The sequence below is a fragment of the Streptomyces sp. NPDC088116 genome (assembly GCF_044741745.1).
Lineage (GTDB): Bacteria > Actinomycetota > Actinomycetes > Streptomycetales > Streptomycetaceae > Streptomyces.
Window position 1 is genome coordinate 658,803 of sequence record NZ_JBIUTF010000001.1, and the last position, 57,671, is coordinate 716,473.

General features: G+C 71.5%; 44 protein-coding genes and 2 pseudogenes (1 of these 46 only partly in view). 17 read left to right on the forward strand and 29 right to left on the reverse strand.

Annotation, left to right across the window (positions count from 1 at the left end):
- On the reverse strand, positions 1-2,054 hold the 5' portion of the coding sequence (locus ACIOJD_RS02905) for an ATP-dependent DNA helicase UvrD2 (protein WP_401907886.1). Its footprint begins 214 nt before the window's first position; the window shows 2,054 of its 2,268 coding nt (coding positions 1-2,054); the start codon lies at positions 2,052-2,054; its stop codon lies off the left edge, out of view.
- 177 nt (positions 2,055-2,231) lie between these two features.
- Here ACIOJD_RS02905 and ACIOJD_RS02910 point away from each other — a divergent pair, with 177 nt between their 5' ends.
- Entirely contained in the window at positions 2,232-2,480 is a 249-nt protein-coding gene (locus ACIOJD_RS02910; RefSeq protein ID WP_401877463.1) for a mycoredoxin, read from the forward strand.
- A gap of 149 nt (positions 2,481-2,629) precedes the next feature.
- Here ACIOJD_RS02910 and nudC read toward each other — a convergent pair whose 3' ends face one another.
- The 5 genes from nudC to ACIOJD_RS02935 all read right to left on the reverse strand — a co-directional run bounded on the left by nudC (position 2,630) and on the right by ACIOJD_RS02935 (position 13,318).
- On the reverse strand, positions 2,630-3,574 hold the full coding sequence (nudC, locus tag ACIOJD_RS02915) for an NAD(+) diphosphatase (RefSeq protein WP_401877461.1): 945 nt from the start codon (positions 3,572-3,574) through the stop codon (positions 2,630-2,632).
- Positions 3,575-3,635: 61 nt separating this feature from the next.
- A complete protein-coding gene (locus tag ACIOJD_RS02920) occupies positions 3,636-5,054 on the reverse strand; it encodes a dipeptidase (RefSeq protein ID WP_401907887.1) in 1,419 nt (472 codons plus the stop codon).
- A gap of 10 nt (positions 5,055-5,064) precedes the next feature.
- The gene (locus tag ACIOJD_RS02925) at positions 5,065-8,910 is read right to left on the reverse strand and encodes a UvrD-helicase domain-containing protein (protein WP_401907888.1); all 3,846 of its coding nucleotides are present in this window, start codon (positions 8,908-8,910) and stop codon (positions 5,065-5,067) included.
- Positions 8,911-9,062: 152 nt separating this feature from the next.
- Complete coding sequence (locus tag ACIOJD_RS02930) at positions 9,063-12,434, reverse strand: ATP-dependent helicase (RefSeq protein WP_401907889.1); 3,372 nt, start codon at positions 12,432-12,434, stop codon at positions 9,063-9,065.
- A gap of 431 nt (positions 12,435-12,865) precedes the next feature.
- Positions 12,866-13,318 carry an MGMT family protein gene (locus ACIOJD_RS02935; protein ID WP_401907890.1) on the reverse strand — a complete coding sequence of 151 codons (453 nt, stop codon included), beginning with the start codon at positions 13,316-13,318 and terminating at the stop codon, positions 12,866-12,868.
- A 221-nt stretch (positions 13,319-13,539) separates the two neighbouring features.
- On the opposite strand from ACIOJD_RS02935, the gene ACIOJD_RS02940 reads away from it, so the two are divergent.
- Both ACIOJD_RS02940 and ACIOJD_RS02945 read left to right on the forward strand, forming a co-directional pair.
- Complete coding sequence (locus tag ACIOJD_RS02940; protein WP_401907891.1) at positions 13,540-16,338, forward strand: lysylphosphatidylglycerol synthase domain-containing protein; 2,799 nt, start codon at positions 13,540-13,542, stop codon at positions 16,336-16,338.
- 101 nt (positions 16,339-16,439) lie between these two features.
- Complete coding sequence (locus ACIOJD_RS02945; RefSeq protein ID WP_401907892.1) at positions 16,440-18,041, forward strand: alpha/beta hydrolase; 1,602 nt, start codon at positions 16,440-16,442, stop codon at positions 18,039-18,041.
- A gap of 249 nt (positions 18,042-18,290) precedes the next feature.
- Here ACIOJD_RS02945 and moeZ read toward each other — a convergent pair whose 3' ends face one another.
- The 11 genes from moeZ to ACIOJD_RS03000 form a co-directional block, all read right to left on the reverse strand.
- Positions 18,291-19,469, reverse strand: a complete 1,179-nt coding sequence (gene moeZ / locus ACIOJD_RS02950) for an adenylyltransferase/sulfurtransferase MoeZ (protein WP_401907893.1) — start codon at positions 19,467-19,469, stop codon at positions 18,291-18,293.
- 224 nt (positions 19,470-19,693) lie between these two features.
- Positions 19,694-20,668 carry an NAD-dependent epimerase/dehydratase family protein gene (locus tag ACIOJD_RS02955; RefSeq protein WP_401907894.1) on the reverse strand — a complete coding sequence of 325 codons (975 nt, stop codon included), beginning with the start codon at positions 20,666-20,668 and terminating at the stop codon, positions 19,694-19,696.
- Positions 20,669-20,860: 192 nt separating this feature from the next.
- On the reverse strand, positions 20,861-22,135 hold the full coding sequence (locus ACIOJD_RS02960; RefSeq protein WP_401907895.1) for a hypothetical protein: 1,275 nt from the start codon (positions 22,133-22,135) through the stop codon (positions 20,861-20,863).
- 16 nt (positions 22,136-22,151) lie between these two features.
- Positions 22,152-24,053, reverse strand: coding sequence for a DUF3492 domain-containing protein (locus ACIOJD_RS02965; protein ID WP_401908915.1), 1,902 nt, complete (start codon positions 24,051-24,053; stop codon positions 22,152-22,154).
- 384 nt (positions 24,054-24,437) lie between these two features.
- A complete protein-coding gene (locus ACIOJD_RS02970; RefSeq protein ID WP_401907896.1) occupies positions 24,438-26,345 on the reverse strand; it encodes a dipeptide ABC transporter ATP-binding protein in 1,908 nt (635 codons plus the stop codon).
- Positions 26,346-26,407: 62 nt separating this feature from the next.
- Entirely contained in the window at positions 26,408-27,397 is a 990-nt protein-coding gene (locus tag ACIOJD_RS02975; protein ID WP_401907897.1) for an ABC transporter permease, read from the reverse strand.
- The gene (locus tag ACIOJD_RS02980; protein ID WP_401907898.1) at positions 27,394-28,461 is read right to left on the reverse strand and encodes an ABC transporter permease; all 1,068 of its coding nucleotides are present in this window, start codon (positions 28,459-28,461) and stop codon (positions 27,394-27,396) included. The genes ACIOJD_RS02975 and ACIOJD_RS02980 overlap by 4 nt, the downstream gene beginning before the upstream one ends.
- 44 nt (positions 28,462-28,505) lie before the next feature.
- Positions 28,506-30,224: an ABC transporter substrate-binding protein gene (locus tag ACIOJD_RS02985; RefSeq protein WP_401907899.1), complete on the reverse strand. Its 1,719-nt coding sequence runs from the start codon at positions 30,222-30,224 to the stop codon at positions 28,506-28,508.
- A 246-nt stretch (positions 30,225-30,470) separates the two neighbouring features.
- Positions 30,471-30,569 (reverse strand): Ms4533A family Cys-rich leader peptide, encoded by a 99-nt coding sequence (locus ACIOJD_RS02990; RefSeq protein WP_401907900.1) that lies wholly within the window; start codon positions 30,567-30,569, stop codon positions 30,471-30,473.
- 81 nt (positions 30,570-30,650) lie between these two features.
- On the reverse strand, positions 30,651-32,132 hold the full coding sequence (locus tag ACIOJD_RS02995) for a DUF3152 domain-containing protein (protein ID WP_401907901.1): 1,482 nt from the start codon (positions 32,130-32,132) through the stop codon (positions 30,651-30,653).
- A gap of 35 nt (positions 32,133-32,167) precedes the next feature.
- Complete coding sequence (locus tag ACIOJD_RS03000; protein WP_401907902.1) at positions 32,168-33,127, reverse strand: alpha/beta fold hydrolase; 960 nt, start codon at positions 33,125-33,127, stop codon at positions 32,168-32,170.
- 146 nt (positions 33,128-33,273) lie between these two features.
- Here ACIOJD_RS03000 and ACIOJD_RS03005 point away from each other — a divergent pair, with 146 nt between their 5' ends.
- The 4 genes from ACIOJD_RS03005 (at position 33,274) to ACIOJD_RS03020 (ending at position 35,138) form a co-directional block, all read left to right on the forward strand.
- Positions 33,274-33,495 carry a hypothetical protein gene (locus ACIOJD_RS03005; RefSeq protein ID WP_401907903.1) on the forward strand — a complete coding sequence of 74 codons (222 nt, stop codon included), beginning with the start codon at positions 33,274-33,276 and terminating at the stop codon, positions 33,493-33,495.
- A gap of 139 nt (positions 33,496-33,634) precedes the next feature.
- Positions 33,635-34,276 carry a TetR/AcrR family transcriptional regulator gene (locus ACIOJD_RS03010; protein WP_401907904.1) on the forward strand — a complete coding sequence of 214 codons (642 nt, stop codon included), beginning with the start codon at positions 33,635-33,637 and terminating at the stop codon, positions 34,274-34,276.
- Between the two features lie 118 nt (positions 34,277-34,394).
- Entirely contained in the window at positions 34,395-34,622 is a 228-nt protein-coding gene (locus tag ACIOJD_RS03015) for a DUF3107 domain-containing protein (protein WP_046500385.1), read from the forward strand.
- Between the two features lie 240 nt (positions 34,623-34,862).
- Positions 34,863-35,138, forward strand: coding sequence for a hypothetical protein (locus tag ACIOJD_RS03020; RefSeq protein ID WP_401907905.1), 276 nt, complete (start codon positions 34,863-34,865; stop codon positions 35,136-35,138).
- A gap of 166 nt (positions 35,139-35,304) precedes the next feature.
- On the opposite strand, the gene ACIOJD_RS03025 is transcribed toward ACIOJD_RS03020, so the two are convergent.
- Positions 35,305-36,051, reverse strand: coding sequence for a ferritin-like fold-containing protein (locus tag ACIOJD_RS03025; RefSeq protein WP_401907906.1), 747 nt, complete (start codon positions 36,049-36,051; stop codon positions 35,305-35,307).
- Between the two features lie 269 nt (positions 36,052-36,320).
- Here ACIOJD_RS03025 and ACIOJD_RS03030 point away from each other — a divergent pair.
- Positions 36,321-37,865: pseudogene (locus ACIOJD_RS03030) on the forward strand (DEAD/DEAH box helicase); the annotation flags it as partial.
- Positions 37,866-38,644: 779 nt separating this feature from the next.
- The gene (locus ACIOJD_RS03035) at positions 38,645-39,487 is read left to right on the forward strand and encodes an alpha/beta fold hydrolase (protein ID WP_401907907.1); all 843 of its coding nucleotides are present in this window, start codon (positions 38,645-38,647) and stop codon (positions 39,485-39,487) included.
- Between the two features lie 119 nt (positions 39,488-39,606).
- Here ACIOJD_RS03035 and ACIOJD_RS03040 read toward each other — a convergent pair whose 3' ends face one another.
- A complete protein-coding gene (locus ACIOJD_RS03040; protein ID WP_401907908.1) occupies positions 39,607-40,518 on the reverse strand; it encodes an NYN domain-containing protein in 912 nt (303 codons plus the stop codon).
- A 208-nt stretch (positions 40,519-40,726) separates the two neighbouring features.
- Between ACIOJD_RS03040 and ACIOJD_RS03045 the strand changes: the two genes are divergently transcribed.
- On the forward strand, positions 40,727-40,879 hold the full coding sequence (locus ACIOJD_RS03045; RefSeq protein WP_401877431.1) for a hypothetical protein: 153 nt from the start codon (positions 40,727-40,729) through the stop codon (positions 40,877-40,879).
- A 213-nt stretch (positions 40,880-41,092) separates the two neighbouring features.
- On the opposite strand, the gene ACIOJD_RS03050 is transcribed toward ACIOJD_RS03045, so the two are convergent.
- Both ACIOJD_RS03050 and ACIOJD_RS03055 read right to left on the reverse strand, forming a co-directional pair.
- Positions 41,093-41,956 (reverse strand): PHP domain-containing protein, encoded by an 864-nt coding sequence (locus ACIOJD_RS03050; RefSeq protein WP_401907909.1) that lies wholly within the window; start codon positions 41,954-41,956, stop codon positions 41,093-41,095.
- A 129-nt stretch (positions 41,957-42,085) separates the two neighbouring features.
- Complete coding sequence (locus tag ACIOJD_RS03055) at positions 42,086-42,724, reverse strand: DUF6758 family protein (RefSeq protein WP_401907910.1); 639 nt, start codon at positions 42,722-42,724, stop codon at positions 42,086-42,088.
- Positions 42,725-42,895: 171 nt separating this feature from the next.
- On the opposite strand from ACIOJD_RS03055, the gene ACIOJD_RS03060 reads away from it, so the two are divergent.
- Complete coding sequence (locus ACIOJD_RS03060; protein WP_401907911.1) at positions 42,896-44,134, forward strand: MFS transporter; 1,239 nt, start codon at positions 42,896-42,898, stop codon at positions 44,132-44,134.
- A 65-nt stretch (positions 44,135-44,199) separates the two neighbouring features.
- On the opposite strand, the gene ACIOJD_RS03065 is transcribed toward ACIOJD_RS03060, so the two are convergent.
- On the reverse strand, positions 44,200-44,796 hold the full coding sequence (locus ACIOJD_RS03065; protein WP_401907912.1) for a suppressor of fused domain protein: 597 nt from the start codon (positions 44,794-44,796) through the stop codon (positions 44,200-44,202).
- Positions 44,797-45,227: 431 nt separating this feature from the next.
- Between ACIOJD_RS03065 and ACIOJD_RS03070 the strand changes: the two genes are divergently transcribed.
- Both ACIOJD_RS03070 and ACIOJD_RS03075 read left to right on the forward strand, forming a co-directional pair.
- Complete coding sequence (locus tag ACIOJD_RS03070) at positions 45,228-46,352, forward strand: magnesium and cobalt transport protein CorA (RefSeq protein ID WP_401907913.1); 1,125 nt, start codon at positions 45,228-45,230, stop codon at positions 46,350-46,352.
- Between the two features lie 56 nt (positions 46,353-46,408).
- Positions 46,409-46,936: a hypothetical protein gene (locus tag ACIOJD_RS03075; protein WP_401907914.1), complete on the forward strand. Its 528-nt coding sequence runs from the start codon at positions 46,409-46,411 to the stop codon at positions 46,934-46,936.
- Between the two features lie 41 nt (positions 46,937-46,977).
- Here ACIOJD_RS03075 and ACIOJD_RS03080 read toward each other — a convergent pair whose 3' ends face one another.
- Complete coding sequence (locus ACIOJD_RS03080) at positions 46,978-47,679, reverse strand: hypothetical protein (protein WP_401907915.1); 702 nt, start codon at positions 47,677-47,679, stop codon at positions 46,978-46,980.
- 294 nt (positions 47,680-47,973) lie between these two features.
- On the opposite strand from ACIOJD_RS03080, the gene ACIOJD_RS03085 reads away from it, so the two are divergent.
- The 3 genes from ACIOJD_RS03085 to ACIOJD_RS03095 are packed head-to-tail and all read left to right on the forward strand — an operon-like array spanning position 47,974 to position 51,091.
- A complete protein-coding gene (locus ACIOJD_RS03085) occupies positions 47,974-49,299 on the forward strand; it encodes a magnesium transporter MgtE N-terminal domain-containing protein (protein ID WP_401907916.1) in 1,326 nt (441 codons plus the stop codon).
- Positions 49,289-49,888: a DUF1003 domain-containing protein gene (locus ACIOJD_RS03090; protein ID WP_401907917.1), complete on the forward strand. Its 600-nt coding sequence runs from the start codon at positions 49,289-49,291 to the stop codon at positions 49,886-49,888. Before ACIOJD_RS03085 ends, ACIOJD_RS03090 begins: the two co-directional genes overlap by 11 nt.
- 42 nt (positions 49,889-49,930) lie before the next feature.
- The gene (locus ACIOJD_RS03095; RefSeq protein WP_401877411.1) at positions 49,931-51,091 is read left to right on the forward strand and encodes an Mrp/NBP35 family ATP-binding protein; all 1,161 of its coding nucleotides are present in this window, start codon (positions 49,931-49,933) and stop codon (positions 51,089-51,091) included.
- Positions 51,092-51,310: 219 nt separating this feature from the next.
- Here ACIOJD_RS03095 and ACIOJD_RS03100 read toward each other — a convergent pair whose 3' ends face one another.
- The 5 genes from ACIOJD_RS03100 to sigE all read right to left on the reverse strand — a co-directional run bounded on the left by ACIOJD_RS03100 (position 51,311) and on the right by sigE (position 56,339).
- A complete protein-coding gene (locus ACIOJD_RS03100) occupies positions 51,311-51,976 on the reverse strand; it encodes a hypothetical protein (protein ID WP_401907918.1) in 666 nt (221 codons plus the stop codon).
- 117 nt (positions 51,977-52,093) lie between these two features.
- On the reverse strand, positions 52,094-52,561 hold the full coding sequence (locus ACIOJD_RS03105; protein ID WP_401907919.1) for a sec-independent translocase: 468 nt from the start codon (positions 52,559-52,561) through the stop codon (positions 52,094-52,096).
- Between the two features lie 153 nt (positions 52,562-52,714).
- Positions 52,715-54,601, reverse strand: coding sequence for a trypsin-like peptidase domain-containing protein (locus tag ACIOJD_RS03110; protein ID WP_401907920.1), 1,887 nt, complete (start codon positions 54,599-54,601; stop codon positions 52,715-52,717).
- A gap of 101 nt (positions 54,602-54,702) precedes the next feature.
- Positions 54,703-55,584 carry an anti-sigma factor family protein gene (locus tag ACIOJD_RS03115; RefSeq protein WP_401907921.1) on the reverse strand — a complete coding sequence of 294 codons (882 nt, stop codon included), beginning with the start codon at positions 55,582-55,584 and terminating at the stop codon, positions 54,703-54,705.
- A complete protein-coding gene (sigE, locus tag ACIOJD_RS03120) occupies positions 55,581-56,339 on the reverse strand; it encodes an RNA polymerase sigma factor SigE (RefSeq protein ID WP_401907922.1) in 759 nt (252 codons plus the stop codon). Before sigE ends, ACIOJD_RS03115 begins: the two co-directional genes overlap by 4 nt.
- A gap of 141 nt (positions 56,340-56,480) precedes the next feature.
- Between sigE and ACIOJD_RS03125 the strand changes: the two are divergent.
- Positions 56,481-57,147 (forward strand): annotated as a pseudogene (locus ACIOJD_RS03125) (O-methyltransferase).
- Positions 57,148-57,371: 224 nt separating this feature from the next.
- Here ACIOJD_RS03125 and ACIOJD_RS03130 read toward each other — a convergent pair.
- Positions 57,372-57,539: a DUF3117 domain-containing protein gene (locus ACIOJD_RS03130; RefSeq protein WP_003966491.1), complete on the reverse strand. Its 168-nt coding sequence runs from the start codon at positions 57,537-57,539 to the stop codon at positions 57,372-57,374.
- Positions 57,540-57,671 lie beyond the last annotated feature (132 nt).

Here is a 57,671-nt window from a genome sequence, read left to right on the forward strand (position 1 = left end):
TCACGCAGCCGCTCGTACAGTGCCTCATCCATGTCGGAGGGGCAGTCCTCGCAGCGCATGAGCTTCATCTCACCGGCGTCGGTGAGCGTCCGGCCGCACACCCGGCAGCGCGCGGGGCCCCGCTGCCTGCGCCGGGCCGCGCTGCCGCGCTCGACGGAGCTTCTCGCGCCCGCCGCCGTGTCCCGGGCGCCGGGGGCCGTGGAGCCGGGACGCAGCCCGTTCAGGAAGCGGGTGGGACGCCGGGAGGCCCGGCCGCCGGGCGAACGGGAGAGGGCCCAGGAGAGGGAGAGGTGCAGCCGCGCACGGGTGACTCCCACGTAGAGAAGCCTGCGCTCCTCCTCGATCTGCTCATCGGTCTTGGCGTAGGTGATCGGCACCATGCCCTCGGTGAGCCCGACGAGGAACACCGCGTCCCACTCCAGTCCCTTCGCCGCGTGGAGCGAGGCGAGCGTGACGCCCTGCACGGTGGGCGCGTGCTGCGCGGCAGCGCGCTCGTCCAGCTCCGCCACCAGATCGGCCAGCGTCGCCGTCGGCTTAGCCCGGACGAAGTCCTCGGCGAGACGGACCAGGGCGGCCAGGGATTCCCAGCGGTCCCGGACCGCGCCCGATCCGGTCGGGGGCTCGGTGGTCCATCCCTTGGTGGAGAGCACCGCCCGCACCTGCGAGGGCAGTTCGACGACATCGTCCAGCAGGGAGTCGTTGCCCCCGAACCTGGCCGCTCCGCGCAGCGCGGCGCCCGCTTCCCGTACCTCCTGGCGTTCGAAGAACCGCTCGGCGCCGCGCAGCTGATACGGGACTCCCGCGTCGGCGAGGGCCTGTTCGTAGACCTCCGACTGGGCGTTGATGCGGTAGAGCACGGCGATCTCACCGGCCGGGACGCCCGCGGCGATCAGATCGCGGATCCGGCGGGCGGTGCCCTCGGCTTCGGTGGGCTCGTCCCCGTACTCCGTGCAGACCGGCTCGGGGCCCGGGTCGCGCTGCGAGATCAGCTCCAGGCGGTGCTCGGCGGCCCGGCCGCTCGCCTGGTTCAGCAGGCCGTTGGCGAGATGGACCACCTGGGGGGTGGAGCGGTAGTCCCGGATGAGCTTCACCACCGTGGCGTTGGGATGCCGGGTGCGGAAGTTCAGCAGGTGGTCGGGGGTGGCTCCGGTGAAGGAGTAGATCGTCTGGCTGGCGTCGCCGACGACGCAGAGGCTTTCCCTGTCCCCCAGCCAGAGATCGAGCAGCCGCTGCTGGAGCGGGCTGACGTCCTGATACTCGTCCACCACGAAGTGCTGGTACTGACGGCGGATCTGGTCGGCGATGTCGTGCCGGTCCTGGAGGATGCCGACCGTGAGCAGCAGGACGTCCTCGAAGTCGATCACCGAGCGCTCGCGCTTGAGCTGCTCGTACATCCCGTAGATCTGGCCGATCTCCGCCGGGTCGCGCGGGGCGTCGCGGGGGGACTTGGCGACGGCCGCCGGATAGTCGGCCGGCACGGTCTGGGTGACCTTCGACCACTCGATCTCGCTGGTGACGTCCCGCAGTTCATTGCGGTCGAGCCGGATCCGGCAGCGGGCCGCGGCCTCGGCGACCAGCTGGACCTTGCGGTCCAGCAGCCTCGGCAGCTCGCCGCCGACCGCCTTGGGCCAGAAGAACTGGAGCTGGCGGAGCGCCGCAGCGTGGAACGTACGCGCCTGAACGCCTCCCGCGCCGAGCTGCCGCAGCCGCCCGCGCATCTCGCCCGCGGCGCGGTTGGTGAAGGTGACGGCGAGCACTCCGGCGGGTGGGAGTATCCCGGCGCGCACCCCGTAGGCGATCCGGTGGGTGATGGCGCGCGTCTTGCCCGTGCCGGCTCCCGCCAGCACGCACACCGGCCCGTGCAGGGCCGTCGCGACCTCGCGCTGCTCGGGGTCGAGCCCGTCGAGCACCGCGTCGGCGTCGCGCGGCGGAGCCACGATCTGGCTGCCTTCGGATTCCCGCGAGAACAGTGGGGAGTGCGTTGCTGTTGTCACCCCGCCATGCTGCCAGGTCCCCCGGGACGGCTGCGGCGGTTGTCCACAGGGGAGCCTCATTGGTCATACGAATACGGTGCTTCGGCGCGGGCACCACCCGGACCCGGCCCCGGACCCGGACCCGGACCCGGACCCGGACCCGGACCCGGCGGGAATGGTGACCGGGTCACGTACGTTCGACACAATGCGGCGACGCTTCGGGCGACGCATTCGGTCAGAGCAAAGGAGCGCGAGAAGATGCCGGGCACTGTGACGATGTACAGCACCACGTGGTGCGGATACTGCCGTCGGCTGAAGGGCCAGATGGACCGCGAGGGCATCGGGTACACGGAGATCAACATCGAGCACGACCCGGAATCGGCGGCCTTCGTCGAAAAGGCGAACGGCGGCAACCAGACGGTGCCGACCGTGCTGTTCGAGGACGGCTCGACGCTGACGAATCCCTCGCTGGCCCAGGTCAAGCAGAAGGTCGGCGTGGGCGCCTGAGGGCACTGACCGCACCTGCCGCGAGTGACGCGAGCCCCCGCCCGGCGAGGCCGGCGGGGGCTCTGTCATACGTCTCACGCGACCGGCGCACCGCTCGGGTCGGCCGGCATACGCCCACCGGCGTACAGCTCGGGCCCCCGACGTACGCCTCAGGTGATCGGCTTCGGCAAGGGCTTGCCGTACCAGAGCTCCACCAGGCGGGCGGCAATCGAGATGCCCGCCGGGGGGAGGATCTCGCCCGTCTCGATCGCGGTACGCAGATCCTCGCGGGAGAACCAGCGCGCCTCCTCGATCTCCTCGCCGTCCACCGTGATCTCCGAGGACGTGGCGCGGGCCATGAAGCCCAGCATCAGGCTCGACGGGAACGGCCAGGGCTGGCTGGCGATGTACTCGACGTCGCCGACCGTGACGCCCGCTTCCTCGAAGACCTCGCGGACCACCGACTGCTCGATCGACTCGCCCGGCTCCACGAAGCCCGCGAGCGTGGAGAACCGGCCCTCGGGCCAGTGCACCTGGCGGCCCAGGAGCGCGCGGTCCTCCTCGTCGGTAACCAGCATGATCACCGCCGGGTCGGTCCGGGGGTAGTGCTCGGCGCCGCAGGCCTGGCAGCGGCGGATGTGGCCGGCCGCCGCGATCACCGTGCGCTCGCCGCAGCGGGAGCAGAAGCGGTGCAGCCGCTGCCAGTTCTCCAGCGCCACGGCATGCACCATCAGGCCCGCGTCACGCGCCGAGAGCAGCACTCCGGCCTCACGCAGGCCCGCGGGCCGTGCCGACTGGTCCATGCGGCCGGGAAGTGTGTCCTTCTGGAGGGCGAAGTAGCGGACGCCGCCCTCGTCCGTACCGAGGAAGTAACGGTGGGTCTCGGTGACGGGCGCCTCGAAGGTCGGGGTCATGACCAGTTCGGTACGGCCGTCAGGGGTGTCGTCGATCAGCACCTGCCCGCCCGACACCACGAAGACCCTGGTCGTCGGGTGACTCCAGGCCGCCGCCAGCCAGGCCTCGTCGAGACGGTGGTGCGCCGCGCGGTCGATACCGCTGTGCGCGGTGAGACCGATGGGTCGGTGTGCGGTGGCGTGACTGCTGAGGGTGCTCACAGGTACTTTCCAACTCCCCCGGGTGAAGGGTTTCTGTTCAGCGGAGTGTTCAACGGGGTATTCAGGGGCGCTCTGGCGAGCCGCTCTGTGGAGCGGTGGCGGCCAGGTCGCCCCAGAGGTAGGCGGTGGTTTCCACACCCTTCATGAGGAGGTCCAGTTCGACCTTCTCGTTCGGCGCGTGCCAGCCGTCGGACGGTACGGAGATACCCAGGAAGAGCACCGGCGCACCCAGTACCTCCTGGAGATCGGCGGCCGGTCCCGAACCGCCCTCGCGGGTGAAGCGGATCTTCTGGCCGAAGGCACGGCCCATGGACCGTACGACCGACTGGAGCGCGGGATGGTCCAGCGGGGTCAGACAGGGGCGGGTGGCCCCGCCGAAGCTGATCTTGGCCCTGATTCCGGCCGGGATCAGGGCCTCGGCCCAGTCCCGTACGGACCGCTCGATACGCTCCGGATCCTGCCCGGCGACCAGGCGGAACGAGAGCTTCAGCTGGGCGGAGGACGGAATGACCGTCTTGCCGCCGGGGCCCTGGTAGCCACCCCCGATGCCGTTGACCTCGGCCGTCGGGCGGGCCCAGACGCGCTCCAGGGTGGTGTGTCCGGCCTCGCCGAGGGTGCCGTGGGACTTCGCCGTACGCAGCCATTCCTCCTCGTCGAACGGCAGCTCGGCGATCAGGGCACGCTCGGCCTCGGTGAGTTCGGCAACCTCGTCGTAGAAGCCGGGGATCGTGACCCGTTCGTGCTCGTCGTGCAGGGCGGCGACCAGGCGGGCGGCGACGGTGGCCGGGTTCGGGACGGCGCCGCCGAAGGACCCGGAGTGGATGTCCTGGTCGGGGCCGTACAGCTCGATCTCGCAGTCGGCGAGCCCGCGCATGCCGGTGCAGACGGTCGGGGTGTCCCGCGACCACATCCCGGTGTCGGAGACGATCACGACATCCGCGGCCAGGCGCTCCGCGTGCTCCTCGGCCAGGGCGCGGAAGTGCGGGGAGCCCGACTCCTCCTCGCCCTCGACGAGGAGCTTGAGGTGGACGGCGGGGGTGGTACGGCCGGTGGCGGCCAGATGGGCCCGTACACCGAGCGTGTGGAAGAACACCTGCCCCTTGTCGTCGGCGGCGCCCCGCGCGTACATCCGGCCGTCCCGCACGACCGGTTCGAAGGGGTCGGTGTGCCAGCCGTCCTCGCGGGCGGCCGGCTGGACGTCGTGGTGTCCGTAGACCAGCACGGTCGGGGCGTCCGGGTCCGCGGAAGGCCATGCGGCGAAGACGGCGGGGGCGCCTGGTGTGTCCCAGATCTCGGTGACCGGGAAGCCGGTCTCCTTGAGTTTGGCGGCGAGCCAGTCGGCACTGCGCCGCACGTCAGCGTCGTGGTCGGGTTGGGCGGATACGGAAGGGATGCGCAGCCAGTCGGCGAGGTCGTCGAGGAAGGCGGCGCGGTGGGTCTGGATGTACGTACGGACGACGCTGTCCGGGATGTCGCTCATGACGTCGAGCCTAACGGGCTCGGGGAGCGGTCCGGTCTGCCGGTTCCGTGGATCGCTCGTCCGTGGGAGCGTCCCCGTCCCCGTTGCCGCCGCCCCCGGCGGCCCGCGCCCGCGTGCCGCTCTCCGTCTCCGCGCTGCTGTCCTTTTCCTCGCTGCCCTCCGTTTCCGCACTGTCCTCCGCCTGCTCACCGGTGAGGACACGTTCCAGCTCCGCGCGACCGGGAAGGCCGCCGGGGTGGACCACCTCGCCCGTGCGTACGTACAGGAACGCGGCCGTGACCGCTGTCAGCGGGAGGCCGTGCTGCTCGGCCCAGGCGAGGCGGTAGACGGCGAGCTGGAGAGGGTCGGCGGTACGTGAACGGTTGGTCTTCCAGTCGACGATCTCGTACGTGTACGTCTCCTCGCCCGTCGCCTGATCGCGGCGGACATGACGGTAGACGGCGTCGATACGGCCCCGGATCATCCGGCCCGCGAGGGTCAGGTGGAACGGCGCCTCCAGGCGGTACGGCGTGCGCCGGGCGTACGGGGTGCGCTCGAACGCCGCTTTGAGCGCGGACAGGTCGCGCTCGTCCGCGATCTCGGGCTCGTCCTCGTACCCTCCCGGCAGCTCGTCGGGTCCGAGCATGGGCAGCGGCAGCTCCTCGAACCTCGACTCGACCCAGGCGTGGAACCGGGTGCCGCGCCGGGCGGCGGGCTGCGGGGGACGCGGCATGGGGCGCGCCAGCTCCTGGGCGAAGCCGTCGGGATCGGCGGCGAGGCGCAGCAGCTGGGAGGCGGAGAGGGACGGCGGTACGGATACGTCCCGGACGGTGGCACGGGCCCGCCGCAGCTCGCCGGCGAGGGCGTCCAGATCGCGGTCCCAAGAAGCGAGGGTGCGGGTCTCCTCGGGGGTGAGGCGGGCTTCGTCCTCCGCTGCCGCAGCCGCAGCCGGCGGCAGGGGCGGGGGCGGCTTCCGGGGGCCGGGGACGGCCGCGTGGAGGCTTTCCCCGGCCCGCGCGGTCACCCCGCCGAAATCGTGGTCTCCGTCGAACTCGTCGTCTCCTTCGTCCCAGGCGTCTCTGTCGTCCCAAGCGTCTCTGTCGTCCCAGTCATCCGGACCGTCCCCGTGGTCCGGACCGTCCCCGTGGTCCGGAACATCACCGTGGTCCGGTTCGCCGTCCGGCTCGAACAGGTCGTCCCAGACGACCTCGTCGTCCACCACCGTGTCGGTCGCGGAGACCGCATCCGTGGCATCTGCGGCTCCTACGGCGTCGAGGGCTCTCACCGCGGCCTGGGCGTGCGGAACCGTCTCCTCTCCGTCCCCGGCCCTCAGCTCCTCCAGGTGCGCCCGAACCGTGGCCGCCGCCATCTGGCGACGGGCCAGGGACCGCGCGTCCAAAGGAAGGGGCCAGGGATGGGGCGTGGACTCCGCCCGCAGGGACGGGTTCTCCTCCGTCTCCTCCGGTTCGTCCGCCCAGGCCTCGATCTCGCCGTGGCCCGCCACGCAGTGGTCGTACAGCGCGTGCAGGAAGTCCGACGGGCCGCGGGGGCGCTTCTGGCTCGGGCCCCACCAGTGGCCCGAGCCGAGCAGCAGGGAGCGCGGGCGCGTGAAGGTGACATAACCGAGGCGCAGCTCTTCGGTGTGCTGGTGCTCCTTCATCGCCGCTTTGAAGGACTTGAGGCCTTTCGCGTCCCAGGACGTGATCTCCGGAAGCGTCGGTGCGTCGCCGCGCAGCGCGTGCGGCAGGACCTTCGGCTGGGATGTCCAGGCCTCGCGAGCCTTGCCGTTCGGGAACTGGCCCGTGACCAGGCCGGGGACGGCGACCACATCCCACTCCAGCCCCTTGGACTTGTGCGCGGTGAGCACCTTCACCGTGTTCTCGCCGCCCGGCAGGGCGTTGTCCAGGCCCTTCTCGTACTGCGCGGCCGTACGCAGGAACCCCAGGAAGGCCAGCAGACCGGCCTCGCCGTCGAGCGCGGCGAAGGAGGCCGCTATGTCGAGGAAATTGCCGAGCGTCTCGCGGCGGCGGGCGGCCAGGGCGTGCGGCGACGCGGAGAGTTCGACCTCAAGACCGGTGGTGGACAGGACGCGGTGCAGGACGTCCATCAAAGGGTCGGCCAGGGACCTGCGCAGTTCGCGCAGTTCGGTGGCGAGACGGGCGAAGCGGCGGCGGGCGGCGGCGGAGAAGGGCAGCCCGTCCTGCGGGGTGCCGGCCGACTCCAGGAAGGTGTCGAGGGCGTCGGCCAGCGAGATGACCTCGGCGGGGTCGGTGCCCTCGACGGCGGCGGCGAGCCGCGCGTCGAGGTCGTCCGCGTCGGGGCCCGTGCCCCGGTGGACGAGCAGCCGGGCGCGGCGGCCCAGCAGCGCGAGGTCGCGCGGGCCGATGCGCCAGCGGGGTCCGGTGAGGAGCCGTACGAGCGAGGCGTTGGCGCCGGGGTCCTGGAGGACCTCGCACATCGCGACGAGATCGGCCACCTCGGGGAGATGGAGCAGTCCGGACAGGCCCACGACCTCGACGGGCACGTCACGGGCCACCAGGGCGCCCTGGATCTCCGGGAAGTCCCCCGCCGTACGGCACAGGACGGCGATCTCGCCGGGCTCCTTGCCCGTGCGCACCAGGTGGGAGATCGAGTCGGCGAGCCACTCGATCTCCTCAGCGTGCGTACGGAGCAGGGCGCAGCGCACGCTGCCGTCGCGCTCGGCTCCGGGCGCGGGCCGCAGCGCCTCGACGCCTTCGTGCATCGCGCGCAGGGGCTCGGCCAGGCCGTTGGCGAGGTCGAGGAGACGGCCGCCGCTGCGGCGGTTCTCGCTGAGGGAGAAGCGGGCGGCGGGGGCGCCGTCGGTGTGCGGGAAATGGGCGGGGAAGTCGTCCAGGTTGGCGACGGAGGCACCGCGCCAGCCGTAGATCGCCTGGCAGGGGTCGCCGACGGCGGTGACCGCGTGGCCGGTGCCGCCGCCGAAGAGTCCGGAGAGGAGGAGCCGCTGGGCGACCGAGGTGTCCTGGTACTCGTCGAGCAGGACGACCCGGAATTCGTCCCTGAGGAGGGAGCCGACCTCGGGTCTGGTGGAGGCGAGTTCGGCGGAGAGGGCGATCTGGTCGCCGAAGTCGAGGAGACCTCGGGCGCTCTTGGCTTCGCGGTAACGCCCCACCAGTTCGAGCAGCTCATGGCGGGCGGCGACGGTCTCGGGGACCTTGCGCAGCTCGGCGTTGCTGAGCGTCACGCCGTCCAGGGTGTGCAGCAGTTCCGTGTCGTACGCCCCGAGTTGGCCGGGCCGTACGAGATGCTCGGCCAGCTCGGAGTCGAGCGCGAGCAGATCGCTGACCAGGGCGGGGAGTGTCTTGGTCAGGGCGGGATACGGTCCCGGCGCCTCCCGCAGCACCCGCGCGGCGAGCTGGAAGCGGGTGGCGTCGGCGAGCAGCCTGGCGGTCGGTTCGAGCCCGATCCGCAGGCCGTGGTCGGTCAGCAGCCGACCGGCGAAGGCGTGGTACGTGGAGATGCGGGGCTCGCCGGGCGAGTCGGAGGGGTCGGCGCTCCGGGTCCCGGCCGGAGGGTGGCCGCCGGGCGACGGGTGGGCCGGGTCGATGGCGTCGGGGTCCGTGACCCCGGCCCGTACGAGCGCCTTACGGACCCGCTCGGCCAGCTCGCCCGCCGCCTTGTTGGTGAACGTGAGCCCGAGGACCTGCTCGGGGGCGACCTGCCCGCTGCCCACCAGCCACACCACCCGGGCCGCCATCACCGTCGTCTTCCCCGACCCGGCTCCGGCCACGATGACCTGCGGGGCGGGCGGCGCGGTGACGCAGGCCATCTGCTCCGGGGTGAACGGGATCCCGAGAAGCTCCTTGAGCTGCTCGGGATCGGTGAGGTGTACGGGCACCTCAGAGAGGCTATCCGCCACCACTGACAGCGCCGGGTCACGGGCGCGGGGCGGGATCCACGGGCACGGGATCCACAGGCACCGGACACCCGTCACGTTCCGGGCGCTCCGCGCTCCGCGCACCCCCGCTCACGCCACCCGCTCCACTCCGCTCACTCCACGATCTGCCGGCCCTCCGGCTGCGCGCTGCACGACGCGCGGAAGGCACAGTTCGCGCAGTGCTGGCCCGTGGTGGGGGTGAAGCGCTCGTCCAGGACGCGTCCGGCGGCGGTGGTCAGGAGGTCGCCCACCCACTCCCCCGCGAGCGGCTCCTGCGCCTGGATCCTGGGGAGTTCCTCGCCGCCCTCCTTCTTGGGCGCGGGCTGGCGCAGCTGTACGAGTTCGGCGCCGCCGGGTTCCGGGCGGTGGCCGTCGAAGACCTCGTCCAGCGCCCCCTCGCGGACGGCGAGCTGGTAGACGGCGAGCTGGGGGTGGTGGGCGACCTCGTCCTTGGTGGGGGCGTGCTTGCCGGTCTTGAAGTCGACGACGTACGCGCGGCCCTCACCGTCCTGTTCGACGCGGTCCATGGAGCCCCTGATCCGCACCTCGTACGTGCCCGCGGCGAGCGTGACGTCGAACCCGTGCTCCGTGGCGGCGGATGTGCGGCCGCCACGGTCCATCACGTGCCAGCGCAGGAAGCGTTCGAGCGCCACGCGCGCGTGGTCCTTCTCCTGCTGGGACTTCCACGGGGCGTCGAAGGCGAGCGCGTCCCATACGGAGTCCAGACGTTCCATCAGGACATCGAGGTCGGCGGGGGTGCGGCCGGAGGCCACTTCGTCGGCGAGGACGTGTACGACGTTGCCGAACCCCTGGGCGGCGGTGGCGGGCTCGTCCGCCTTCACCTCGCGCCCCAGGAACCACTGGAGCGCGCAGGTGTTCGCCAGCTGGTCCAGGGCGCTGCCGGAGAGCGCGACGGGCTGGTCGCGGTCCCGAAGCGGGACGGCGCTGCGGGTCGGCTCGTACAGGCCCCACCAGCGGTCCGGGTGCGCGGAGGGGACCAGCGCCTGGCCGTCCTCGTCGCTGAGCGCGGCGAGCCGGGCGAGGCGCCGGGCGGCGGCGTCGCGGAGGGCCGGGGTCGCCTCCGGGTCGACGGTGGTGGCGCGCAGTTCGGCGACGAGCGCGGCGACGGCGAGCGGGCGGCGGGGACGGCCGGTGATGTCCCGGGGCTCGACGCCGAGTTCGGCGAGGAGGCGGGAGGGCTGGTCGCCGTCGTCGGCGGGGGCCTTGACGGCGGTCACGACGAGGCGCTCGCGCGCGCGGGTCGCCGCTACGTAGAAAAGCCTGCGCTCCTCCGTAAGGAGGGCGCCAGGAGTGAGGGGTTCGGCGAGGCCGTCACGGCCGATCCTGTCCGCCTCCAGGAGAGACCCCCGGCGCCGCAGGTCGGGCCAGAGGCCCTCCTGCACGCCCGCGACGACGACCAGCCGCCATTCAAGGCCCTTGGAACGGTGCGCCGTCATCAGGCGTACGGCATCGGGGCGTACCGCCCTGCGGCTGAGGGTGTCGGCGGCGATGTCCTGGGCGTCGAGTTCCTCCAGGAAGTTCAGCGCGCCCCGGCCGCCGGTACGCGCCTCGGCTCGGGCGGCGGCGTCGAACAGGGCGCATACGGCGTCGAGGTCGCGGTCGGCGTTACGGCCGGCCGCGCCGCCGCGCAGGGCGGAGCGTTCGAGCCGTCCCGGCCAGGTGGTGCCGATCCACAGCTCCCAGAGGGCCTCTTCGGCGGTACCGCCGCCTTCGAGCAGCTCGCGCGCCTTGCGCAACAGCGCGCTGAGCCGCTGTGCGCCGCGGGCGTACGCCGGGTCGTGCGCCACCAGCCGCTCGGGCTCGGCGAGCGCACGGGCGAGCAGTACGTCGGAGGCCTCCGGCACCCGGTTCCCCCCGGCCCGCTCCTCGTCGCGCAGCGCCCGCCCGAGCCGCCGCAGGTCAGCGGCGTCCATGCCGCCGAGGGGGGAGGTGAGGAGGGTGAGTGCGGTCTCGACGTCGGGTGCCGGGCCGGAAGGGGGCGCGGAGACCGGGGCGGGGCTCCCGGCCGGTGCGTCTTCTTCGACGGAACCGTCCCCGGCGGGTCGTGCCCGCTCCCGGGACGGCTGTCCGAGGGCCGCCTCCGCCACCGAGCGGAGCGCCGTCAGCAGCGGCGACACCGCCGGTTCATGACGGAGGGGAACATCGTCGCCGTCCACATCCAACGGGACGCCCGCCGAGGTCAGAGCACGGCGGATCGAGGGGAGCGTACGGCCTCCCGCGCGGACCAGGACCGCCATGTCGTTCCACGGGACACCGTCCTCCAGATGCGCGCGGCGCAGGATGTCGGCGATGTTGTCCAGCTCCGTCGACGGGGTCGGGAAGGTGTACGTCTCGACCCGGCCGCCCTCGCGTACCGCCGCCAGATCCCGGTGCTCCCGTACCTTCTCGGCCGGCAGCCGGGGCAGCGGCATACGGCGGGTCAGCAGCCGCGTCGCCGCCAGCAGCCGCGCTCCGGAACGGCGGGAGGTGGTGAGGATCCGTACCGGCCCCGGGCGGCCGTCAGCGCGGGGGAAGGCGTGCGGGAATTCGAGGATGCCGTTCACATCGGCGCCCCGGAAGGCGTAGATCGACTGGTCCGGGTCGCCGAACGCGACCAGCGTGCGCCCCCGGCCCGCGAGTGCTTGCAGCAGCCGGACCTGCGCCGGGTCGGTGTCCTGGTACTCGTCCACGAACACCGCGTCGTACCGCTCCGCGAGGCGCTCCGCGACCTTCGGACGCCGGGCGAGCAGCACCGCGCGGTGGACCAGCTCCGCGTAGTCGAGCACCCCTTGCATGTCCAGGACGTCCAGATACTCGGCGAGGAAGGACGCGGCGGCCGACCAGTCGGGGCGGCCGGTGCGCCGCGCGAACACCGCCAGCGAATCGGGCCCGAGGCCCAGTTCACGGCTGCGGGCGAGCACGGCCCGTACCTCGTCGGCGAAACCGCGCGTCGTGAGACACGCCCGCAGCTCGTCCGGCCACCGCACGCGCCCCCGTCCCTCGCGCTCCAGGTCGATCTGGCCCGCGAGGAGATCACGTACGGCGACGTCCTGTTCGGGGCCGGAGAGCAGCCGCAGCGGTTCGGTGAACAGCTCGGCCTCCTGGTGCGCGCGGATCAGCGCGTAGCAGAAGGAGTGGAAGGTGGTCGCCTGCGGCCCGCGTGTGCCGCCGAGCCGGACGGCCGTACGGTCGCGCAGCTCCACGGCCGCCTTACGGCTGAAGGTGAGGACCAGGATCCGTTCGGGGTCCGTCCCCTGGGCGATCCGTTCGGCGACGGACTCCACGAGCGTCGTGGTCTTGCCCGTACCGGGGCCCGCCAGCACCAGCAGCGGCCCGCCCTCGTGGTCAACCACCGCGCGCTGCGCTGCGTCCAGCAGAGGGGGACCCACCGGGACCGGCGGAGTACGCACCAGTCGGTACGCGCCCGGGGTCCGCTGCCGTACCCGATGGTGCGGGGTACGCCCGGTGAAAGAGGAGGAGCTCACGTGGATCGCCGGTCCTGGAGGGGGTGCTGGTGGTGACGGGGCTGCCTTGGGCGCGTGCGGCGCGCGCCGCCGACGCTACGCCGTCGGGCGGCCGGACGCGGCCGAGCGTCCGGGACGGAGACCGCGGACGGGACGGAGACGGCCGGAGTGGAGACCGCCGGAGTGGAGGGCGCCGGGACCGAGGCCGTCGGGCTCGCCGACCGGACGCCGGTCCGCACGCCGGTGCACAGGACGCTCCGCTCCGCCCGCTCCCGCGCGCCGTTTCCCGTACGACGTCGGACACCGCCTGCCGTACGGCACCAGGCACCGCGCCGTCCCGCACGGCATCAGCCGCCGCGCCACGTCAGGTGTTCCCCGCGCCGCCTCATCGACCGTACGGTCCTCAGCGGCGCCGCCGGACCTCCCGGAGTGCGACCCGATGGCGGAAGCTGTCATATGTGAGCCGTATCGCCCGCGCCCGAGCCGTCCCACCGCGCCCGCTTCATGTCGAGGCGCGGGAGATGCCCGTCGGCGCTGCGCGCCGCCTCCCGCAGCGGGGTGCCCTCCTCCCGGTAGTGGTCCAGGGCCCGCAGCTCATGGCCCGCCAGCAGCACACCGTCGGAACGGACCACGCGCCACCACGGCACGGCTCCGCCGTAGAGCGCCATGGCACGGCCCACCTGACGCGGTCCGGCCTCACCGAGCCACTCCGCGACATCGCCGTACGTCATCACCCGGCCCGGCGGGATCAGCTCGGCCACGTCCAGCACCCGCTCCGCGTACTCGGGCAGCCGCGGCTCCCCTCCGACGGGCGGCTCTGCGCCCGACGTCCTTCCGACCGGCGGTTCTCCGGCCGGTCCCGTGACCGGCTCCCCGGTCGAGTCGTCATCCCTCACCCGGTCCATCCTGCCGCACGGCACCGACAGTCGGGCCGCGTCCCCTCATCGCAGCGCATCCGTCGAGTCACCCTGCGTACACACATCTGCGGAGAAGGACGTCTCACCGGCCCGATGCCCCCGCAATGCACCCTGATGCCCCCCTCTGTCGTCGGCTCGTGCCACCATCGTCCCGGCGGTGACTGGTGATACGAGATCAAGAAGAGACGGGTTCGGCAGAGGAGCGGGTCGTGCGGCCTTCCGCGGCGGCGAGTACCTCTGGCGCTGAGTCGCGCCCGGACACCGGCACCGGCCGGCGACGGGACGGCGATCCGGAAGCCGACTCCGGCGGCAGGCCGCCCCCGAACGGCACCCCCCCGGCCACCGACGGGCCCCACGACGGCGAACACGAAGGCAACGGCCACAGCGAGAGCGACGACGGCGACGGCGACGACGGAGCGACCCGCGCCGACCGGGTCTCCGGCGACGAACCGCTGCTCGCGGCCCGCGTCCACCGCCCCTCCGATCTGTTGCGTCTGCTCGTCGGTGTGCTGGCCATCGCCGTCGTCCTCGGCCTCTCCGCCTTCGCCCACGGCACCACGTCGGGCCTCGAACAGGACATCAGCAAGGGCACGGGCCAGGCCCCCGACCTGATCGTCAAACTGGCCGGTCTGGTGTCCAGCATCGCCGTGCTGCTCGTCCCGGTCGCGTTCGCGATCGAGCGGCTGATCAAACGCGACGGACTGCGGATCGCGGACGGCGTGCTCGCCGCCGTACTGGCCCACGGCGTCACCCTCGCCACCGATCTCTGGGTCGCCCGATCCGCCCCCGGCACGATCCAGGACGCCCTGACCCGCCCGCAGGCCGGTTCCGGGCTCACCGACCCCGTACACGGCTATCTCGCCCCCGTCATCGCCTATATGACGGCCGTGGGGATGGCCCGCAGACCCCGCTGGCGCGTGGTGCTCTGGGTGGTGCTGCTGCTCGACGCGTTCGCGATGCTGGTCGCCGGCTACACCACACCGTTCTCGATCATGCTGACCGTGCTGATCGGCTGGACCGTGGCGTACGGCACGCTCTACACGGTCGGTTCGCCCAACGTACGGCCCACCGGGCAGACTTTGATGGCGGGTCTGCGCCATGTCGGTTTCCGCCCGGTCAGCGCGATGCGCGCCGAGGACATCGCCGACGCCGCCGAGCAGGGCGACCGGGGCCGCCGCTACATGGTCACGCTGGAGAACGGGCCACCGCTCGACGTCACCGTCGTCGACCGCGAACAACAGGCGCAGGGCTTCTTCTACCGGCTCTGGCGGCAGCTGACCCTGCGCTCCATCACCACCCGCAGATCCATCCCCTCCCTGCGCCAGGCCCTCGAACAGGAAGCACTGCTCGCGTACGCGGCCATCGCCGCCGGGGCCAACGCCCCCAAACTGATCGCCACATCCGAGCTGGGACCCGACGCCGTCATGCTCGTGTACGAGCACCTGGGCGCCAGGTCGCTGGACTCGCTGCCGGACTCGGAGATCACGGACGAGCTCGTACGGAGCGCCTGGCGCCAGGTCAAGGCGCTCCAGTCACGGCGCATCGCACACCGCAGGCTCACCGGCGACGCGCTCGTGGTGGATCGTTCCGGCAAAGTCATCCTCACCGAACTGCGCGGCGGCGAGATCGCGGCGGGTGATCTCGTGCTGCGCATGGACACCGCGCAGATGCTCACCACGATGGGCCTGCGCGTGGGCGCGGAGCGCTCCGTCGCCGCCGCGGTCGAGGTCATGGGCCCCGACTCCATCGCCGACTCCCTGCCACTGCTCCAGCCGATCGCGCTGAGCCGCTCCTCGCGCGCGACGTTGCGCAGGCTCGCCCGTGAGCGGTCGCAGCGCGAGCGCGAGGCGGTGCTCGCCGCGTCCGAGACGAACAAGCGCGCCAAGGTGGCGGAGTCCGCCGCGTCCGACGGTGACCGCAAGGCCGCCCGTAAGTCGATGCGCGCCGAGAAGCAGGCGGAGAAGCGGGCCATAGACGAGGCGCTCGACGAGGCCCGCGAGGAGGATCTGCTCTCCCAGATGCGCCAGCAGGTCCTGCTGATCAGGCCGCAGGCGCCGGTCGAACCGGTCCGGCTGGAGCGCATCAAGCCACGTACGCTCATCAGCTTCATCGCCGGGGCGGTCGCCGCGTACTTCCTGCTCACCCAGATCACGCAGGTGGACTTCGGCACGGTCATCAGCGACGCGCACTGGGGCTGGGTCGCCGCGGCGGCCGCGTTCTCCGCGCTCAGCTATGTCGCGGCGGCGATGAGCCTGCTGGGCTTCGTCCCCGAACGGGTGCCGTTCGGACGGACCGTGGTCGCGCAGGTCGCCGGATCCTTTGTGAAGATCGTCGCTCCGGCGGCGGTCGGCGGGGTGGCGCTGAACACGCGCTTCCTCCAGCGCTCGGGCGTACGCCCGGGGCTCGCCGTGGCCAGCGTGGGCGCCTCCCAGCTCTTCGGGCTCGGCGCGCACATCCTGTTGCTGCTGTCCTTCGGCTATCTCACCGGCACGGAGAAGACCGCGTCACTCACCCCGTCCAGGACGGTGATCGCGGGGCTGCTGACGGTCGCCGTACTGGTGCTGGTCGTCACCGCGATCCCCTTCCTGAGGAAGTTCGTCGTGACCCGGCTGCGCTCGCTGTTCGCCGGTGTGGTGCCGCGCATGCTCGACGTACTCCAGCGGCCGATGAAGCTGCTCACCGGCATCGGCGGGATGCTGCTGCTGACCGGCGTGTTCGTGATGTGCCTGGACGCCTCGATCCGGGCCTTCGACAACGGCAACCAGCAGCTGAGCTACGCGAGCATCGCGGTGGTCTTCCTGGCGGGCAACGCGCTGGGCTCGGCGGCGCCGACTCCGGGCGGTGTGGGCGCGGTCGAGGGCGCGCTGACGCTCGGTCTGCTCGCGGTGGGGCTCCCGAAGGAGGTCGCCGCGCCCGCCGTGCTGCTGTACCGGCTGCTGACACTGTGGCTGCCGGTGCTCCCGGGCTGGCTGAGCTTCAGTCACCTCACACGCAAGGGAGCGTTGTAGCGGGTACGGGAACGTTCCTGGCGCGTACGCGCCAGGAACCCCACCACCCACATGGCCCGCGGCCCCGCGCGGCCCGCGCCGTCGGGGCGCACGATGGGGCCATGCCAACCTCCTCCGCCCGGCGCGGCACGGCCCACACCCTCGCCGCCGTCACCGCCGCCGCCGCACTGCTGGCCGCCACCGGATGCTCGGACGGCGGGAGCCCCGACAGCGGACGCTCCAACAGCGGAAATTCCAACAGCCGGGCAACGCCCTCGGATCTGGCATCCCAGCGGCTGGACTGGAAGGCCTGCCCGACCCCGTCGGTCGCCGAGGGCGGCGGTCCGTCCCCGTCCCCGCTGCCCGGCGGCGCCACGTGGGAGTGCGCCTCCATGAAGGCGCCGCTCGACTACGCCAAGCCGGACGGCGACACGATCGAGCTGGCCCTCATCCGGGCCAAGGCCGCCGACCAGGCCAAGCGGATCGGCTCGCTCGTCTTCAACTTCGGCGGTCCCGGCGGCTCCGGGATCACCGGGCTGCCGTCCTTCGCCGGCGACTACGAGAAGCTCCGGTCCCGCTACGACCTGGTCAGCTTCGACCCGCGCGGCGTCGGCCGCAGCGACCCCGTGGAGTGCGAGAGCAACAAGCAGCTCGACGCCTACTACGCACAGGACTCCACCCCGGACACACCCTCCGAGGAGCAGTCCTTCGTCAAGGGAATCGGGACCTACTCCTCGGCCTGCGAGAAGCGCTCCGGCCAGGCGCTCCCCTACGTCGGTACGGTCAACGCGGCCCGCGACATGGAGCTGATGCGCAAGGTCCTCGGCGACGACAAGCTCAACTACTTCGGGATCTCGTACGGCACCGAACTGGGCGGCGTCTACGCGCACCTGTACCCGAAGTCCGTCGGCCGTGCGGTCTTCGACGCCGTCGTGGACCCGACCCAGGACTCCGAACAGGGCTCGCTCGGCCAGGCGAAGGGCTTCCAGCTCGCCCTCGACAACTTCTCGAAGGCCTGTGTGGCGCGGGGCGACGCCTGCAAACTGCCCGGCAGCACCCCGAAGGAGATCGAGTCGTTCATCACCGGGCTGCTCGGCAGGATCGACAAGCAGCCGATCACGGGCATCGGCGCCCGCAAACTGACCCAGAGCCAGGCCCTCAACGGCATTGCCCAGTCGCTGTATTCGAAGGACTACTGGCCGCTGCTGGAGCAGGGCCTCGACGAGGCGGACGGCGGCAACGGCGGGCTGCTCCTCGCGCTGTCCGACGCGATGAACGGGCGGAACGAGAAGGGCCAGTACAGCAACATCCAGGCGGCGAACGCGGCGATCAACTGCGTCGACTCCAAGGAGCGTTACACGCTGGCGCAGACCAAGGCGAAGCTCCCGGAGTTCCGCAAGGCGTCGCCCGTCTTCGGCGACTACCTCGGCTGGGGCATGATGGCCTGCTCCAAGTGGCCGGTGCCGGGCAAGTGGACCCACCCCCAGGTCAGCGCGCCGGGCTCGGCCCCGATCCTGATCATCGGCAACACCGGTGACCCGGCGACTCCGTACGCGGGCGCCAAGGCGATGGCCGACGCGCTGGGCAAGGGCGTCGGTGTCGAGCTCACGTACCGCGGCCAGGGCCATGGTTCGTACGACAGCGGCAACCCGTGCGTGCAGAAGGCCGTGAACAACTTTCTGCTGAACGGCAAGGTGCCCGCGGCGGGCACGGTCTGCCGCTAGGGCCTCTCGTTGGATCTTGCCGGGCTCGCGTGCCCCGGCACCGCGCCTCGCCGCGTTGTCGTCACTCCACGACGCTCCGCGTCGCCTCACTCCTCCGCCTTGCGATCCACGGCACCAGACCCCGCTCCCTGATCCGGCCTGATCCAAACGAAAGACCCCAGGTCCTGTCCGGTCGGGGAGACAGCGGTGAGGGGCCGGTCCATCCCCTGGACCGGCCCCTCACCGCACAGCGTCGAAGACGCGCGGACCTCAGTAGATCGGCTTCTCCGGCTCGATCTGGTTGACCCAGCCGATCACGCCGCCGCCGACATGCACCGCGTCCGAGAATCCCGCGGACTTCAGGACCGCGAGGACTTCCGCACTGCGGACACCCGTCTTGCAGTGCAAGACGATCTTCTTGTCCTGCGGCAGGTTCTGAAGGGCCGTGCCCATCAGGAACTCGTTCTTGGGGATCAGCTTGGCGCCGGGGATCGAGACGATCTCGTACTCGTTCGGCTCCCGGACATCGATGATCTCGATGTTCTCCTTCTCGTCGATCCACTCCTTGAGCTGCTTGGGAGTGATCGTCGAGCCGGCCGCCGCCTCCTGGGCCTCCTCGGACACGACACCGCAGAAGGCCTCGTAGTCGATGAGTTCGGTAACGGTGGCGTTCGGGCCGCAGACCGCGCAGTCGGGGTCCTTGCGGATCTTGACCTGGCGGTACTGCATCTCCAGGGCGTCGTAGATCATCAGCCGGCCGACCAGCGGGTCGCCCACACCGGCCAGCACCTTGATCGCCTCGGTGACCTGGATGGAACCGATGGACGCGCAGAGCACGCCCAGCACGCCGCCCTCGGCGCAGGAGGGGACCATGCCCGGCGGCGGGGGCTCCGGGTAGAGGCAGCGGTAGCACGGGCCGTGCTCGGACCAGAACACGCTGGCCTGGCCGTCGAAGCGGTAGATCGAGCCCCAGACGTACGGCTTGTTCAGCAGTACGCAGGCGTCGTTGACCAGGTAGCGGGTGGCGAAGTTGTCCGTCCCGTCCACGATCAGGTCGTACTGCGAGAAGATGTCCATCACATTGTCGGCCTCGAGCCGCTCCTGGTGAAGGATCACATTCACGTACGGGTTGATCCCGAGGACGGAGTCACGCGCGGACTCGGCCTTGGGCCGGCCGATGTCGGCCTGGCTGTGGATGATCTGACGCTGCAGGTTCGACTCGTCGACCTCGTCGAACTCCACGATGCCGAGCGTGCCGACACCGGCCGCGGCCAGGTACATCAGAGCCGGGGAGCCGAGGCCACCGGCTCCCACACACAGCACCTTCGCGTTCTTCAGCCGCTTCTGCCCGTCCATCCCGACATCCGGGATGATCAGGTGACGGGAGTACCGGCGGACCTCGTCGACGGTGAGCTCGGCAGCGGGCTCGACCAGGGGTGGCAGCGACACAGAGACCTCAACAAGGGGGTTGGTCGGTCATTCAGTACGGTTGTTCTGCCTGTAACACTGCCACGGCCCTTCTCATTCCGAGACACCTGGTCCGACTCGCGAGACATTTTCGTCCCAGAAGCCGGGCAGTGCCCCGAATCTGGCGTTATGCCCCGTTCGCTGTCGCGCCGCTTCCCTCAGGGGCGACCGGCTCTCCCGTGGCGGAGAGCCGGTCGCCCCTGAGGTCAGATGCGGCACGCCGCCTCCATCCAGATGTCGGCGAGTGATTCCTCCAGATTGATCCGGGGTCGCCAGCCGAGCCGGTCGCGGGCCGTGCGTACGTCCGCCTGCTGCCAGCTGCCGCACCCGTCGGGGTACGGGAAGGGGCCCGCGGCCAGATGTTCCGCGATCGACTCGCCCCGGGGCGCGCCGATACCTCCGTGGCCGGAGCGCAGTGGTCCCGAGGGCAGGTCGAGTTCGTGCAGGGCGCCCGCGTACCCGGCGACCCGCGCCAGGACGGCGGCGGCGTCCCTGAGCCGTACGGCGCGTCCGGTGCCGATGTTGACGATGCCCTGCGCGGCGGAGAGCGAGGCGGCGTGCACGGCGCGCGCCACGTCGCGTACGTCCACGAAGTCGCGCTGCACTCCGAGCCCGCCGAGCTTCAGCTCACCGTCCCCGGACTGCATGGCACGGCGCATCGCCTCCGCGAGCCGGCCGAGCGGGGAGCCGGCGGGGGTGCCTGGCCCCACGGGCGAGAACACCCGGAGCACCAGGGCGTCCAGTCCCGAGCCCAGCACCAGTTCGGACGCGGCGAGCTTGCTCACCCCGTACGGCCCGCCGGGACGGGGCACGGCGTCCTCGGCGGTCGACGAACCGTGCTGGGACGGGCCGTACTCGGAAGCACAGCCGAGCTGGACGAGCCGGGCGCCGCAGCCGCTGCGGCGCAGGGCCTCGCAGACCGTGGCGACGGCGACCGTGTTGTGGCGGGTCAGCTCGCGCGCGCCGCCACGGGTGGCACCGGCGCAGTTGATGACGACCCCGGGGTGAACGGCGTCCAGGAAGCGGGTGAGCGCTCCCGGGCTGCCGCCCGCGAGATCGAACCGTACGTCGGCGTCGTCGCCGCGCCCGAGCGCGGTGAGGTGCACAGCGGGGTCGGCGAGCAGCCGGTCGGCCACGAAACGGCCGAGGAAACCATTGGCACCGAGCAGCAGGACCCTCATCGCGCGTCCCTTCTGTGCCGTCGGGGCTGTGCGGGGCGTTGCGGGGTCATGTCCGTCGTCTCCTTAAGGGGTGTTGCGGGTGGTGCGTGGTTACGGCTGTGGTGGTGCGTGCCGCGGTGGTGCGTGCTGCGGCTTTACGGGGGGCGGTTCAGGGGCGCGCGCACAGAGGTGCGTACGCGGGCGCGTCGTACGTCAGGTGTGCGCCGAGGCTCGGGAAAGCGCGACGGCGGCATGGATGAGGAGTCCGATCGCGGCGGCTCCGCAGGCGAGGGCTGGCACACCGCCGACGCCCCAGGTCCGGATCACGGCCTCGACGGGGGCGGCGAGGACGTCGCAGCCGGGCAGGCGGCCCGCCGGCACGCTCAGACAGGACAGGGCTTCCACGGCGCAGGCCCCGGCGAGTCCGAAGGCCGCGGCCTTCGGACGGCCGTACACCGTGAGCAGCCGGGCGAGCAGGAACAGGGTGCCGAGGGTGACGGTGGTGGCGGTTCCGCCTCCCACTCCGTCGTCGTCCTCGAACGCGAGGGCCGCGAGCAGCGACAGGCCGGTCAGGACACAGACGTACAGCCCTACGAGGGTGAGCAGCAGGGGGCGCGCGCCGGCGGAGAAGTCGGCGAGTCCACGGCTGGCTGCGAGTCTGCGCCGTGCCAGTACGGAGAAGAGGTGGGCGCACCAGGCGCCGGGGACCATGGCGAAGGCCAGCGCGAGAAGAGGGGTCAAGGTCGCGGGCCATGGTCCGTCGGGCCCGCCGCTGACGAGCTGGTCCAGCAGTCCGTCCCCGCAGAGCAGATAGGCCAGCAGCCAGTACACCCAGAGGCCCCCGGCGGGGACCGCGCGCCCCTCGGCGCGCAGCGGTCCGCGCCTCAGGCAGGCGCACAGCGCGCCGGAGAGCGCGAGGGCGCCCGCCAGGCCGGTCGCGAGCTGCCGCTGTCCGCCGCTGTGCTCCAGGCCGACGAGAGTGAGGCAGCCGACGACGCCGGGCAGCGACGCGAGGGCCGCCCATCCGGTCCAGTCGGCCCGGCTGCTCCAGCCGGCGCGCCCGGCGCGCGTCGGCGCCGGTGTGCGCGCCGGGCGCTCGGCGGTGGTCCTGTCCGTACCCTCCGGGACGCGCGCGTACAGCTCTTCGGCGAGGGAGAAGACGTCCCGGTGCCGGAAGCGGGCAGCGGTCCGGTCGGTGATGCCGTGGGCCTCCAGACCGGCGGCGATCTCCAGCGGATGGACGGCCCGCTCGCACAACCGACGGTGCCGGTGCATCAGCGCCTTGACCGGGTCGGCGGGCCCCCGGCGGGCGGCGGGTTTCCGGGCGAGGGGCTTCCCGGCGAGGGGGTGCCGGGCGGAGGGTTGCCGAGCGGATGTGGGAAGGGGAGCGACCGGCGGTGAGGGCGTCGCGGCCGGGGCCTCGTCCGGCAACAGGGCCTGGGAGCGGGGGTCCCAGGGGCCGGGACTGGTGGGGGCCGGGGTGGTCATCGGTGGGGTGCCTCCGTCAGACATCGCTCTCTCCCGGTCCGGATCCGGCTCCCGCTGCTGCTCCGGCGCGCGCGCCGGCCCGCTCGGCCATGGGTGCCCAGCCCGGCGTGCTCCTGGGAACCGCCGGGCGTCGGGCCGTCCAGCGGCCGGGTACGTACATCTCGGCGGGGTTGGCGAAGGGCAGCGGTTCTCCGTCCGCGCCCACGGCGTCCGCCGTGCGTCGTACGGGAGCGTGCGAGATGAGTTCCAGGTAGAGGGCGCGGAAGGCCGCGAGGTTCTGCTCGACGGTGAAGAGCTCCAGTGCGCGGGCGCGCGCCGCGGCGCCCAGCCGTTCGCGGCGCGAGGCGTCGCGCAGCAGCGTGACGCAGGCGTCCGCGAGCGCCCGCGGATTGCGCGGGGGCACGACCAGCCCCGTACCGCCGATGACTTCGACCACCGCGCCGACGTCCGTGGAGACGGTGGCACGGCCGCAGAACATCGCCTCGACCAGGCTGATCGGGAAGCCCTCGACCACGCTGGAGAGGACGATCAGGTCGCCCGCCGCATAGGCGTCGGGAAGTCCGGGTGCCTCGGGGCTGCCGATCTCCTCGAAGGAGACCGGGTTCTCTCCGACGGCGTAGGCGTCGGCCGCCTCGTCGGGGAAGAGGTGGGCCGCCAGGTTCTGGCAGTGCGCGAGATAGGCGGCGGCCCCCGGGGAGCGCGCGGGTGCTCCGACGATCCGCAGCCGCGTGTCCGGCTCCGCCCTGCGGACCTCGGCGAAGGAGTGCAGGAGCGAGATCAGGTCCTTGGCGGGTTCGATCCGGCCGACCCAGACGAGCGTTCTCGGGCCACCGCTGCCGCCCTCGGCCCCGCTCCTCTCCCCGCCTCCGTCGATCGCGCCGAGTCCCACCGCGTCCCCCACCGTGGAGAAACGCTCCGCCTCCATCCCCGGGTAGACGGTGACCAGCTTGGCGCGGTCGGCTCCGCACTTCTCCTGCCAGCGCCGGGCGTGGGCGTTGCCGGGGGTGATGACGTCCGCCTGCCGGTAGACCTCGGCGGCCAGCCGGCCATGGAAGGCGGCGAGCAGCGCGCGCACCGGCGCGTCGAACACGTCGTCCACCGGCGCGCTTTCCGCGCCCGCGCCCCCCGAATCGTCCGCCCGTGGAGCGCCGCCGGTGGCGAGGAAGTGCGCGCGCAGCTGTACGCCGTACTCCGTGACCAGCAGCGGTACCCCGAAGAAGCGTTTGGCCAGCAGTCCGGGCAGCGCCGCGGGTCCACCGGACGCGGCATGGCACAGGTCGGCCGAGGCGAGGCCGTCGTCTCCGTACCAGTCGAGGGAGAGGGGGCGCAGAACGCGCTCCAGCTGATCGGCGAACGTCAGGAAGTCGGGGACGGTCGCGGTGTGCACACTCCGGCGCGCGCCAGGGGTGCGGCAGGCGGATTCCAGGATCCGTACGGCGGCTTCGGAGCGCAGGGCCGCGCACAGGCCACCGCGTTCCCTGGCGAGATCGGCGAGTCCGTAGAGCCCCGCGGCGAAGACACCGGCGCCCGCGCTCCCTGCCGAGCCCCCCGCGTGCGCCGCCCCGTCGGAGCAGATGGCCGAGGTCAGTTCCCTGAGGTGCTCAGCGAACCTGCGCCGATCACGACGTCCGTAGCCACGGCCACCATGACCATCGCCCGCGCCGCTGTCACCGTGACCCGCGCTGTCACCGCACCGGCCACGAAGCTCGTCCGCCGGCCCCCAGAGCGGTGCGGTGCGCACCCGCCGGACCTGGCCCGGCAGCTGTATCCAGCCGCGCTCCTCCTGCCGGGCATCGCGACTCAGCGCGTAGACGTCGAACTCGTGCTGCGCGAGCCCGCGTACGAGCCGGTCGCACCACAGCCTGGACTCACCCGTCGCATACGGATACCCACCGTCCGTAAGCAGTCCGATCCGCACGAGCACACCCCCGATCTCCCTTGTGGGCAGCCGCCGTTGATCCGGCGACTCGCTGCGGGACGACCGTAAGCGGATATGACGGTGGTGGGGGGGGGGGGGGGGGGGGGGCCCCCCCCCCCGGGGGGGGGGGCGGGGGGGGTGGGGGGGGGGGGGGGGGGGGGGGGGGGGCGGGCCCCAAAGCGACCAACACACAACCCACCCCCCCGTCTCGGTTTGGGGGCCGCCGTGGTGGTGCGTGGCGTGGGGGGGGGCCTCCGCTTTTTGTTTTTTTTGGGGGGGGGGGGGGGGGCGCCCCCCCCCCCACCACCGGAAGGGGTGAATGCACGTAACTTTCCCGCGTCGGTGGCGTTCTGTCGCGCTACCGAGCGATCTCGCTACGCAACGTCAAACCACGGCCACTTCCTTGGGGAGCGCGGTGCGTGCCGAACGGCGCGCGGCGGCGAGCGCCGGATCGAGCGCGGGCACGGCGGCGAGCAGCTGACGTGTGTACGGGTCGGAGGGCGCGCCGTACACCGCGTCCACCGTGCCCTGTTCCACGATCCGGCCGTCGCGCATGACGGCGACCCGGTCACTGACCTGCCGTACGACGGCGAGGTCGTGGGCGATGAAGACCAGCGCCAGGCCCAGCTCCCGCTGGAGTTCGGCGAGGAGGGCGGTGACCTGGGCCTGGGTCGTCACATCCAGCGCGGAGACGGGCTCGTCGCAGACGATCAGCCGTGGCTCGGCCGCGAGCGCCCGCGCGATCCCGATCCGCTGGCGCTGTCCCCCGCTGAACTCGTGCGGATACCGGTCGTACTGGCCGGGATCCAGCCCGACGCGCTCCAGCAGCTCCCGGACGCGCGCCACGATCCGTTCCTCGTCCAGCCGTTCCTCGTCCAGCCGTTCCTCGTCCAGCCGTTCGCCGTCCAGACGTTCACGATGCGGCCGTTCCCCGTCGAGCGCGGCCACCCGCAGCGGATCGGCGACGGATTCGCCCACCGTGCGGCGCGGGTTGAGCGATGAGACCGGATCCTGGAAGATCATCTGCAATTCGCGCCGGTACGGCCGCAGTTCCCTCTCCGACGCCGCCGCGATCTCCGCACCCCGGTAACGCAACTGCCCGGCGGTCGGATCGAGCAGCCGTACGAGCATCCGCCCCAGGGTGGTCTTCCCGCTGCCGCTCTCGCCGACGATGCCGAGGGTCTCCCCCGGCCGTACGGTGAGCGACACCCCGTCCACGGCGGTGACGGTCCGCCGGCCACGCCGGAACTCCCGCCGCAGGCCGACGGCTTCGAGCAGCGCGCCACCCCCACCGCTCACGCCACCCGCGTCACTCACACCAACCGAACCACTCACACCAACCGATTCACTCGTCTCATGTACGTCACGTACGTCACTTACCTCACGTACGTGACGTACGTCACTTACCTCACGGGCCTCGGTCGACGCACGCCCCACCGCGCCGTCCACCCGTGGCACCGCCGCCAGCAGCGCCCGCGTATAGGCGTCCCGCGGCGCCCCCAGCACCTCGGCCACCGGCCCGCGTTCGATCTCCCGCCCGTGCCGCATCACCAGCACCTCGTCCACGCTCTCCGCCGCGACACCCACGTCATGGGTGACCAGCAGCAGCCCCATGCCCGTCTCATGGCGCAGGTCGTGCAGGAGATCGAGGATCTGCGCCTGGACCGTGACGTCCAGGGCCGTGGTCGGCTCGTCGGCGATCAGCAGCCTCGGCTCGCAGGCCAGCGCCATCGCGATCAGCGCACGCTGGCGCATTCCGCCGCTGAACTCGTGCGGCCTGGCCTTCGCCCTGCGCGCCGCGTCCGGGATCCCCACCCGGTCCAGCACCTCGACCGCCCGCGCGCGGGCCGCCCGCCGGCCGGCGTCCGTATGGACCCGGTAGACCTCGGCGATCTGGTCGCCGACCGCGTAGTACGGATCCAGCGAGGACAGCGGGTCCTGGAAGACCATCGCGGCCACCGCGCCACGCAGCGCCCGCAGGTCGCGGTCGGAGGCGGTGCTCACCTCCGTACCACCCACGCGCACGCTCCCGCCGACCCGCGCGCCGGTGTCCCGGTGCAGGCCCAGCAGGGCGCTCGCGACGGTGCTCTTGCCGCTGCCCGACTCGCCGACCAGGCCGATCGCCCGGCCGGCGTCGAGCGAGAAGGACACCCCGTCCACGGCGCGTACGGTCTCCCCGCCCGCCCCGGACATGCCCGCCCTGGACACGCCCGCCGTCGACGCGCCCACCGTGAAATCGACTGTCAGGTCCTCGACGAGAACCAGCGGTTCCGCATGTTCCGCCCGTTCCATCCGTTCCGACCGTTCCGCCCGTTCCATCCGTTTCGACCGTTCCACCCTTTTCATCTGTTCCGTCACAGCAGCGCCACCCTTCGGTCGGCCGCGGCATAGAGCAGATCGGCCACGACATTCGCCAGGACGACCGCCGTACCGGTCACCAGCACCACCCCCACCACCACGGGCACGTCGACCATCCGCACCGCGTCGACCAGTGTCTTGCCGATGCCGGGGATGCCGAACAGCGTCTCGGTCAGCACCGCGCCGCCCACCACCGTGCCGAGGTCGTTCGCACTGAGCGCGATGACCGGCGGTACGGCGCCGCGCAGCGCGTGCCGCCCGACGACCGCCCGCTCCCCCACCCCGTACGCGCGAAACGTACGGATATGGTCCTCGGCCAGCGTCTCCAGCGTCGAACTGCGCGTCAGCCGCGCGTATTTCGCGCTCTCGAACAGGCCCAGCGTCAGCCAGGGCAGCAGCATGTTCCAGGCCCACTGCTCGGGATCGTCCGACAGCGGTACGTACGACGGGAACGGCAGCCACCGCAGATACGCGCACACCACCATCAGGAGCAGCAGCCCGAGGATGAACACGGGCGTGCCGGTCCCCGCGAGGGTGAGCACGGTCAGGGCGCGTTCGGTGACGCCGCCGCGCCGCAGCGCGGACAGCAGCCCGGTGCCGACCCCGATGACCAGCCAGATCACCATCGCGCCGAGCGCGAGGGAGAGGGTCGCCGGGACCCGTTCCAGGATCAGCTGGGTGACCTGCTGGTCGGTCTTGTACGAGAAGCCGAGGCAGGGCGCGTCGCAGTGCAGCACGGCCGTGCCGGTGGAGTAGTCCCGTCCGGCGACGATGCCCCGCAGGAACTCGACGTACTGGGTGACCACCGAGTCGCCCAGGCCGAGCCGCTCCCGTACCTGCACGACCTGCTGCGTGGAGCAGCGCTCGCCACAGGCGAGCCGGGCCGGATCGCCCGGCGCGAGGTAGAAGAGGGCGTAGATGACGACGGACAGCACGAACAGGACGAGAAGCGCGCCTCCGAGCCGTTTGAGCAGGTAACGCGTCATGAGGCGGTTTCCTTGGACGAGGTGGGAGCCTTGCGCGGGCCGCGCGGGCCGCGCCAGCTGCCCGGCGTACGGGAGGCACGCGACGCGCGCGTTCCCACCCGCAGCCGGCCGGCCTCGCGCGGATCCAGTGCCGTGCGCACCGCGTCTCCCAGCACGGTGAAGGCGAGCACGGTCGCGAACAGCAGCCCGGCCGGCAGCAGTACGTACATCGGATCCGCCCGGAACCAGGTCTGCGCGGTCGACAGCATCTGTCCCCACGACGGCGTCGGCGGCTTGACCCCGACCCCCAGGAAGGACAGCGACGCCTCGATCACGATGTTCGAGGGCAGCAGGATCGCCGCGTACGTGATGACGGGCGCGGCGAGCGACGGCAGCAGCTCGCGCCGCGCGACGCGCAACCGCCCGGAGCCGCCCAGCCGGGCCGCGGCCACGAAGTCGAGCTGCTTCAGGGTCAGTGTCTGCGCCCGTACGATCCGGGACGTACCGCCCCAGTTGAGCAGTCCGATGACCAGGATCAGCAGCAGCGGACGCGGGAAGTCGGCGGGCACGACGGCCGTCAGGGCGATGGCGAGCACGAGCATCGGCAGAGCGACCATCACATCGGTGACCCGGCCGAGGAAGCTGTCGAGCAGCCGGTTGCCGAGGCCGGCGGCGAGGCCGATCGCGACCCCGATCACCACCTGGACGAGCGTGGCGCCCACCGCGACGAGCAGCGAGACGCGGGCTCCGTACAGCAGCCGTACGAACAGGTCCCGCCCGGTGCCCGGTTCGACACCGAGCCAGTGGTCACCGCTCACGCCGCCGAACGAGCCGGTGGGCACACCGCCGCGCGCCGAGTCCACCAGCGCGTCGTGGTACGTGTTCGCGTCCTGGCCCTCGATCGCGGCGAGCAGCGGCGCGGCGAGCGCCAGGACGACCAGCAGGACGAGGACGCCCCCGGCCACCACGGCCGAGGGGCGCCCGCGCAGCCGCCGCCACACCTGTCCGGCGCCCGGGACCGGGGCGGCCGCCGGCGCATCGGCTGGGGCACCCGCCCCGGCGTGCGCCCCAGCGCCCGTAGCCACCCGGGCCACCCCGGCCACCGGTACCGGCGATTCAGGAGCCGTACTCACTTGACCGCGACCTGCGAGATGTCGAGGACGCCGGTCCAGTCGCTGATCACGATGTTCTTGACGTCCTTGCCGTACAGCCGCTTGTAGACCGGGTGGAAGAGCGGCACGTCGAGGGCCTGCTCACCGATCTTCTTGTCCAGGGCTCCCCAGCGCTTCGCGGCGGCGCTCAGGTCGGTCAGCTTGTTGATCTCGTCGATCTCCTTGTTGACCGCCGGGTCGTCGAACTGTGCGTGGTTGAAGTTGGAGCCGTCCTTGACGATCTGCCGGCCGTCGAAGATCGGTGCCAGGAACGGGCCGCCGGACGGCCAGTCCGCGCCCCACCGGGAGAGGAAGAAGCCGGGCCCGTCCTTGTACGCCCAGCGCGCCTCGTTGAACGCGTTCTGCTCCAGGCCGACCAGCTTGACCGTGATCCCGGCCTTCTTGAGCGACTCCTGGACGGCGGTGGCGACTTCGGGGCTGGTCTCCCGGTTCTGGACCGTGGAGTGGGTCAGCGAAATGGTCAGCCCCTTCGCGTGACCGGCCTCCTTCAACAGCTCCCTGGCCTTCGCCGGGTTGCCGGTCCTCCCGGCCGGGAAGTGGTCGTACGGCGTGTGACCGAAGGCCTTCTGCTCGGGCAGGAAGGTGGTCGCGGGCTCGGCGAGCGCGGAGCCGCCCGCCGCGTTGACGACGCTGGTGCGGTTGATGGCGTACGAGATCGCCTGACGCACCTTCGGGTTGTCGAACGGCTTCACCTTCGGGTTGAAGGCCAGGTAGTTGGTGTAGCCGAAGTGACCGGTGCCGACCCGCTCGGCGAGCGAGGTGTCGCTGCCGACCTGGGCGAGTTCCGCGGGGCCGAGGTTGGTGTCGGTGGTGACGGCCGCCGCGTCGGCGCCGGAACTGGTCGAAAGCCGCTGGTTGATGACGGCCGAGTCGAGGCCCGCCTTCACTTCGATCGTGTCCGGGTAGGCGTGCCGCTGCTCGTCGGTCTTCGGCGACCAGTGCGGATTGCGCTCCAGGACCAGGTGCTGGCCGTCGCCCTCGTTCCTGACGACCTTGTAGGGCCCCGAGGAGACCGGCCGCTTCTCGTACGCGGCGCCCTTGTCCCTGGCCTTCGGTACGGGCGCGAACTGCGTCTGGGTGGCCACGAAGGGGAAGTCGCCCTCGGGCTTGTCGAGCTGGAAGACGATGGTCCTGGCATCGGGCGTCTTGATCGAGGCGAGGCCCTTCTTGTCCTTGTACGGCCCCTCGTAGTCGGCCCCGCCGACCAGCCAGTCACGCAAGTAGGGGGCGCCGCCGGAGAGTTCGGCGGCGAACGAGCGCTCGATGCCGTACTTGATGTCGGCGCTGGTGATCGGGGTGCCGTCCTCGAACTTCAGGCCCTCCTTGAGGGTGTACGTCCACTCCGTGGCGTCGGCGTTGGGCCGGCCCGTGTCGGTGGCGAGGTCGGGTACGACCTTCGTACCGGCCGCGCCGTTCGCCCGGTTGCGGGTGGTCAGCGTACGGAAGACCAGCGAGGGGACGTTGCCGCCGCCGGAGGTGTAGAGACGCGCCGGGTCGAAGTCGCTCTGCGGCTCGGTGTTCAGTACGGAGAGCGTGCCGCCCTTGCCGGGCTTGCCCCCGGCACCGTCCTTGGCGTCGTTGTCCTGGGGGCCCGCGCAGCCGGAGGCGCTCACGGCCACGACAAGGCTCACGGCGGCCACGGCCGAACGGCGGGATCTGACGGACGGATGACGCATGGGAGCGAGCCTCTCGGTGGGCCGCGCGGCCCTCGGTGGCCGCGCGGGGCAGTGTGTCAGGGCAGGCGGTGTTCAACAGGGCAGGAAGCCAGGAACAGGGGCGCTGACGCCCGGTGCCCGCACACGAGAAGCGGCGGCCGAGAGGTGAGGAACAGAGACCTGACGTGCCGCGCCCGCGTACGGAGTTCAGTCCGGCGCGGGGATCTACGGCAAAAGAGGAACGGCCGACGCGCGCTCGGGCGGACGTCAGCGACAGAGAATGTCCGCCACGCACAGCGCGGTCACACCTATGAGCGCCAGCTCAATGGGGGTGTGGCCGAAGACGGCTGCGTGGCGGGGCGACATGCCGAGAAATATGAACGACCCCGCGTCCGATGTCAACGCGCGACGAGACGGCCGTCTCAGCTGCCGGGACCGCGTTTCCTGTCAACTGCCGGGAAACACCCACGGGTTCGGCTCGCACTTGATCCCGCCGATATCCAGCGACTTCGTCTGCTGCTGCATCACCGGGGCGAGCGCGCCGGGGGTCTGGCAGCTCACATGGTTGTATCCGAGCCGGTGTCCGACCTCATGGTTGATGAGCATCTGCCGGTAGGGGAACATCGCCTTGGCGCCGAAGGTCTCCGCTCCCTGCGCCCAGCGATAGGCGTTGATCATGACGCGTTCGGTCGAGGCGGAGTCGCAGGACACATTGTCGACGGTCGTGTCCAGGCCGGACTTCTCGCACCAGAAGGCCGTGGTCCCCGGACTGGCCAGCGTGATCACGAAGTCGGCTTCGCCGCTGGTGGTCCGTTCGAAGGTCATGGCGCCGTTGTGGGCCCAGCTCCGGTCGTCGTTCAGGGTCTTCTGGACGGCGTCGGCGAACAGCGTGCCGTCGAGGCCGAGGCCCTTCTCGACGTCCACGCGGTAGCGGAACTTCTGCCCCTTGCCGGGCGCCTTGGCGAGACCGGGAACGGCGGCGAAATCACCCGACGCCTTCAGCTTCGGGTCGAGCGGGAACTGTTCGGCCATCAACTGCTCGTACGTGGCGGGCTTGACCGGTGCCTCGCGCTGCTTCGGCCCCTCTCCGCCCACCGAGCGGGAGGCGTCGTCGCTCCCGACGCCACGGTCGACGCCACCGGCCGCCCGCGCGCCGCTCTTGTCCCCGTCACCGCCGCCGTCCGCGACCTGCCCGGCCACGACGACCGCGAGGACGGTGGTCACCGCCGCGGCGGCGATCCCGGTGAAGGCGCGGCCCTTGCCGCCCTTGGCGGGCTGCTCCGCGGCCGGATCCGCGTCCGGGCCACCGTCGATGCCGTCGCCAACCCGGCCGCCCGCCCGCTCGCCCTCACGGTCCTCGCCCTCACGGTCGTCGACGGCGGGGGACGGAGCGGACGGCGCTGCCGGAGCGGACTCGCGCGACAGGGTCCGCGCGCCCCCCGGGGACGAGCCGGAGGAGGAGTCCGAGGAACCCGACGAGAGCTCCGAGGACGGAGCGTCGAAGGCATCGGAGTCGAACGCGTCGATGAATTCCCGTCGCGGTCCCGGTATCAACGGCGAAGGAGCGGTCGGCTGCCGCTTCTGCCGCGGCGCAACCGCCGGACCTCGCGCGGCGCCCGGCCGGTCACCGTAACGCTGTTCGGAGCCCCACCCGCCGCCTGACTCACGCTGCTCGGGATGCCCACCGCGCGCCTGCGCCTGCGGCACACCGCGTACGGGGGTGTCCTGCGCGGGAGTTCCGCGACCGGGATGTCCACGGCCGGGGGCACCGACCACGGGGGTGCCCTGCGCGGGGGTCCCCCGCGGCGCACCCGCCTGGCGCTCCGTGTCCTGCCCGGTCTCCGACCGTCTGCGCCGGCCCTGTCCGGGCCCCTCCGGCTCCGGGTCACCGGCCGCGAGCCCGGCAGTGCCCTGCGAGCCCTGAGGCACGGAGCCTCTGCGGCTATGTCGTCCCACGCCCGGGATCAGCCCCTGTCGTAGTTGTCGATGAGTTCCCGGCAGGCCTGGGCGACCTGCCGGGGATACTCCATCATGGCAACGTGCCCCGCGTCCGGGAGAGTCAGCAGCCGGGAGTCACGGAACGCGGCCGCCGCCTTGCGGGCCATACGGTACGAAACGAGCTGATCCCGCCCGCCGTAGACCAGCAGCGTCGGTGCCAGCACCCGCTCGGCCTGTCGCCACAGTCCGTGCTGACCGCCCAGCGTGTACGCGTTGACGATACCGCGAGCCGAGCAGGTCATCGCGTCCCAGAAATAAGGCAGTTGAAGCCTGCGCTCCATCTCCTGCGCCGCGTGCCGCAGTTCCTCCTCGGTGACCGACGAGGGGTCTCCGTAACAGAGCGCCATCATCCCGCGGGTGCGCTGCTCCGCCGTCCAGTCCCGCGTCAACCGCAGGAACAGCGAGGCCACACCGGGCAACGCGAGCAGTGCGGTGGGCACGGCGGTGCGCTGCACCCTGATCTCCGGCAGCGCGGGCGAGACCAGTGTGAGAGTCCGCACAAGATCGGGACGGACGGCCGCGACCCGCGTGGCGACGGCCCCGCCGAGGGAGTTGCCGAACAGATGCGCAGGACCACGTCCGCCCGCGTCCAGCAGCCCGATCACCGCGCGGGCATGACCGGTGATGGAGTAGTTGCCGTCGTCCGGCGGCGGCGAGTCCCCGAAACCGGGCAGGTCGACGGCCTCGCCGTCGACCCGGTCCGACAGGAACGGCATCATCGCCGACCAGTTCTGCGACGACCCGCCGAGCCCGTGGATGTACAGCGCGGGCGGCGCTCCCTCGCTGGTCGCGGGCCGCGACCGTACGGTCAGCGTCAGCCCGGGAAGCGCCACGGAACGGAGCGTCTCCCCTTCCGCGACCCGTACGGGAGTCACCTTCGGAGCCACGGCGGCGGCAATGGTTTCCGGCAGTTCGGTCGACGACATGCGGCAATGTTACGAGATGATCACGTCCGGAATCGTGTGTTCGCGGTCACAGGCCGCCTGGCGCCCTGGATCCCCGGCTCCTAGGCTCGGGGGAAGAGGGGCGCGCGCCCCGGCCCCCCTTCCATCGCGAAGAGAAAGGGCACTGCATGCCGGTCGACCCCACGGACCCCGAGACCTTCGAGACGAACGGCGAGAACGCCGAGCTGGCCGAGGAGGTCCCCGAAGCCGACGCCGCCGAGCAGCGCGCGGACGTACGGCGGCACGGCGACGAGCCGCTCACCCGGATCGACCCGGCCACGGCCAGCGAGGGGGACGCGGCCGACCAGGCACGGGCGGTCGAAGCGGACGAGGACGAGGACTACCGCTGAACCGCCGAACCGGCGGCAGCCACTACCACACCCGTCCGGTCCGTGAAATTGTGCGCACTCACCACGCACAGTCGCGTTACCCAAAAGTACGATGGCGGAGCGGCGCACAGCGCGCACGGAACGAATTTTGGGAGGCGGCGTGACAGCCATAGAGCAGACCGAGGCGGCGCGCCCGCGAGGCACGCGCCTGCCGCGTCGCGCCCGACGCAACCAGCTGCTGGGCGCGGCACAGGAAGTGTTCGTCGCGCAGGGGTACCACGCGGCGGCGATGGACGACATCGCCGAGCGTGCCGGAGTCAGCAAGCCTGTTCTCTACCAGCACTTCCCGGGGAAGCTGGAGCTGTACCTCGCCCTGCTCGACCAGCACTGCGAGAACCTGCTCCAGGCGGTCCGTACGGCGCTCGCGTCCACGACGGAGAACAAGCTGCGCGTCGAGGCGACCATGGACGCCTACTTCGCCTACGTCGAGGACGAGGGCGGCGCGTTCCGTCTGGTCTTCGAGTCGGACCTGACCAACGAGCCCGCGGTGCGCGAGCGCGTGGACCGGGTCGCGCTCCAGTGCGCCGAGGCGATCTCCGACGTGATCGCCGAGGACACCGGGCTCTCCAAGGAGGAGTCCATGCTGCTGGCCGTGGGTCTGGGAGGCGTCTCCCAGGTGGTGGCCCGCTACTGGCTCTCCAGCGAGTCCGCCATCCCCCGCGAGCGGGCCGTCAGCCTCCTCACCTCGCTGGCCTGGCGCGGTATCGCCGGCTTCCCGCTGCACGGCACCGAGCAGCACTGAAGGCACGTGTTCGCTGCGGGCGTTCACCTCGGCGTCTTCCACGTGGTCTCCCCGGGCTAATGTGTGCTGCGTACCGCGCGGCTGACCGCGCAACGCGACCGTTCGGAGGGACATAGCCGTGGAGGTCAAGATCGGCGTGCAGCACGCGCCCCGGGAGATCGTTCTGGAGAGCGGGCAGTCCGCCGAGGAGGTCGAGCGCGCCGTGGCCGACGCGCTGGCCGGCAAGGCACAGCTGCTCAGCCTCACGGACGACAAGGGGCGCAAGGTCCTCGTACCGGCCGAGCGGGTCGCGTATGTGGAGATCGGTGAGCCGACGACACGGCGGGTCGGATTCGGCGCGCTGTAGTCACTGTCGTGACTGTCGTCACTGACATCCGGAATGGCCCGGCGGGATTCCCGCCGGGCCATTCCGCTGTTCTCCCCGGGGCGTCCGCCCTGCCGTCGCCGTCCGCGTTTTCGCTGTGCGCGGAGCCGTCCCGTCCGGTGGTCTCGAAAGGGTTGCGCTCAGCGCGCTACGGGTAGTGACGTGCTGGGCCGCACAAGGCCCTGACCACAGTGCCCACCCGGCGTCATGAGGTGATCAGCAGTGATCTGGGAAGTCCTTGGATCGGTCCTGCTCGGACTCGGTCTCTCGTGGGCAGCGGCCCACCGGCTGTCCCACCGGCTTCCTGCCCAGAGGACGGTGTTCACCGCAGGGCCGGTCGGTGCCGTCTTCGGTGCGTATGTGACGCACATGGCGCTCGGCGCCGGCCATGTCCTGGCGACGCTCGTCGGCGCGCTGCTGGTGTCGGCGGTGCTGCTGTCGCTGCTGATCCGCCCCGCGAGCCGCCGCCGACTGCACCACGGAGCCATGCAGTCCTGATTCCTGACGCACCGGTGATGTGCTGTACGGCCCGGCGGTCGTACGTCACATCAGCGGTGCGTCCGGCACATCAGGTCCGGCACATCAGCTCCGGCACATCAGCGGTGCGTCCGGAATCAGCGGTCGTCAGGCGGGCCGTACGTCCGTCGGATCCCCCGGCCGCCGGTCAGGCGGCCAGACCGAGCGCCGCCATCCGCTTGGTGTGCGCCTCGGTGATCCGGGAGAACATCCGGCCGGCCTCCGCGAGGTCGAATCCGCCCGCCACCCCGCCCACCAGCATCGTGGAGAGCGAGTCCCGCTCGGCGACCACGCGCTGCGCCTGGGAGAGAGCCTCGCCCATCAGCCGGCGCGCCCAGAGCGCGAGCCGTCCGCCGACCCGGGGCTCCGCCTCGATCGCGGCGCGTACCTTCTCCACCGCGAAGTTGCCGTGTCCGGTGTCGTCCAGCACGGCCAGCACCAGCGCGCGGCTGTCGGTGTCCAGCCGGGCGGCCACCTCGCGGTAGAAGTCGCTGGCGATGGAATCACCGACGTACGCCTTGACGAGGCCCTCCAGCCAGTCCGAAGGCGCTGTCTGGCGGTGAAAATCGTCGAGAGCCTTCGCGAACGGCTCCATCGCGCCGGTCGGTTCGACATCGATCGCGCTCAGTCGGTCATTCAGCTGTTCGAAATGATGAAATTCCGCGGCGGCCATTTTCGCCAGCGCGGCCTTGTCGGCCAGGGTCGGCGCGAGCTTGGCGTCCTCGGCGAGCCGCTCGAAGGCCGCCAGCTCGCCGTAGGCCAGCGCTCCCAGCAGGTCCACGACGGCCGCGTGGTACTGCGGATCTGCTGAGGCCGTGGCCCAGTCCTGGGCGGCGATCCCGGTGGGTTCCTCGGCATCTGATGCGGGTGCGGTGGCGTTGTCGGGCGTCTCCATGAACCGCAGAATAGCCCGCCCGCCACACCCCGTAAGGGCCTGGTCAGACACAGCGGCCACACCGTTCCGACGAATTCGCCCGACACACATGCGCGATTCCGGGGTACAGTGATAATGCGCCTGCCGATTTTTCGGCGGGCCATCGCAGTGTTTGTCCGAGGGGTTTCCCTCGGACAGGCCCCACGAGGATGCCCGGTCGGTGGCCCGATCGGCTCCGCCCCGACCGCCCTCCGCGCGGACCGTGCGCACAGCTGCGTACGACCCGCAAGATGAGGGGCCCCCTCAGCGGCACGACGCTCGAGCGACGGCAGTGGTCCCGCGCCATCCGGCCAATCCACGGCCGGCCGAGTACCCAGGTGCGGTACGACCCCCAGCGTTCGCCTCGCGCCGCGTCTCACAGAAGAGGCAGCACCCTGACTACGACTTTCCGAGACCTCGGAATCCTCCCCGAGACAGCCGAAGCGCTAGAAGCCGTCGGCATCCTGTCTCCGTTCCCCATCCAAGAGATGACCCTCCCGGTCGCGCTGTCCGGCAAGGACGTCATCGGACAGGCCAAGACCGGCACGGGCAAGACGCTCGGCTTCGGTCTGCCGCTCCTGGAGCGCGTCACCGTCCCCGCGGACGTCGAGTCCGGCCGGGCCGTGCCCGAGCAGCTGACGAACGCCCCGCAGGCCCTGGTGGTCGTCCCCACCCGCGAGCTGTGCCAGCAGGTCACCAATGACCTGCTGACGGCCGGCAAGGTGCGTAACGTCCGCGTACTGGCGATCTACGGCGGCCGTGCCTACGAGCCGCAGGTCGAGGCCCTCAAGAAGGGCGTCGACGTGATCGTCGGCACCCCGGGCCGGCTGCTGGACCTCGCGGGCCAGAAGAAGCTCGACCTCGCGCATGTGCGCGGGCTCGTCCTGGACGAGGCCGACGAGATGCTCGACCTGGGCTTCCTGCCGGATGTCGAGAAGATCATCCAGCTGCTGCCCGCCAAGCGCCAGACGATGCTGTTCTCCGCGACGATGCCTGGCGCGGTCATCGGCCTCGCCCGCCGCTACATGTCGCAGCCCACGCACATCAGCGCCACCTCGCCGGACGACGCGGGCGCGACCGTCGCCAACACGACGCAGCGGATCTACCGCGCCCACTCCATGGACAAGCCGGAGATGGTGGCGCGCATCCTCCAGGCCGAGGGCCGCGGACTCGCGATGATCTTCTGCCGTACGAAGCGGACGGCCGCCGACATCGCCGACCAGCTCGCCCAGCGCGGCTTCGCCTCCGGCGCCGTCCACGGCGACCTGGGCCAGGGCGCCCGCGAGCAGGCGCTGCGCGCCTTCCGCAACGGCAAGGTGGACGTGCTGGTCTGCACCGACGTCGCCGCGCGCGGTATCGACGTCGAGGGTGTGACCCACGTCATCAACTACCAGTCGCCGGAGGAGGAGAAGACCTACCTCCACCGCATCGGCCGCACCGGCCGCGCGGGCGCCTCGGGCACGGCCGTCACGCTCGTCGACTGGGACGACATCCCGCGCTGGCAGCTGATCAACAAGGCGCTGGACCTCGGCTTCCCGGACCCGCCTGAGACGTACTCCACCTCCCCGCACCTGTTCGAGGAGCTCGGCATTCCCGCCGGGACCAAGGGCGTCCTGCCGCGAGCGGAGCGCACGCGCGCCGGTCTCTCGGCGGAGCAGGTGGAGGACCTCGGCGAGACGGGCGGCCGTGGCCGCAAGTCCGCCGCCACCGCGGTACGGGAGGAGCGCCCGGCCCGTACGCGCACCCCGCGCCAGCGTCGGCGTACCCGTGGCGGGACCCCGCTGGACGCCACGGACCAGCAGGTCCCGGCCGTGGAGCCGGTCCAGGCCCCGGACGGCGCGGAGCAGCCGGCCGAGCCGCGCACCCCGCGCCGCCGTCGGCGTACCCGCGGTGCCGTGGCCGCTCCCGCGACCGGTACGCCGGTCCTGGAGACCCCCGGCGCCGAGGTGGTGGCCGAGCCGGTCGCCGAGGAGCCGGAGGCCGAGGCTCCGGCCAAGCCGCGCCGCCGCCGCACCCGCGCCGTGAAGCCCGCGGCCGGGACGGCCGATGTGGCGGAGACGGTCGAGTCGGCCGCGGTGGTCGAGGCACCCGTCGAGGCTCCGGTCGCCGAGACCAAGCCGCGCCGCCGCACCCGGGTCGCCAAGCCCAAGGCCGAAGCCGTGGAGGCCACGGCCGACGCGGCCGAGGCCCCCGTCGCCGAGTCGAAGCCCCGTCGCCGCACCCGCGTCGCCAAGCCCGCCGCCGAGGCGCCGGAGGCAGCGGAGACGGCTGGAGCGGTGGAGGCACCGGAGGCGGAGGCACCGGCCAAGCCGCGCCGCCGCCGTACGCGTACGACCGTGGCCAAGACCGAGAGCTGACAGCCGACGGCAGACAGCTCGCAGCCCACGTACGAACGCTGATGTACGAGCGCCTGCATACGGCACCGCCGTACGGAGCCCGGCGTACGGACGCACCGCCCGACGGCCCGTCGCCCCACCAGGGGTGCCGGGCCGCCGGCGTATCCGGGGCCGCCGGGCGCCCGGGAAGAACCGGGGGCCCGGCGCGGGGCGCGCGGGCGCGCGGTTAGCCTCGTCGCATGAGTCGGCCGCCCACGTTCACCCCGCCCCCCTGTGCCCATGCCCGCACCCTGACGACCCGTCGCGGGCGGTTCGCCGTGCTCGACGCACGGCCGACCGGGGTGCCGCAGGGGACCGTACTCCTGCTCCCCGGGTTCACCGGGAGCAAGGAGGACTTCATCGCGCTGCTGGAGCCGCTCACCGAGTCCGGCTACCGGGCCGTCGCCGTGGATGGCCGAGGGCAGTACGAGACCGAGGGTCCTGACGCCCAAGAGGCTTACAACCAGGGCGAGTTGGCGGCAGATGTGCTGGCGCAGGCGTCGGCGCTCGACACTCCCGTACATCTTCTCGGGCACTCGCTCGGCGGCCAGATCGCCCGCGCCGCCGTGCTGATAGAACGGAGCCCGTTCCTCTCGCTGACGCTGATGTCCTCGGGGCCCGCGCAGGTCTCCGAACTCCAGCGGCAGCGGCTGAAGATGCTCGGCGACGCGCTCGCGACCATGACGATGGAGCAGGTCTGGGACGCCATGCGGGCGATGGATCCGCCGGAGGAGACTCCGGTCGACGGCACCGATCTGCGTGGGCGCTGGCTGCGGACCAATCCGGTCCAGCTGATCGCCACCGGTCGGCAACTGGTCACGGAGCCGGACCGGGTGGACGAGTTGGCCGCCGTACAGCCGCTGCCCAAGCACGTGGTGTCGGGCGAGCGGGACGACACCTGGCCGGTGGCGCTGTTCGACTCGATGGCGGTGCGGCTCAGGGCCCGCAGGACGGTCGTCGCGGGCGCTCAGCACTCCCCCAACACCGACCGGCCGCTGGAGACCGCCGCCGCGCTGACGGAGTTCTGGGACGGCGGCTACTGACCGCACGGGCCCCGCCGTTCAGTACCGCACGGGCCTCACCGCCCGGTACTGGGCGCGGGCCTCACCGCTCGATACGGGCGCGGGCCGCACCGCTCCGTAACCGGCGCGGGCCTTGCCGCTCAGTACTGGGCCTGCAAGTGCTGCCAGAAGCCGTCGCGCAGGGATCGCCGCAGCATCGCATGGCCCCGCAGCGACCGGTGGAGCAGCTTCTCCGACTCGATCAGCAGATCCTGGTCCACCGGCCCCGGCAGGTACGGGTGCCCCGGCAGCAGCTCGGCCATCGCGTCCCGGCCCCGCTCCGCCAGCCAGGTCGCCGCGATCTGCGCCCCGATGAAACGGACCTGGTCGCGGGTGGGCGGCGGCTCGCCCTCGTGCTCGTACGTGGTGACCGGGCGCCGGGTGACATACGGCTTGCAGAAGTCCAGTTCGAAGGTGCGCTGGCTGTCGACCTCCCACAGCAGTGGCTCGGCCTGGTTGCGCCCCTCCCCCGCCTCGATACCCCAGAGGTGGACCCGGGCGCCGTACCCTTGGGCGGCCTCGACCGCCGACACCAGGTCCTCGTCGCCACCGACCAGCGCCGCGTCGCTGATGGAGCGATGCCGGGCGAGCGATTCGAGATCCGTCCGGATCAGGGAGTCGACGCCCTTCTGCTGATTGTTGGCGTTGAGATTGCCGAGCCGGACCTTGACGTCGGGCAGTTCCGCGATGGACTGCTGCTCGGGGGTGTGGATACGGCGCCTGGCGCCGTCGTACCAGTAGACCCGCAGCAGCCGGCTGTCCGCGAAGATGATCCTGGCCTTGTCGATGAAGGCCTCGATCAGCCCCTCGGCGTCGAGGTCGAAGGAGCGCCGGTCCTCGGTGCCCGCCACAAGCAATCCGGCCGCAGCATAGACGTAACCGGCGTCGACGAAGATGGCATGAGTGGACGGAGTCTTGGCGACCTCGGCGAGCATGCGCTGGAGCAACTCATTGGTTCGCTCCAGACGGGCGCCGATCTCGATGACTTCTGGGTTGATCTCTGCCTCGTTCATACGCGGTTCATTCTGTGTGGACGACACCGTACCCGCCAGTAGGGGCGCAACGTACCCGCCAGTACTTAGTCAGCCGAAAAATTTCCTTAGCGTAGGGAATGTTTGCAGAGGGCAACCCGTTGGAGAGAGAGGTAGCGGCGGGTTCACCTGTCACTCACCAGCTCTCCAGTAGTTCTCCAGCAGGAGGATCAGACGAAGGGAGAAGCCTGTGCGCTTCGAAATCATGCGACTCGACGATGTTGACGGCTCCGCCGTGGACAGCACCGTCGTGGACGCCGCCTCCGTCAATCGGATCGTGCAGCAGGCCGCGTCGATAGGCCAGCGCATCTATATCCGACCGGCCGAATCCCCGGCCTCATAACCCTTGGGTACCACCTCGACGTGAAGACGAAGCGCCCCTGTACGGATCACCCGTACGGGGGCGCTGCCTGTCGCATACCCCGCGCCCCTCCGGGAAGGGCGGACACCCGTCATCCGGCGACAGGGCGGGAGAAATTGGCGTGATCCCGGGAAGGTCCACGATCACGGATCACGAAGAGGGAGAGGAAGAGGGAGAGAGCGCACGAGCCGGCACTTACGCGCCCGCGCCCGGCACCGGGGAAGCGCCGGAAGCGCGCCGGGCGATCTCGCCGTACATCTCCGGATCGGTGGTGCACGCACCGAGCTCCACGGACTTCCGGCTGCCGTGATAGTCGCTGGACCCGGTGATCAGCAGCCCGTGCTCGGCGCCCAGGGAGCGCAGCCGGGCCCGTGTCGGCTCGTCATGGTCCATGTGGTCGACCTCGATGCCGTCGAGGCCGGCGGCGGCGAGCCGCGCGATCGCGGACTCCGGCACGACCTGACCGCGCTTGACGGCCTGCGGGTGCGCGAAGACGCTGACCCCGCCGGCCGCCTTGATCAGGCGGATCGCCTCGAAGGGGTCCAGTTCGTGCTTCTCCGCGAACGCGCGTCCGCCGTCCGCGAGCCAGTCGGCCGTGAAGGCGTCGGAGACGGTCTCGACGACGCCCAGTTCGACCAGGGCGGTGGCGACGTGCGGGCGGCCGAGGGAGGCGTCGCCCGCGATACGCGTCACCTGCTCCCAGGTGATCGGGACGCCCAGCTCCTGGAGCTTGCGCACCATCTCCCGGGCGCGCGGGACACGGTCGTCCCGTACCAGCTCGCGCTCGCTCAGCAGCTCCGGCTCGTCCGGGTCGAAGAGGTACGCGAGCATGTGCAGGCTGACGCCGTCGATCCGGCAGGAGAGTTCGGCGCCGGTGACGAGCGTGAGGGGCCGGTCGAGCCCCGGGAGCGCGGCGATCGCCTCGGCATGCCCCCGGGTGGAGTCGTGGTCGGTGAGCGCGACGACGTCGAGCCCGGCCGCTGCCGCGTTACGGACCAGCTCGGCGGGGGTGTCCGTACCGTCCGAGGCGGTGGAGTGGGTGTGCAGGTCGATGCGCACGACGCGTTCTCCGAGGGTTCGGGGCGGACAGAGAAGACGCTCACAGGGTAACGGCACCCCTGTACGGCCCCGACGTGCGGTCCGGACCGCACGTCGGGGCCGCCCGCGCGGCCCCGGGCGGGGTCCGCGTCAGGACAGCAGCCTCGGCGACAGCGCCCCGATGGGCAGCAGTTCCACCTCCGCGCCCGCGTCCCGCAGATCGGTCAGCACCAGTTCGTCGTAGAGGAGCAGCCCCGACTGCTCCGGCCAGACGATCGCCCACAGCCACAGCCCGAGCGCCTCGCCCGCGAAGACCGCGCGGTCGCGCGGGGCGTCGGCGACATGCCAGAGCGGGGTCGGCCGGCCCGCGGCCAGGAGTTTGACCTGCGGTGGCTTGTCGACACAGATGGCCGGTCCCGGGTCCGGGCCGTCGATTCCCGCGTAGCGCGCCCCGAGTCCGACGCCGAGTTCCTCGGCGATCAGGAGCAGTTCGCCCGAACCGCCGAGCGGACCGGGCCCCGAGCAGGCGACGGCGGTGGCGCGGCCTCCGCTGCGGTCGTCGCCCGCGTACGCCACGCCGCTGAACAGCCAGCCGACGGGCAGCGGCCAGGGCATCCAGACCGGGACCCGCGCGCGGTTCACGACGACATCGAGGGCCTCGACGCTGGGCGGTATCACGGGTTGCAGCGGGTACACCGTGCCATGGGCGCCGCACTGCCAGGTGTCGGCGAAGAGGCCGGGCGCCCTGACCCGGCCACCGCACTTCGGGCAACTGGGTTCGCCCCTCATAGCGCCCCACGGTCCTCCCCGGTCGTCGCCGCGTCAAGGACGATCACCCGTCCGGCCCGAGCAGAGACCGAGCGATATAGATGCACCTTGCACTCATTAGCCTGACTAACTTATCGTGTGTATATCCCAACGACCCACCCGACGATCTGGCCGAGAGCGAGGACATACCTCATGCACGGAGAGGATCCGTTCGACGAAGGAGCGGGAGCAGGCGGTCTGCTCCGTCAGCCGAAGGCCGTATGGGCCACGGCCGGCGCGTCCGTCGTCGCCTTCATGGGCATCGGACTGGTGGACCCGATCCTGCCGTCCATCGCCAAGGGGCTGGAGGCCACACCCAGTCAGGTCTCCCTGCTCTTCACCTCGTACTTCCTGATCACCGCCGTCGCCATGCTGCTCACCGGCTGGGTGTCCAGCCGGATCGGAGGCCGCAAGACGCTGCTCACCGGACTGGCCGTCGTGGTCGTCTTCGCCGCCCTGTCCGGTACGTCGTCCTCCGTAGCGGAACTGGTCGGCTTCCGGGCCGGATGGGGACTGGGCAACGCGCTCTTCGTCTCGACGGCGCTCGCCGTCATCGTCGGAGCGGCGGCCGGTGGCAGTGCCGCGGCGATCCTGCTGTACGAATCGGCCCTCGGCCTCGGCATGGCCTGCGGGCCGCTGCTGGGGGCCCTGCTCGGCGACGCCAGCTGGCGCTACCCGTTCTTCGGCACCGCGGCCCTGATGGCCATCGGCTTCGCCTGTATCGCGACACTGCTCAAGGAACAGCCCAGGCCCGCGCGGAAGACCTCGCTGCTCGATCCGCTCAAGGCACTCGGACACGGCGGACTCGCGTCGGCGGCCGCCTCGGCGTTCTTCTACAACTACGCCTTCTTCACCGTGCTGGCCTTCACACCGTTCGTGCTGGACATGACGCCCTACAAGTCCGGCGCGGCCTTCTTCGCCTGGGGCGTGCTGCTCGCGGTCTTCTCCGTACTGGTCGCCCCGCGGCTCCAGAGGCGCTTCGGATCGCTCAAGGTGCTGGGCGGCTCGCTCGTCCTGCTCGCCGTCGACCTGCTGGTCCTCGGATACGGGAACCACGCCACGGCCATGGCGGGGACGATCGTCTCCGGTGCCTTCATCGGCCTGAACAACACGGTCTTCACCGAGCTGGCGCTGGGCGTCTCGGACGCGCCCCGGCCGGTGGCGAGCGCGGGCTACAACTTCGTCCGCTGGTTCGCGGCGGCCGCCGCGCCCTTCCTCGCCCCGAAGATCGAGGAGTGGAGCGACATCCACATCCCGTTCGTGGTCGCCGCCGCGGCGGCGCTCGTGGGCGCCGTCATCGTCGGGGTCAGGCGTACCGCGCTGGGCCACAGGGCGGCGGAACTCCAGCCGGCCCGCGCCACCGGGGACAGCGTCCCGGTCTTCGCCGACTGACGCGGCTCCTTTCCGTCAGCCGCGCCCTCACCCGGCCGCGCCGCTTCCCCGCGCCTTCCGCCGCGTCAGTCCAGCACCACGGACCGGCGCAGCGGATCGCGCAGATCCGTCCCGTGCGCCAGCCAGCGCTCCTGAAGCTCCTGCGCGCCCCTGACCCTTTTCCACGCCGCCTCGTTCGGCGTCATCGGCAGCAGCGGCAGGAACCGCACGGGCTCCAGGGGCTCGTCCAGCTCCAGGTCCGCCACCAGCCCGCCGGGCTCCCCGACCAGTACGGAGCTGAACGGCGCCCCCGGCCACAGCGGCTCCCCGAGGTCCAGCGAACTGCCCGGAGCCACGATCACGCCCTCGACCTGCGGAGACGCGGCCAGCACCGCCAGCGGGCGCAGCACCTGGTCGGTGTCGGCGAGCCCGGCCCGTACCGAAAGCACCAGCTCGGCGCGCGGTCCGCGCTCCGGATCGGCGAGCACCGCCGACGGATCGGTCATCGGCTGCGCCGCCATCCCGAGTGTGACGTAGCGCACCACATCGGCCGCGCCCTCCGGGTCCAGGAAACGGAGCACCTCGATGCGGTCCGTCCCCAGGAAAGTCACCGCCGCGCGCGCGTCCGGGACGCCCAGCACCGTACGTAGCCGGGCTTCGACCAGACCGAGAATTTCTTCCATGCGGGGAGCATAGATCGCGTAAGGATTGGGCAAGAGGCCAGATTGACTCTTGCTCAGCTGTTAGTCTTGGGCGCTGGTCGGGACAGCACGCAGAAGCGTTGCTCTCCAGTCCCGACATCACGTCATCCCCCACGGGGGACCGGCCGGAGGAGGTGGGGCTGCGGTGGATCGAAGTCACCCGGCCAGTACCAGCCGCTCTTCCGCACGAATTTCCTCCGCGTCCGCCTGACGGTTTCCCGTCTCATTCGTCCAGGCTCACGGCATCCGCACAGCGGAAGAGCGCTTCTCTCATTTGCTTGCGTTTGTGCCTGTCTGTAGCGAACGCCGTCACCGCGAACCCGCGGTGCCGCCCGCTTTGCGGACGTAGCCTCACGTCCTCATTCCGGGCTGTGCCACACCTCGCCGACGGCTTCTGCGTGAAGGAGCCCGCCATGTCGATGATCCGTGACCTGCGAGAAGCGGTCCGCCCGTCCCTGCGCAAGAACAACGCCGCGTACAGCAAGTACGACACGTACGACGCGACCCGGGACCCCTCCGCGTCGAGCGCGGTCGTCGACTGCGCGGTCTACCGCGACGGCCGGCGGGTCGTACAAGATCCCTGCGTCACCCCGCACGAGGCGATGCTGCGCGTGCGCGAGGGCGGCGGCTTCGCCTGGATCGGCCTCCACGAGCCGACCGAGGAGGAGTTCGCCGGTATCGCGGCCGAGTTCGGGCTGCACCCGCTGGCCGTGGAGGACGCGGTGCACGCGCACCAGCGGCCCAAGCTGGAGCGGTACGACGACACCCTGTTCACCGTCTTCAAGACCATCCACTATGTCGAGCACACCGAACTGACCGCGACCAGCGAGGTGGTCGACACCGGCGAGGTCATGTGCTTCACCGGCCGCGACTTCGTCATCACCGTCCGGCACGGCGGCAGGGGCTCGCTGCGCAATCTCCGCCACCGCCTGGAGTCGGACGCCGAATTGCTCGCCAAAGGTCCTTCGGCCGTGCTGCACTCCATCTCCGACCATGTCGTCGACGGGTACGTCGCGGTGGCGGGGGCCGTGCAGGACGACATCGACGAGGTCGAGATCGATGTGTTCTCGGCACCCGCGAAGGGCGGCCCGCGCGGCTCGGACGCCGGGCGGATCTACCAGCTCAAGCGTGAGGTGCTGGAGTTCAAGCGGGCCGTCTCGCCGCTGCTGCGGCCGATGCAACTGCTGAGCGAGCGGCCGATGCGGCTGATCGACCCGGACATCCAGAAGTACTTCCGTGATGTCGCCGACCACCTGGCCCGGGTGCACGAGCAGGTCATCGGCTTCGACGAACTGCTCAACTCGATCCTCCAGGCGAATCTGGCGCAGGCGACGGTCGCGCAGAACGAGGACATGCGCAAGATCACGTCCTGGGCGGCCATCATCGCCGTACCGACGGCCGTCTGCGGGATCTACGGCATGAACTTCGAGCACATGCCGGAGTTGCAGTGGCGGTTCGGCTATCCGATGGTGCTCGTCGCGATCGGCATCACCTGCCTGACGATCCATCGGACGCTCAAGCGCAACGGGTGGCTCTAGAGTCTTTCGACCGCGGCCCCGTAACGCCGTCTCCCGCCGCTGGATAGGCTGCCCGCATGACAGAACCGCAGCTCGGCCAGGCGCTCGTCGAGGAGGCCACCAAGAAGTCCGCCCTCATCTGGGTGCGCGGCTCGGAACCGGCCCGTGCGCTCTGGCACATCTGGCACGAGGGCGCGGCGCTGCTGGTCGGGGACGGTCCCGGGGAGCAGCCGCTGCCGGGGCTCGTGGACGGCGTCGCGGCCGAGGTGACCGTACGCAGCAAGGACAAGGGCGGCCGGCTCGTCGCGTGGACGGCGGCGGTCACCGAACTCCCGCCGCGCTCGGAAGCCTGGGAGAGCGCCGTCGCCGAGCTCAAGGGCAAGCGGCTCAACGCGCCGGACGCCGAGGTCATGACCGAGCGCTGGGCACGTGAGTGCCGGGTGCTGCGGCTGGTGCCCCAGGACGCGATCACCGAACTGCCCCAGGGCTCCGGAGCGGCCGTACCGCTGCCGACCGGGGCGACGACCCGTGAGCCCGCGCCCGCGTCGCTGGGACGGCTGCTGCTGAAGCGCGGCAAGGGCGGCAAGGGAAGGAAGCGGGGCTGAGCCCTCGTCGGCCGCGGGAGCCCGTGGGTGCCCCGGGAAGGTCAGTCGGCCGACCCCGGAAGCCTGCTTCCGTAGTCGACGGTCTGCTCCTTGGCCGGGGCCTCCAGCTCGAAGTCCTTGCCCCAGTCGGCCAGGGTGACCGTCCCCGCGCCGCCCGCGCGTACCAGTTGCAGGGGGTACGGCGTGCCCTCCAGCGAGACGTCCAGCGTCCCGCCGGCGCCCTCGCTGCCGTTGACCTTGATGGTCCGTACGCCGCCGATCCTGTCCCGGTCGCCCTTGCTCAGCTCTCCGTGCAGCGTCAGCAACCCGCCGAGAAGCACGCTCTTGTCCGTGAAGCCGCTCAGCTGCTTGTACGACGGGTCCTCCTGCGGGACCTTCACGTACTTGTCCGAGAGCTTTCCGGCGACCGAGGCGTCCTCGGCGCTCCCGGACTCGTCGTCCGCGTGCTTCCAGAACCCGGCGTCGGCCTTCAGGTAGAGGGTGTCCTCGATACGCAGCAGCTGGAACGTGCTGCTCTTCGAGGTGACCGAGCCCATGCCGCCGTTCTCCTTGAGCCGCATGTTGAGCTTGTACGTCTGGCCCTTGCTGACCAGCGAGCCGGAGAGACGGACCGCGCCCGCCGCGCCCGCGGCCGCCTGTGCCCTCTTCTCGATCTGGGTGGCGGTGAGTTTCCCGGCGCCGTTCGTCCCCTTGTCCGGGTCCTCGTCCTCGCCGCACGCGGTGAGCAGCGCGGCCAGTCCCACACAGAGCGAGGCGGCGAGAGCGGCTCTACGGGCACGGCCTGACGACGGGAGAACGGACAAGACGCACTGCCTCTCAAACGCGCGCGGGGGGTGGCAGACCGCAGCGTACCCGGGCCGGACGCAGCTCTCGACAGAGAGCCGTACAGGTGGATCCGCCAAGGCGTACCGCAGCGGTACGGGCTAGCCTGAACCCGTTATCCCTGTGGATAAAGGGACATTCGGCGACACGTTCCAGGCGGAGCGGACAGCACGGAGCGCTGAGCCGGGACGGCACGGAGCAAGGAGGCGCTCGGCATGCCAGCAGTCGCCCCGAGGGTCTTCGTCTCCCATCTGGCCGGTGTGCCGGTCTTCGATCCCAGCGGCGACCAGGTGGGGCGGGTCCGGGACCTGGTGGCGATGTTGCGGGTCGGCCGACGCCCGCCACGGCTGATCGGGCTGGTCGTCGAGGTGCTCAGCAGACGCCGGATCTTCCTGCCCATGACCCGGGTCACCGGCATCGAGTCGGGTCAGGTGATCACCACGGGCGTGGTCAACGTACGGCGCTTCGAGCAGCGGCCGACCGAACGCCTGGTCCTCGGCGAGCTGCTCGACCGCCGGGTGCGGCTGGTGGAGAGCGACGAAGAGGTGACGGTGATCGATGTCTCCGTCCAGCAGCTGCCGGCCCGCCGGGACTGGGAGATCGACAAGGTCTTCGTACGGCGTGGCAGGAAGGGCGGCGCGCTGCGGCAGATGGCCGGGCGCGGAGGCCTTCCCTGGAAGGGCGGTGGCGGACGGCGGACGGGCGAGGCGCTGACCGTCGAGTGGTCGGCGGTCACCGGCTTCTCCCTGGAGGAGGAAGGGCAGGGCGCGGAGAGTCTCGTCGCCACCTTCGAGCAGCTGCGTCCGCTCGATCTCGCCAACGCGCTGCACCATCTGACGCCCAAACGGCGGGCCGAGGTGGCCGCCGCCCTCGACGACGACCGGCTCGCGGACGTCCTGGAGGAGCTGCCCGAGGACGACCAGGTGGAGATCCTCGGCAAGCTCAAGGAGGAGCGCGCGGCCGACGTCCTGGAGGCGATGGACCCGGACGACGCGGCCGATCTGCTCTCCGAGCTGCCCGAGGCGGACAAGGAGCGGCTGCTGACCCTGATGCGGCCGAACGACGCGGCCGACGTACGGCGGCTGATGGCGTACGAGGAGCGAACCGCGGGCGGCCTGATGACCACCGATCCGATCGTGCTGCGGCCTGACGCGACGGTGGCGGACGCGCTGGCCCGGGTACGGCAGCAGGACCTCTCCCCCGCACTCGCGGCGCAGGTCTACGTGTGCCGCCCGCCGGACGAGACCCCGACCGGCAAGTACCTGGGCACGGTCCACTTCCAGCGGCTGCTGCGGGACCCGCCGTACACACTGGTCAGCTCGATCGTGGACAGCGACCTGCCGCCACTCCCCCCGGACACCCCGCTGCCCGAGGTCACCAGCCATCTCGCGGCGTACAACATGGTCGCGGTGCCCGTCGTGGACGACACCGGGGCACTGCTCGGCGCGGTGACGGTCGACGACGTGCTCGATCACCTGCTGCCGGACGACTGGCGCGAGGCCGGCTTCCACGACCTGGGGGAGGTGCCCGGTGGCGACTGAGCGCCAGGACAAGGAGCGCGGCCGGGAGCACCCGAAGGGCCGTTCCGGCGCCGGGTCGACCGCGCTGGCGCGCGGCGGCCGGGTACGGCTCGACCAGCCGCGCGCCCCGCAGCGCAAACTCCTGCCCGAGTACGACCCCGAGGCCTTCGGGCGGCTCTCCGAACGGGTCGCCCGCTTCCTGGGGACGGGCCGCTTCATCGTCTGGATGACCCTGATCATCATCGTGTGGGTGATCTGGAACATCGCGGCCCCGCGCCCGCTGCGCTTCGACCCGTATCCGTTCATCTTCCTGACCCTGATGCTCTCGCTCCAGGCCTCGTACGCCGCGCCGCTGATCCTGCTGGCGCAGAACCGCCAGGACGACCGGGACCGGGTCACCCAGGAGCAGGAACGCAAGCAGAACGAGCGCTCGATCGCGGACACCGAGTACCTGACCCGGGAGATCGCGGCGCTGCGGATCGGCGTGGGAGAGGTCGCGACCAGGGACTGGATCCGCTCCGAGCTCCAGGATCTGGTGCGGGACCTGGTGGAGCACCGGGTCGTCTTCCCGACGGAGGGCGGGCACGGGCGTGAGGAATCCGACCGCTGACGGATTTTCCCCGGGCGGCCCGGCGCGCCGTACCATCTCCGTATGGCTACCGACACGTACGGAACCGCCGTCCCCGCGGAAGAAGCGGTGCGCGACGCGCTGGCGACGGTGAACGACCCCGAGATCCACCGGCCGATCACCGATCTCGGCATGGTGAAATCGGTGGATATCGGTGCCGACGGCGCGGTGGCTGTCACGGTCTATCTCACGGTGTCCGGCTGCCCGATGCGCGACACCATCACGCGCACGGTGACGGACGCGGTCGCCCGGGTCGAGGGTGTCACGCGCGTCGACGTGACGCTGGATGTGATGGGCGACGAGCAGCGGCGCGAGCTGGCGGCCTCGTTGCGCGGCGGGACCGCCGAGCGCGAGGTGCCGTTCGCCCAGCCCGGCTCGCTGACCCGGGTGTACGCGGTGGCCTCGGGCAAGGGCGGGGTCGGCAAGTCCTCGGTGACGGTCAACCTGGCGGCGGCGATGGCGGCCGACGGGCTGAAGGTCGGTGTGGTCGACGCGGACATCTACGGGCACAGCGTGCCCCGGATGCTCGGCGCCGACGGCAAACCCACCCAGGTCGAGAACATGATCATGCCGCCGTCGGCGAACGGCGTGAAGGTGATCTCCATCGGCATGTTCACGCCGGGCAACACGCCGGTGGTGTGGCGTGGACCGATGCTGCACCGCGCGCTCCAGCAGTTCCTCGCGGACGTCTACTGGGGCGACCTCGACGTGCTGCTGCTGGACCTGCCGCCGGGGACCGGCGACATCGCGATCTCGGTGGCGCAGCTGGTACCGAACGCCGAGATCCTGGTGGTCACCACCCCGCAGCAGGCCGCGGCCGAGGTCGCCGAGCGGGCCGGCTCCATCGCCGTACAGACCCACCAGAAGATCGTCGGCGTGGTCGAGAACATGTCGGGCCTGCCCTGCCCGCACTGCGACGAGATGATCGACGTCTTCGGTACGGGCGGCGGGAAGCTGGTGGCCGAGGGGCTGACGAAGACGACCGGCGCCACGGTGCCGGTGCTGGGTGCGATCCCGATCGACGTACGGCTGCGGGAGGGCGGCGACGAGGGCAAGCCGATCGTCCTCTCCGACCCGGACTCGCCGGCGGCCACGGCGCTGCGCGAGGTCGCGACCAAGCTGGGCAGCCGTCAGCGCGGCCTGTCGGGCATGTCGCTGGGAGTCACCCCGCGCAACAAGTTCTGAGTCCGCGGCGCCGGCCGGGCGCTCGGGCCCCGGGCGCTCGGGCCCCGGGCGCTCGGACCCCGGCACCGGGACCACAGGTAAGGGGCGACCGCCATTGCGGTCGCCCCTTACTCATGCGCGCGGTGTGCGCCGGTGGGCGCGTGGTGTGCCGCCCTCACAGGCCTGCCTGCGCGCCGTACGACCGGCCTGCCTGCGCGCCGTATGCACGACCGGGCCTGCCTACGCGCCGTACGACCTGATGTCGGCGATCACCGAGAAGCCGAGCCCGTACGCGCTCATCCCCCGTCCGTACGCGCCCAGATGGACGCCGCCCTCCGTCGAACCGGCCAGCACCCAGCCGAACTCGGACTCGCGGTAGTGGAAGGGCGTCGCCACCCCGTCGACGGGCAGCGAGAGCGACGACCAGGCGGCTCCGTCGAGATCGTCCGCCAGCTCGAACGCGGCCTCCGTCTGCTGCTTCAGCCAGTCGTCGCGCAGGGTGTGGTCCAGCTGCACGGGCCAGGTGGAGGACAGCAGCCCCGCCCCGGCCAGCCAGGCCGCCGAGGAGGCCGTGGTGGCGTCCAGCTGGCCCCTGCCGTCATTGGTGGTGCGTTCGGGGCTGGTGGCCACCGTGACGACCACAGCGAAGCGTTCCTTCTCCACACTGGCGGCGTCCGGTCTTATCGACGGCTCCTCGCCGTGGCCCGTCGCGCCGTGCCGCACGGTGCCGTCGGCGGTGGCGCCGACCTGCATCAGCCAGCGTGGCCCGGTGAAGGCCTCGTCCAGTCCGTACCAGGGGAAAGCAGCGCGCAGATAGTCGGCGGCCGTACGGCGGCCCGTGAGCATGCCCTCGGCGGTGGATGAGCTGGCGGCGCTCCGCGCCCCTGCCTGACTCGTCGTCTCCATCTGGCCGGCGCCTCCTCGATCTCGTGCGTCCGCAGCGGCCCGCCCTCGACGGGCGCCTCACTGCCGGACAGATGGAGGATAGCCACCCGGTGCCCGACTCGTAGGGATAGGCGGTGCTCAGGTGGCGTCTGCGTCGAAAGGCGGCCGGACGGGCTGATCCGGCGTGTCGCGCTTCTTGAGCAGATCGGGGGTGCCCGCGGAACCGCTCGCGGAGGCCACCGGAGCCGCCGGTGTGTCCGACGCGGCGGAGTCGCTCTCCCGGCCGTTCACCGCGTCCGTGACGTCGGAGATCTCCTTACGGAGGTCGAAGCTGCTGCGGATCTCCTTCAGCCCGTATTCGTCGTCGCCGTCCATCAGCTGCTTGCGGACGAACGCCTTGGGGTTCAGGTCCTCGAACTCGAAGTCCTTGAACTCGGGGCCCAGCTCGGAGCGGATGTCTTCCTTGGCGCTCTCGGAGAACTCACGGATCTTGCGGATGAAGCGCGAGGCGTCCTGGATGACCTTGGGCAGCTTCTCCGGACCGAAGACAAGGATGGCAAGGACCACGATCGTGACCAGTTCGAGGCCACCGACGTCATTGAACACCTTGCTGCTCCTTCGGTTCTCCGTGCCCGCAAACGGGGTCGAGGTGGTCGGACGGGGTCGAGGTCGTCGTCGTCCTGGCCTGAGACGGGTCAAGGGTCCGGGCCGCTCCACGGTACCCGCCCGACCTGTACGGGCGGTACCTCCGGGTGACCTTCAGGTGCCGGACGCCGAGCCCAGGGCCAGTGTGACGGGCCGTTCCTTGCCGCCGCGGACCACGGTCAGCCTCAGCCGGTCGCCCGGCCGGTGGGCACGGATCTTGACGATGAGTTCCTCGCCGCTGTGCACCCGCTGGCCGTTCACCTCGGTGATGACGTCCCCGGGCCTGATCCCGGCCTTGGCCCCGGGGCCGCCGGTGGTCACGGCGGGACCGCCGTCGGCTGCCTTGGCGCCGACCCGGGCGCCGTCCCCCGCGTAGTCCATGTCGAGGCTGACGCCGATCACGGGGTGCGTGGCCCTGCCCGTGTTGATCAGCTCCTCGGCGACGCGCTTGCCCTGGTTGATGGGTATGGCGAAGCCGAGACCGATGGATCCGGACTGGCCGCCTTCGAGGCCGGAGCCGCTGTCCGCCGCGCGGATCGCGCTGTTGATGCCGATGACGCGGGCGCGGGCGTCCACCAGCGGACCGCCGGAATTGCCGGGGTTTATCGGGGCGTCGGTCTGGAGCGCGTCCACATAGCTGATGTCGCTGCCGTCGCCCTTCTCCCCACCGGCGGTGATGGGGCGCTCCTTGGCGCTGATGATCCCGGAGGTCACCGTGTTGGACAGGTCGAAGGGGGCGCCGATGGCCACCACCGGGTCGCCGACCCGGACGGCGTCCGAGTTGCCCAGCGGCAGCGGCTTGAGCCCGGAGACCCCGGTCACCTTGACGACGGCCAGGTCGTAGCCGCTGTCGTTGCCCACCAGCTCGGCCTTGGCGGTCTCGCCGCCGCTGAACGTGACGGATATCTCTCCGGCGGACGACGCGGGAGAGACGACATGGTTGTTGGTGAGGATGTGGCCCTGCCGGTCGAGGACGAAGCCCGTACCGGTGCCCTGCTCGCCGTTGCCGCTGACATGCAGGGTGACGACGCTGGGCAGGGCGCTGGCGGCGATGCCCGCGACGCTGTCGGGGGCCCGGCCACCGGACTCCCCGCTCGACTGCGGGAGTTCGACGCTGGTGAGGCCGCCGTTGCGTTCGACGTACGCGCCGGCCGCGCCGCCCACGACACAGGCGGCGAAGCCGAGAAGCAGCGCGGCGGCGAGCCCGGCGCGCCGCCGCTTCGGGCGCGGCTCACCGTACTGGGTCAGCGGCTGCTGTCCGGGTGCGGAGCCGGGGCTGCTCCAGGGGTCGTACTGGAGCCACTGCGACGCCGGGAACGGGGGATGGGCCGCGGCCGGGGACTGAGGCTGCGGATGGCTCCCGGACCCCGGCTGCCGAAAGCCCTGCGGATGGGGCTGCGCGGCGTCCTGGGGCGGCTGTGGGACGGGCGGAGCGGGCGGGACGGTCCCGCTGTCGTGGGCGCCGTGCGATGCGGCGTACGGCGGCGGGACGGGCGGCAGTTGAGTGCCGTGCGCCGGGGTGGGGCGCTGTACGGGCGGTGCGAGCGCCCAGGGCCCGGGACCGCCGTAGGGAGGTGTGCTGTACTCGTCGGGCTCGTGCAGCGGCTGCGGGCGCCCCTGCCGGGGTACGGGTCCCTCGCCGACGGACGCCCGCGCCGGACCGGAAGGGGGCGGGGCCGCGCCGGGAGAGGGCGAAGGCGGATCGGCCGGCAGCGGGAGCGGATCGGCGGGAACGGGAGCCGGATCGGCGGATATCCACCCCTCGTCGGCGGCCACCGGAGCCGGTCCGGACCGCGTCGGCACCTGATCGGCGGGCACCGGCACATCAACCGGCGCGTCAGCCGCTACATCGGCTGACGCGTCGTCAGTGCGCGGGAGTGGCGACGTCGTCGCCCCGTCGCCACGGGCGGGCGGCACCTCGGGCTCCGGCGATACCGCGCGTCCCGCTGAGGGACGGCTCCACCACTTCGCCTTGGGTCCGGTGGGCTTCCCGTCGTCCATGTTCTCCCCGCAACTGCCGTTCCGCGCCCGGCCGGGGGCGCCCCTGCAGGGGATTCAACCAGGTTTACGAATGTCCGCGCAGGGACCTGGTGCCACACCGGTCAGCGCCGGGGGGAAACCGGTACGGAAGGCAGTGTCGGGGCGGCGAGCTGGGTGGGGCGCGGCGTGGTCGTGGGGCCGCCACCGGCAGCCGCGTCGATCCGGAGGACCGGGCCGGGGGGCTGGATCAGCGGCCCCGGCGTGGAGCTGGGCAGGACCCCCGTCGAGAACGCGCGCTCGGAGAGCGTCTGCGCCTGGAACATGCCGGGAGGAGCGGCGGCGACCGGACGCTCGGCGGACTGCGACTGCTTTCCGTTGCCGCCCCCACCGCCCTGACGGCGGTTGGATTCGCTGCCGACGGAGACCGGGACCGTGGTGCCGGGGGCCCGCATGGGGGTCACGTTGTTCCCCACACCGCGCGGAAGGGTGTCGGCGGCCGTGCCGAGCGGCATCGTCCCGCCGAGGGCCATCGCGGCGAACGACACCGCGCTGGCCGCCGCGAAGGCGAAGCGCCGTCCACGCCACGGCGACCGCTCGGCCTCCTGGCGCCCGATCTCATGGATCCGGAAACCGGAGTCACTGGGAAGCGTGGCCGCGTGGGCACCGGCGGGCAGATAACCGAAACCGGCCGCGCGCACACCGAAGACGCCGTCACCGAAGCGGCCCCCGTCGAAGAGTCCTTTTCCGTCGTCGTCATCTCCGGGCAGTCCGCCGGGAAGTGCCTGGAGTCTGGAGAGCAGCCCGGCGGAGGGGGCCGGCGGAGCGCTCTGCGCGAAGACACTCTTCAGCCGGCGCTGGGCGTCGGCCTCCGCCTTGCACTGGCCACAGGTCGCCAGATGGGCCAGCACACGCTCACGCGCGTCATGGTCCAGCTCCCCGTCCACCAGCGCGGCGAGTCGGTCCCCCAGATGATGCTCTGCGGGGGTCGAACTTGTGCCACTCACGCCGCTCCGCCCTCCCCCGCCACGCTCACAAAGGCGCGCTGCTCGGCCCGAGCCTCGGGGGAACGGTGCGAGAGGGCCGTGCGCAGATGCGAGCGGCCACGGTGGATCCGGCTGCGTACGGTGCCGAGCTTCACGCCGAGCGTGGCCGCGATCTCCTCGTAACTGAGCCCCTCGATGTCGCAGAGCACCACCGCGGCACGGAACTCGGGCGCGAGCGTGTCCAGCGCCTGCTGGACGTCCGCGTCGAAGTGCGTGTCGTGGAAGACCTGTTGGGGCGACGGCTCACGGCTGGGCAGCCGCTCGGCCGCGTCGTCACCGAGCGCGTCGAAGCGGATCCGCTGCTTGCGCCGGACCATGTCGAGGAAGAGATTGGTGGTGATGCGGTGCAGCCAGCCCTCGAAGGTGCCGGGGGTGTAGGTCGACAGCGAGCGGAAGACTCTGACGAAGACTTCCTGGGTCAGGTCCTCGGCGTCGTGCTGGTTGCCCGTAAGGCGGTAGGCGAGGCGGTAGACACGTCCGCTGTGCGTGCTGACGATCTCCTCCCAGCTGGGGGGAGTCCACGCCTGCGATTCCGCATCCGATGCGAAGGTCGCGGTAACTGCGGAGTCGTTGGAGCGAGGCCGGTCAGCAATGTTGGTCACGGATTTCGGCTCGCCGACTGACCTGAGAAAGCGCTTGAGCACTCCTCCCCGATCCACAGGCGCAGCCGCACCTCCCCTATCGGCTCTGGTGGTGTCCAGTGGAGCCCCTACCATAGCCACTCCGCCCGTTAGCTCCGGATAAGAATCTTTGCGCGGATTTCTGCCGGCGACCCGGCCTCGATCCACGCGTTCCTCTGCCTCTCATAACGCCTGGTCCCATCTGCGGGTTCCCGGGCACAGCGGATACAGTCACCGTTGCGCCGACAACGGGGACAAGGAGAGGGTCATTACCGCCAACCGGCAGACGAGCTGGGCGTTCGCCGACGCCTTTGTCGCCGAGGACGAAGCACTGCGCTGGGCCCGTGACCGGGCCCGGGAGACAGGGCTCCGCTCGGTGTCACCAGGCACCGGCGCAGCGCTGCGTCTGCTCGCGGCCACGCTGGACGCGAAGGCGGTGGCGGAGATCGGCACGGGGACCGGTGTCTCGGGGACGTACCTGCTCCTGGGCATGCGCCCGGACGGCGTCCTGACCACGGTCGACACCGAGCCCGAGCGCCAGCAGTTCGCGCGGCAGGCCTTCCGCGCCGCCGGCTTCGCCGGCAATCGCGCCCGCTTCATCCCCGGCCGCGCCCTGGACGTACTGCCGCGCCTCGCGGACGGCGGGTACGACCTCGTCTTCTGCGACGGCGACCGCCTCGAGTGCCTCGACTATCTCGCTGAATCGTTGCGTCTGCTCAGGCCCGGCGGCCTCGTCTGCTTCGAGGGCGTGTTCGCCGACGGCAGGACCGTGGACTCGGCGGCCCAGCCCGCGGAGGTGCTGCGCGTGCGGGAGTTGCTACGGACCGTACGGGAGAGCCAGGAACTGCTTCCGTCCCTGCTGCCGGTGGGCGACGGCCTGCTCTGCGCGGTACGGCGCGGCTGAACCGACGCGTGCCCGCGTCCGTACGCCGCGGGCCGAACGCGCGATCGCGGCCGGAACGCGCGGAATCTCGTGCCCGTACCCCTCAGGACCGTGGCCGTACTCCCCCAGGCCCCGTACGCCCCCAGGACAGAGCGCTGCCCCGGTACGGACTCTCGTCGGTACCGGGGCAGCTACGGTGGTGCCGGTCCGGGGGTGACCCACCCCGAAGTCTGTGAGCGTTCCGCTCAGCCGACGACCTTCTTCAGCGCGTCGCCGAGTGCGTCCGCCTCGTCCGGAGTCAGCTCGACGACAAGCCGACCGCCGCCTTCGAGCGGAACGCGCATGACGATGCCCCGCCCCTCCTTGGTCACCTCGAGCGGGCCGTCGCCCGTTCGCGGCTTCATGGCCGCCATGCTCGTTCCCCTTCCTGAAACCAGCTCATCGCAGCCGGCGGCCCCATGACAGGCGCTGTGTCACCGGCATCGAACACATTGCTTCAGCTCATTATCCCGCATGGCGGGACCCGATGACCAACATCGGACGGC

Bases quoted from the DNA above. Each gene is read 5' to 3' on its own strand.
- ACIOJD_RS02910 (WP_401877463.1), top strand. From the start codon at position 2,232: ATGCCGGGCACTGTGACGATGTACAGCACCACGTGGTGCGGATACTGC.
- ACIOJD_RS02920 (WP_401907887.1), bottom strand. From the start codon at position 5,054: ATGAGCGACATCCCGGACAGCGTCGTCCGTACGTACATCCAGACCCAC.
- ACIOJD_RS02935 (WP_401907890.1), bottom strand. From the start codon at position 13,318: ATGGACCGGGTGAGGGATGACGACTCGACCGGGGAGCCGGTCACGGGA.
- ACIOJD_RS02945 (WP_401907892.1), top strand. From the start codon at position 16,440: ATGCCAACCTCCTCCGCCCGGCGCGGCACGGCCCACACCCTCGCCGCC.
- ACIOJD_RS02955 (WP_401907894.1), bottom strand. From the start codon at position 20,668: ATGAGGGTCCTGCTGCTCGGTGCCAATGGTTTCCTCGGCCGTTTCGTG.
- ACIOJD_RS02960 (WP_401907895.1), bottom strand. From the start codon at position 22,135: ATGACCACCCCGGCCCCCACCAGTCCCGGCCCCTGGGACCCCCGCTCC.
- ACIOJD_RS02970 (WP_401907896.1), bottom strand. From the start codon at position 26,345: ATGGAACGGGCGGAACATGCGGAACCGCTGGTTCTCGTCGAGGACCTG.
- ACIOJD_RS02975 (WP_401907897.1), bottom strand. From the start codon at position 27,397: ATGACGCGTTACCTGCTCAAACGGCTCGGAGGCGCGCTTCTCGTCCTG.
- ACIOJD_RS02985 (WP_401907899.1), bottom strand. From the start codon at position 30,224: ATGCGTCATCCGTCCGTCAGATCCCGCCGTTCGGCCGTGGCCGCCGTG.
- ACIOJD_RS02990 (WP_401907900.1), bottom strand. From the start codon at position 30,569: ATGTCGCCCCGCCACGCAGCCGTCTTCGGCCACACCCCCATTGAGCTG.
- ACIOJD_RS03000 (WP_401907902.1), bottom strand. From the start codon at position 33,127: ATGTCGTCGACCGAACTGCCGGAAACCATTGCCGCCGCCGTGGCTCCG.
- ACIOJD_RS03005 (WP_401907903.1), top strand. From the start codon at position 33,274: ATGCCGGTCGACCCCACGGACCCCGAGACCTTCGAGACGAACGGCGAG.
- ACIOJD_RS03025 (WP_401907906.1), bottom strand. From the start codon at position 36,051: ATGGAGACGCCCGACAACGCCACCGCACCCGCATCAGATGCCGAGGAA.
- ACIOJD_RS03035 (WP_401907907.1), top strand. From the start codon at position 38,645: ATGAGTCGGCCGCCCACGTTCACCCCGCCCCCCTGTGCCCATGCCCGC.
- ACIOJD_RS03040 (WP_401907908.1), bottom strand. From the start codon at position 40,518: ATGAACGAGGCAGAGATCAACCCAGAAGTCATCGAGATCGGCGCCCGT.
- ACIOJD_RS03055 (WP_401907910.1), bottom strand. From the start codon at position 42,724: ATGAGGGGCGAACCCAGTTGCCCGAAGTGCGGTGGCCGGGTCAGGGCG.
- ACIOJD_RS03060 (WP_401907911.1), top strand. From the start codon at position 42,896: ATGCACGGAGAGGATCCGTTCGACGAAGGAGCGGGAGCAGGCGGTCTG.
- ACIOJD_RS03065 (WP_401907912.1), bottom strand. From the start codon at position 44,796: ATGGAAGAAATTCTCGGTCTGGTCGAAGCCCGGCTACGTACGGTGCTG.
- ACIOJD_RS03070 (WP_401907913.1), top strand. From the start codon at position 45,228: ATGTCGATGATCCGTGACCTGCGAGAAGCGGTCCGCCCGTCCCTGCGC.
- ACIOJD_RS03075 (WP_401907914.1), top strand. From the start codon at position 46,409: ATGACAGAACCGCAGCTCGGCCAGGCGCTCGTCGAGGAGGCCACCAAG.
- ACIOJD_RS03085 (WP_401907916.1), top strand. From the start codon at position 47,974: ATGCCAGCAGTCGCCCCGAGGGTCTTCGTCTCCCATCTGGCCGGTGTG.
- ACIOJD_RS03095 (WP_401877411.1), top strand. From the start codon at position 49,931: ATGGCTACCGACACGTACGGAACCGCCGTCCCCGCGGAAGAAGCGGTG.
- ACIOJD_RS03100 (WP_401907918.1), bottom strand. From the start codon at position 51,976: ATGGAGACGACGAGTCAGGCAGGGGCGCGGAGCGCCGCCAGCTCATCC.
- ACIOJD_RS03110 (WP_401907920.1), bottom strand. From the start codon at position 54,601: ATGGACGACGGGAAGCCCACCGGACCCAAGGCGAAGTGGTGGAGCCGT.
- sigE (WP_401907922.1), bottom strand. From the start codon at position 56,339: ATGGTAGGGGCTCCACTGGACACCACCAGAGCCGATAGGGGAGGTGCG.
- ACIOJD_RS03130 (WP_003966491.1), bottom strand. From the start codon at position 57,539: ATGGCGGCCATGAAGCCGCGAACGGGCGACGGCCCGCTCGAGGTGACC.